At 71.3% G+C, this 51,646-nt stretch carries 36 protein-coding genes, 6 tRNA genes, 1 pseudogene and 1 riboswitch; of the genes and pseudogenes, 23 read left to right on the top strand and 20 right to left on the bottom strand.

The window, feature by feature from the left end; all coding sequences use genetic code 11:
• Positions 1-142 precede the first annotated feature (142 nt).
• Positions 143-217, bottom strand: a tRNA-Asp gene (locus ACIBJF_RS08815).
• A 96-nt stretch (positions 218-313) separates the two neighbouring features.
• Positions 314-4,258, bottom strand: a complete 3,945-nt coding sequence (hrpA, locus tag ACIBJF_RS08820) for an ATP-dependent RNA helicase HrpA (RefSeq protein ID WP_399172988.1) — start codon at positions 4,256-4,258, stop codon at positions 314-316.
• Between the two features lie 90 nt (positions 4,259-4,348).
• Between hrpA and ACIBJF_RS08825 the strand changes: the two genes are divergently transcribed.
• The gene (locus ACIBJF_RS08825; protein ID WP_399172989.1) at positions 4,349-5,368 is read left to right on the top strand and encodes an ABC transporter permease; all 1,020 of its coding nucleotides are present in this window, start codon (positions 4,349-4,351) and stop codon (positions 5,366-5,368) included.
• Here ACIBJF_RS08825 and ACIBJF_RS08830 read toward each other — a convergent pair.
• From ACIBJF_RS08830 to ACIBJF_RS08845, 4 genes are all read right to left on the bottom strand, one after another.
• Entirely contained in the window at positions 5,365-5,727 is a 363-nt protein-coding gene (locus ACIBJF_RS08830; protein WP_399172990.1) for a hypothetical protein, read from the bottom strand. The genes ACIBJF_RS08825 and ACIBJF_RS08830 overlap by 4 nt on opposite strands.
• Positions 5,728-6,103: 376 nt before the next feature.
• Positions 6,104-8,095 carry a cell wall-binding repeat-containing protein gene (locus tag ACIBJF_RS08835; protein WP_399172991.1) on the bottom strand — a complete coding sequence of 664 codons (1,992 nt, stop codon included), beginning with the start codon at positions 8,093-8,095 and terminating at the stop codon, positions 6,104-6,106.
• A 191-nt stretch (positions 8,096-8,286) separates the two neighbouring features.
• The gene (locus ACIBJF_RS08840) at positions 8,287-8,964 is read right to left on the bottom strand and encodes an AAA family ATPase (RefSeq protein ID WP_399172993.1); all 678 of its coding nucleotides are present in this window, start codon (positions 8,962-8,964) and stop codon (positions 8,287-8,289) included.
• Positions 8,961-9,719, bottom strand: a complete 759-nt coding sequence (locus ACIBJF_RS08845) for a GntR family transcriptional regulator (RefSeq protein WP_399172995.1) — start codon at positions 9,717-9,719, stop codon at positions 8,961-8,963. Before ACIBJF_RS08845 ends, ACIBJF_RS08840 begins: the two co-directional genes overlap by 4 nt.
• Before the next feature lie 682 nt (positions 9,720-10,401).
• On the opposite strand from ACIBJF_RS08845, the gene ACIBJF_RS08850 reads away from it, so the two are divergent.
• The 9 genes from ACIBJF_RS08850 (at position 10,402) to xerC (ending at position 18,489) form a co-directional block, all read left to right on the top strand.
• Positions 10,402-10,665: a DUF6284 family protein gene (locus ACIBJF_RS08850; RefSeq protein WP_399172997.1), complete on the top strand. Its 264-nt coding sequence runs from the start codon at positions 10,402-10,404 to the stop codon at positions 10,663-10,665.
• Positions 10,662-11,552, top strand: coding sequence for a DUF2637 domain-containing protein (locus ACIBJF_RS08855; protein ID WP_399172998.1), 891 nt, complete (start codon positions 10,662-10,664; stop codon positions 11,550-11,552). The genes ACIBJF_RS08850 and ACIBJF_RS08855 overlap by 4 nt, the downstream gene beginning before the upstream one ends.
• Positions 11,552-11,923, top strand: a complete 372-nt coding sequence (locus ACIBJF_RS08860; RefSeq protein ID WP_399172999.1) for an RRQRL motif-containing zinc-binding protein — start codon at positions 11,552-11,554, stop codon at positions 11,921-11,923. Before ACIBJF_RS08855 ends, ACIBJF_RS08860 begins: the two co-directional genes overlap by 1 nt.
• Positions 11,893-12,258, top strand: coding sequence for a DUF6251 family protein (locus tag ACIBJF_RS08865; protein WP_399173000.1), 366 nt, complete (start codon positions 11,893-11,895; stop codon positions 12,256-12,258). Before ACIBJF_RS08860 ends, ACIBJF_RS08865 begins: the two co-directional genes overlap by 31 nt.
• Before the next feature lie 262 nt (positions 12,259-12,520).
• Positions 12,521-14,308 (top strand): MarR family transcriptional regulator, encoded by a 1,788-nt coding sequence (locus tag ACIBJF_RS08870; RefSeq protein ID WP_399173002.1) that lies wholly within the window; start codon positions 12,521-12,523, stop codon positions 14,306-14,308.
• A 95-nt stretch (positions 14,309-14,403) separates the two neighbouring features.
• The gene (locus ACIBJF_RS08875) at positions 14,404-15,336 is read left to right on the top strand and encodes a bifunctional DNA primase/polymerase (RefSeq protein WP_399173003.1); all 933 of its coding nucleotides are present in this window, start codon (positions 14,404-14,406) and stop codon (positions 15,334-15,336) included.
• Positions 15,337-15,759: 423 nt separating this feature from the next.
• Positions 15,760-16,908, top strand: coding sequence for a DUF3631 domain-containing protein (locus ACIBJF_RS08880; RefSeq protein ID WP_399173004.1), 1,149 nt, complete (start codon positions 15,760-15,762; stop codon positions 16,906-16,908).
• 181 nt (positions 16,909-17,089) lie between these two features.
• Entirely contained in the window at positions 17,090-17,287 is a 198-nt protein-coding gene (locus ACIBJF_RS08885) for a helix-turn-helix domain-containing protein (RefSeq protein ID WP_365582163.1), read from the top strand.
• Positions 17,287-18,489 carry a tyrosine recombinase XerC gene (gene xerC, locus ACIBJF_RS08890; RefSeq protein ID WP_399173005.1) on the top strand — a complete coding sequence of 401 codons (1,203 nt, stop codon included), beginning with the start codon at positions 17,287-17,289 and terminating at the stop codon, positions 18,487-18,489. The genes ACIBJF_RS08885 and xerC overlap by 1 nt, the downstream gene beginning before the upstream one ends.
• Positions 18,490-18,581: 92 nt before the next feature.
• On the opposite strand, the gene ACIBJF_RS08895 is transcribed toward xerC, so the two are convergent.
• The 4 genes from ACIBJF_RS08895 to ACIBJF_RS08910 all read right to left on the bottom strand — a co-directional run bounded on the left by ACIBJF_RS08895 (position 18,582) and on the right by ACIBJF_RS08910 (position 20,464).
• Positions 18,582-18,655, bottom strand: a tRNA-Phe gene (locus tag ACIBJF_RS08895).
• 24 nt (positions 18,656-18,679) lie between these two features.
• Positions 18,680-18,754, bottom strand: a tRNA-Asp gene (locus ACIBJF_RS08900).
• A gap of 36 nt (positions 18,755-18,790) precedes the next feature.
• Positions 18,791-18,863, bottom strand: a tRNA-Glu gene (locus tag ACIBJF_RS08905).
• Between the two features lie 80 nt (positions 18,864-18,943).
• Positions 18,944-20,464: a metallophosphoesterase gene (locus ACIBJF_RS08910; RefSeq protein ID WP_399173006.1), complete on the bottom strand. Its 1,521-nt coding sequence runs from the start codon at positions 20,462-20,464 to the stop codon at positions 18,944-18,946.
• A gap of 127 nt (positions 20,465-20,591) precedes the next feature.
• Between ACIBJF_RS08910 and ACIBJF_RS08915 the strand changes: the two genes are divergently transcribed.
• From ACIBJF_RS08915 to ACIBJF_RS08935, 5 genes are all read left to right on the top strand, one after another.
• Positions 20,592-20,942, top strand: coding sequence for a metallopeptidase family protein (locus ACIBJF_RS08915; protein WP_365727965.1), 351 nt, complete (start codon positions 20,592-20,594; stop codon positions 20,940-20,942).
• Positions 20,943-21,119: 177 nt separating this feature from the next.
• Positions 21,120-21,653, top strand: a complete 534-nt coding sequence (locus tag ACIBJF_RS08920; RefSeq protein ID WP_399173007.1) for a hypothetical protein — start codon at positions 21,120-21,122, stop codon at positions 21,651-21,653.
• Positions 21,654-21,888: 235 nt separating this feature from the next.
• Positions 21,889-24,063 carry a DEAD/DEAH box helicase gene (locus tag ACIBJF_RS08925; protein WP_399173008.1) on the top strand — a complete coding sequence of 725 codons (2,175 nt, stop codon included), beginning with the start codon at positions 21,889-21,891 and terminating at the stop codon, positions 24,061-24,063.
• Between the two features lie 113 nt (positions 24,064-24,176).
• A complete protein-coding gene (locus tag ACIBJF_RS08930; RefSeq protein WP_399173009.1) occupies positions 24,177-25,712 on the top strand; it encodes an amino acid permease in 1,536 nt (511 codons plus the stop codon).
• 99 nt (positions 25,713-25,811) lie between these two features.
• Positions 25,812-25,884, top strand: a tRNA-Lys gene (locus ACIBJF_RS08935).
• A gap of 161 nt (positions 25,885-26,045) precedes the next feature.
• Here ACIBJF_RS08935 and ribA read toward each other — a convergent pair.
• Positions 26,046-26,678: a GTP cyclohydrolase II gene (gene ribA, locus ACIBJF_RS08940; RefSeq protein WP_399173010.1), complete on the bottom strand. Its 633-nt coding sequence runs from the start codon at positions 26,676-26,678 to the stop codon at positions 26,046-26,048.
• Between the two features lie 83 nt (positions 26,679-26,761).
• Positions 26,762-27,283, bottom strand: a complete 522-nt coding sequence (locus tag ACIBJF_RS08945) for a MarR family winged helix-turn-helix transcriptional regulator (RefSeq protein WP_399173011.1) — start codon at positions 27,281-27,283, stop codon at positions 26,762-26,764.
• Between the two features lie 62 nt (positions 27,284-27,345).
• On the opposite strand from ACIBJF_RS08945, the gene ACIBJF_RS08950 reads away from it, so the two are divergent.
• On the top strand, positions 27,346-28,479 hold the full coding sequence (locus ACIBJF_RS08950) for a dihydrofolate reductase family protein (protein WP_399173012.1): 1,134 nt from the start codon (positions 27,346-27,348) through the stop codon (positions 28,477-28,479).
• Positions 28,480-28,539: 60 nt separating this feature from the next.
• Here ACIBJF_RS08950 and ACIBJF_RS08955 read toward each other — a convergent pair.
• A tRNA-Met gene (locus ACIBJF_RS08955) sits at positions 28,540-28,613 on the bottom strand.
• Between the two features lie 309 nt (positions 28,614-28,922).
• Positions 28,923-29,069: riboswitch (cyclic di-AMP (ydaO/yuaA leader) on the top strand.
• 7 nt (positions 29,070-29,076) lie between these two features.
• On the opposite strand from ACIBJF_RS08955, the gene ACIBJF_RS08960 reads away from it, so the two are divergent.
• Together ACIBJF_RS08960 and ACIBJF_RS08965 are read left to right on the top strand one after the other, a co-directional pair.
• Positions 29,077-30,105: a M23 family metallopeptidase gene (locus tag ACIBJF_RS08960; RefSeq protein WP_399173013.1), complete on the top strand. Its 1,029-nt coding sequence runs from the start codon at positions 29,077-29,079 to the stop codon at positions 30,103-30,105.
• A 71-nt stretch (positions 30,106-30,176) separates the two neighbouring features.
• Entirely contained in the window at positions 30,177-31,121 is a 945-nt protein-coding gene (locus ACIBJF_RS08965) for an aldo/keto reductase (RefSeq protein WP_399173015.1), read from the top strand.
• A 118-nt stretch (positions 31,122-31,239) separates the two neighbouring features.
• Here ACIBJF_RS08965 and ACIBJF_RS08970 read toward each other — a convergent pair whose 3' ends face one another.
• The 4 genes from ACIBJF_RS08970 to ACIBJF_RS08985 form a co-directional block, all read right to left on the bottom strand.
• The gene (locus ACIBJF_RS08970) at positions 31,240-32,583 is read right to left on the bottom strand and encodes a PrsW family intramembrane metalloprotease (protein WP_399173016.1); all 1,344 of its coding nucleotides are present in this window, start codon (positions 32,581-32,583) and stop codon (positions 31,240-31,242) included.
• A gap of 42 nt (positions 32,584-32,625) precedes the next feature.
• Positions 32,626-33,474 (bottom strand): tRNA (guanosine(46)-N7)-methyltransferase TrmB, encoded by an 849-nt coding sequence (gene trmB, locus ACIBJF_RS08975; protein WP_399173017.1) that lies wholly within the window; start codon positions 33,472-33,474, stop codon positions 32,626-32,628.
• A gap of 56 nt (positions 33,475-33,530) precedes the next feature.
• Positions 33,531-34,748 (bottom strand): L-2-hydroxyglutarate oxidase, encoded by a 1,218-nt coding sequence (gene lhgO, locus ACIBJF_RS08980; protein ID WP_399173018.1) that lies wholly within the window; start codon positions 34,746-34,748, stop codon positions 33,531-33,533.
• Between the two features lie 62 nt (positions 34,749-34,810).
• Positions 34,811-36,235, bottom strand: coding sequence for an MFS transporter (locus ACIBJF_RS08985; RefSeq protein WP_399173020.1), 1,425 nt, complete (start codon positions 36,233-36,235; stop codon positions 34,811-34,813).
• 668 nt (positions 36,236-36,903) lie between these two features.
• Between ACIBJF_RS08985 and ACIBJF_RS08990 the strand changes: the two genes are divergently transcribed.
• Positions 36,904-38,979: an asparagine synthase-related protein gene (locus ACIBJF_RS08990; RefSeq protein ID WP_399173021.1), complete on the top strand. Its 2,076-nt coding sequence runs from the start codon at positions 36,904-36,906 to the stop codon at positions 38,977-38,979.
• Between the two features lie 224 nt (positions 38,980-39,203).
• A complete protein-coding gene (locus ACIBJF_RS08995) occupies positions 39,204-42,536 on the top strand; it encodes an ATP-binding protein (RefSeq protein WP_399173022.1) in 3,333 nt (1,110 codons plus the stop codon).
• 76 nt (positions 42,537-42,612) lie between these two features.
• On the opposite strand, the pseudogene ACIBJF_RS09000 reads toward ACIBJF_RS08995, so the two are convergent.
• Both ACIBJF_RS09000 and ACIBJF_RS09005 read right to left on the bottom strand, forming a co-directional pair.
• A pseudogene (locus ACIBJF_RS09000) lies at positions 42,613-44,509 on the bottom strand (sigma-70 family RNA polymerase sigma factor).
• A 326-nt stretch (positions 44,510-44,835) separates the two neighbouring features.
• Positions 44,836-45,615, bottom strand: a complete 780-nt coding sequence (locus ACIBJF_RS09005; RefSeq protein ID WP_399173023.1) for a TetR/AcrR family transcriptional regulator — start codon at positions 45,613-45,615, stop codon at positions 44,836-44,838.
• A gap of 375 nt (positions 45,616-45,990) precedes the next feature.
• On the opposite strand from ACIBJF_RS09005, the gene ACIBJF_RS09010 reads away from it, so the two are divergent.
• On the top strand, positions 45,991-47,370 hold the full coding sequence (locus ACIBJF_RS09010; protein ID WP_399173024.1) for an NAD(P)/FAD-dependent oxidoreductase: 1,380 nt from the start codon (positions 45,991-45,993) through the stop codon (positions 47,368-47,370).
• Positions 47,371-47,502: 132 nt separating this feature from the next.
• Complete coding sequence (locus tag ACIBJF_RS09015) at positions 47,503-49,149, top strand: SpoIIE family protein phosphatase (protein ID WP_399173025.1); 1,647 nt, start codon at positions 47,503-47,505, stop codon at positions 49,147-49,149.
• 69 nt (positions 49,150-49,218) lie between these two features.
• On the opposite strand, the gene ACIBJF_RS09020 is transcribed toward ACIBJF_RS09015, so the two are convergent.
• A complete protein-coding gene (locus tag ACIBJF_RS09020) occupies positions 49,219-50,508 on the bottom strand; it encodes an MFS transporter (RefSeq protein ID WP_399173027.1) in 1,290 nt (429 codons plus the stop codon).
• Between the two features lie 110 nt (positions 50,509-50,618).
• On the opposite strand from ACIBJF_RS09020, the gene ACIBJF_RS09025 reads away from it, so the two are divergent.
• Positions 50,619-51,170 carry a MarR family winged helix-turn-helix transcriptional regulator gene (locus tag ACIBJF_RS09025; RefSeq protein WP_399173028.1) on the top strand — a complete coding sequence of 184 codons (552 nt, stop codon included), beginning with the start codon at positions 50,619-50,621 and terminating at the stop codon, positions 51,168-51,170.
• Positions 51,171-51,646 lie beyond the last annotated feature (476 nt).

Consider the following 51,646-nt stretch of genomic DNA (forward strand, 5'->3'; position numbering starts at 1 on the left):
GGAGGTGGGGCTCCTGTGTGGGGCCCTTCTCCGTGGGGGCCCTGGCGGGGTTGCTGTGTCTGGTTGCGGCTTCGCCGTAGGCGCCGCCTTCGGCTTGGCAGGCATGCAAGAAGGGCCCCCACGCGGGGGGCCCTTCTCTCTGCGGTCCTGACGGGATTTGAACCCGCGGCCTCCACCTTGACAGGGTGGCGAGCACTCCAAACTGCTCCACAGGACCAGGTTTCGCGGCGCTTGGTTTGTGCACTGCGCTGCGAGAAGAGACTGTACAGGAGGTGAGGCCGCCTGGTCGAACTCACCCCCTGTGCGCGAGCGGTTACGGCGCGGCCGCGTCGATCGCCTTCACGATCCGCTTGTCGGAGACGGGGTACGCGGTGCCGAGGGCGTGGGCGAAGTAGCTGACCCTCAGCTCCTCGATCATCCAGCGGATGTCCAGGACCGAGGACGGCACCGGGCGGCCCTGCGGGAGCTGTTCCAGGAGCCAGGCGTACTCGTCCTGCATCTCGTGGACCTTCTCCATGCGCGTGGTGTCCCGCTGGACGTTGGTCGGCATCTGCTGCAGGCGCCGGTCCGCGGCCACCAGGTAGCGCATCAGGTCGGGCAGGCGCCGTATGCCTGCCCACGTGACGAATCCCGGCTTCACGAGCGCGTCCAGCTGCTTGCGCACGTCCGTCAGGTTCGCCAGCAGCGCGGGGCTGCTCACGGCCTTCAGACGGCGTTCACAGGCCTGCCAGGCGGCGAGGACCTGCTGCACCTGGGCGACCGTACGGACCGTCGTGTCGACGATCTCCGCGCGCACCTTGTCGTACAGCTTCCGGTACGACTCGTCGTCCCAGACCGGGCCGCCGAAGTCCGCGATCAGCTTGTCGGCCGCCGCCATCGCGCAGTCGTCGAACAGCGCCTGGATGGAGCCGTGCGGATTCGCGGAGAGCGCCAGCTTCTGGGCGTTCGTCAGCTTCTCGGACGCGAACTTCGCCGGGTTCACCGGGATGTTGCGCAGGATCAGCCGCCGGGTGCCCTTCCACATGGCCTCGGTCTGCTCGGCTTCCGTGTCGAACAGCCGCACCGAGACCGTGTCGCCGTCGTCCACCAGCGCCGGGTACGCCTTCACCGGGTGGCCGGCCCGGCGCGTTTCGAACACGCGGGTGAGCGTGCCGATCGTCCAGTCGGTCAGGCCCTTGCGCTCCAGGGACTCCCCGCCCTCGCGGGACGCGGTCGCTGCCGCCGCCTGCGACAGCGCCTTCCTGGCCTTCGGCTTCAGCCTGAGCTTCAGCGCCTCCAGGTCCTTGTCCTCGGCCAGCTTCCGGCGCCGCTCGTCGACGATCCGGAAGGTGATCTTGAGGTGGTCGGGGACCTTGGACCAGTCGAAGTCGTCCGCCTCGAAGGGGACGCCGACCATGCGCTTGAGCTCACGGGCCATCGTGACCGTGAGCGGCTCCTGGAGCGGGACCGCCTTCTCCAAGAAGGCCTTCGCGTAGTTCGGCGCGGGCACGTAGTTGCGGCGGATCGGCTTCGGGAGGGAGCGGATCAGCTCCGTCACGACCTCCTCGCGTAGGCCCGGGATCTGCCAGTCGAAGCCCTCGTCCGTGACCTGGTTGAGGACCTGGAGCGGGATGTGCACGGTGACGCCGTCCGCGTCCGCGCCCGGCTCGAACTGGTACGTCACCCGGAACTTCAGCTGCCCCTGCCGCCAGGAGTCCGGATAGTCGGCCTTGGTGACCGCCTCCGCCGACTCCCGGATGAGCATCTCCCGCTCGAAGTCCAGGAAGTCGGGCTGCTCGTGCCGCTTCCGCTTCCACCAGGAGTCGAAGTGCGCGCCCGACACGACGTGTTCGGGCACCCGCTGGTCGTAGAAGTCGAAGAGCGTCTCGTCGTCGACCACGATGTCCCGGCGCCGCGCCCGGTGCTCCAGCTCCTCGACCTCGCTGAGGAGTTTGCGGTTGTCGGCGAAGAACTTGTGGTGCGTGCGCCAGTCGCCCTCCACCAGCGCGTTGCGGATGAACAGCTCGCGGCTGGTCTCCGGGTCGATGCGGCCGTAGTTCACCTTGCGCTGGGCGACGATCGGGACGCCGTACAGCGTGACCTTCTCGTACGCCATCACGGCCGCCTGGTCCTTCTCCCAGTGCGGCTCGCTGTACGTCCGCTTGAGCAGGTGCCCGGCGAGCGGTTCGACCCACTCCGGCTCGATCTTCGCGTTGACCCGCGCCCAGAGCCTGGAGGTCTCCACCAGCTCGGCCGACATCACGAACTTCGGCTGCTTCTTGAACAGCGCCGAACCCGGGAAGATCGCGAACTTGGCGTTGCGGGCGCCCAGGTACTCGTTCTTGTTGCCGTCGCGTACGTCCTTCATCCCGATGTGGGAGAGGAGGCCGGCGAGCAGGGAGGTGTGGATGCGGTCGCCGGCGGCGTCCTCCTCGTTGAGGTGGATGCCCATCTGCTTGGCGACCGTGCGCAGCTGGGTGTAGATGTCCTGCCACTCGCGGATGCGCAGGAAGTTCAGGTACTCCTGCTTGCACATCCGGCGGAAGGAACTGGATCCGCGCTCCTTCTGCTGCTCGCGGATGTACCGCCACAGGTTGAGGTAGGCGAGGAAGTCGCTGGTCTCGTCCTTGAAGCGGGCGTGCTGCTGGTCGGCCTGGGCCTGCTTGTCCGCCGGGCGCTCGCGCGGGTCCTGGATGGACAGCGCGGCCGCGATGACCATGACCTCGCGGACACAGCCGTTCTTGTCGGCCTCCAGCACCATGCGGGCCAGGCGCGGGTCGACGGGCAGCTGGGCCAGCTTGCGGCCGGTGTCGGTGAGGCGCTTGCGCGGGTCCTTCTGGGCGGGGTCGAGCGCGCCCAGCTCCTGCAGCAGCTGCACGCCGTCGCGGATGTTGCGGTGGTCCGGCGGGTCGATGAAGGGGAACTTCTCGATGTCGCCGAGGCCGGCCGCGGTCATCTGGAGAATGACGGAGGCCAGGTTCGTACGGAGGATCTCCGCGTCCGTGAACTCCGGCCGGGCGAGGAAGTCGTCCTCGGAGTACAACCGGATGCAGATGCCGTCGCTCGTACGGCCGCAGCGGCCCTTGCGCTGGTTGGCGCTGGCCTGGGAGACCGCCTCGATGGGCAGCCGCTGGACCTTGGTGCGGTGGCTGTAGCGGCTGATCCGGGCGAAGCCGGGGTCGATGACGTACTTGATGCCGGGGACGGTGAGGGACGTCTCGGCGACGTTGGTGGCCAGAACGATCCTGCGCCCGGTGTGCGGCTGGAAGACCCGGTGCTGCTCGGCGTGCGAGAGCCGGGCGTAGAGGGGCAGGATCTCGGTGAACCGGTACTTCTTCTTCTCCAGGGCATCCGCCGTGTCCCGGATCTCACGCTCACCGGAGAGGAAGACGAGGATGTCGCCCTGGCCTTCGGCCTGGAGTTCCTCGACCGCCTCGCAGATCGCGGTGATCTGGTCCCGGTCGGCGTCGTCCGAGTCCTCCTCCAGGAGCGGCCGGTAGCGCACCTCCACGGGGTACGTACGGCCGCTGACCTCGATGATCGGGGCGTCGCCGAAGTGCCGGGAGAAGCGCTCGGGGTCGATGGTCGCCGAGGTGATGACGACCTTGAGGTCCGGCCGCTTGGGCAGCAGCTGCGCCAGGTAACCCAGCAGGAAGTCGATGTTGAGGGACCGCTCGTGCGCCTCGTCGATGATGATCGTGTCGTAGGCGCGCAGCTCGCGGTCGGTCTGGATCTCGGCGAGCAGGATGCCGTCCGTCATCAGCTTGATGAAGGTGGCGTCCGGGTTCACCTGGTCGGTGAACCGCACCTTCCAGCCGACGGACTCGCCGAGGGGCGTCCTCAGCTCCTCCGCCACGCGCTCGGCGACGGTACGGGCGGCGATACGACGGGGCTGGGTGTGCCCGATCATGCCGCGCACGCCACGGCCCAGCTCCAGACAGATCTTCGGGATCTGCGTGGTCTTTCCGGAACCGGTCTCACCGGCCACGATGACGACCTGGTGATCGCGGATGGCCGCCGCGATCACGTCCTTCTTCTGGCTGACCGGCAGCTGCTCCGGGTAGCCGATCGCGGGCACACGGGAGCGCCGCTCGGCCATGCGGACCTCGGCCTTGCCCACCTCCGCCTCGATCTCGGCGAGGACGGTGGCGCGGGCCTCCGGCTTACGGATCTTGCGCGCGCCCTCGAGCCGCCGGCCGAGCCGATGCGCGTCGCGCAGCGACAGCTCGGTCAGACGGGGGGCGAGGGTGTCGAGAGCGGGGGCGGGATGCGTAGACATACGCGATCCAGGATCTCACCCCGCCCGAAAAACACGCGAACGATTTGACTCGGGGCGTCGGTGGCCGACCGAGCTGCCAAAGTATCCTGTATGTCCGATTCGCGCTGGGCGGCCTTCAAGCAGTCCCCCTTCCTCCCCGCGACCGTCCTCCTCGTGCTCATCGCCGCGGCAGCGGGCCTCTTCGCCGGCTCCTACACGTACGCCATGGCCAATCCGACCCCGCACCACATCCCGATCGCGATGACCGGCGCCTACGACCGGCCGACGGCCCGGCGGTTCATCGGGGGCATGGACCAGGCCCTGGACGCCTCGCTGAAGCTGCACCCGTACGGCGGCCGGGAGGCGGCGGTGCGGGCGGTGAACCAGCAGAAGGTGTTCGCGGTGGTCGAGGCGCCCGCCGGTGGCCGGGCGATCGCGCTGGACGTGTCGGGGGCGTCCGGGTCCACGGTCGCCCAGGTGCTCACGGAGGCCGCGGTGAAGGTGGGCAAGGCCACCGGGACACCCGTGGCGATCCGGGATCTCAAGCCCCTGCAGAAGGGCGATCCGCGGGGGCTGGCGATCTTCTACATCTCCCTGGCCGCCGTGATCGTCGGCATGGTCGGATCCATCCAGCTCAGCGTGCACGCGCGGGCCCTTAACCCCCTGGAGCGCATCGCCGTGACGGCCTGCTACGCCCTGCTCGGCGGGTTCACGATCGCCGCGGTGGTGGACTGGTGGCTGGGGGCGCTGAAGCTGCCGTTCGTGCAGTCATGGCTGATCCTCGCCCTGACGATGTTCGTCACGGGCATGGTGTTCACGATGTTCAACACCCTGTTCGGGCGGTGGGCCATGCTGCCGACCTGGGGGCTCTTGGTGATGCTCGGCAATCCCTCGTCCGGCGGTGCCGTCTCCTGGCCGCTCCTGCCCTCTCCGCTCGGGACCATCGGCCGCTGGCTGCCGCCGGGCGCCTCGGTGAACGCCCAGCACACCGCGGTGTACTTCCCCGGCCACCAGCACGCCTTTCCCTTCCTGGTGCTGGCGGGCTGGGCGGTCGTCTCCTGCGCGGTGTTCCTTATCTGGCGCGGCCGGCATCCGGGCGGCCGTCCGGAGGGACCGGCCGACGAACCCTAGGACGTGGTGCGCTGGGCGGGCGGCGCAGGAGGAGCCGTGGTGGGCTCTGGAGCCTTGGTGGTCGCCGGCGCGCCGTGCTGACGGGAGGACCGGCCGCCGTCGCCAAGAGCGATGGAACGCGCGGTGTTGGAGACGGCCTTGATGCCCAGGTAGGCGGTCGTCATGCTGCTGACCGCGGTGAACGCGGCGGTCAGGATGCCGACGATCACGGACTTGTCCCCGTCGAGTCGCCACACCCCGACGATCGCGACCGTGACGATCGCCGCATTGCTGACGACGACCGCGAGCAGCCCGTACCGCGCCCGGACCTTCTCCAGCTGGGTTTCCCCTGTCACGGTGGCGGCCTGGTTCTGGCTCATCTCCCCGTCCCCCATTCAGCAGCTGTGTGACCCGTGCGTCCACCTGAGCCCGGTCATACCCACGCCGGACGACGTCGAAGAGTGACGGTGCCCCGGATGCCGTACCTTCGGCCAGCCGGGGCAATGAATGTCCCCCTACGACGAAGGCCCCGTTCAGTGAACGGGGCCTTCTGGCTGTGGCTGGGGCCGGGGTCGAACCGGCGACCTTCCGCTTTTCAGGCCGCGTCCAGGTGGGGCGCGGCCTGATCGTACTGGGCGCCGACGACCTAGGCGAGCAGTGGTCGTGCGCTGCTGTTGGCGTAGAGGTTGGCGTACGCCAACCAGGATGTCAGCCGTGGTTGGCAGTGCCGCCTTCCTTGGTCCCTCAGGGAGGGATCTACCTCGTGGTCGTCACCCGCAGCGGTGCGAGGTCCGGGCTCGGAGCGGACGCGGTGGTGCCGGCGGACAGCGTCTGGGTGGACGTCGTCTGCGGAGCCACGCCCTTGTAGTACGGCGTGTAGGCGTAGTGGGTGCCTACTCCGATGGCCGCACCGATCGTGGGAATGACGGACGCGTCGACCGATCCGGTGCCGCCGAAGACGGCCACGTGGTACATGCTCGACGACATCCGCATCAGGTACCGCTTGGTGTCGTACGACAGCGACGTGGTGTCGGTCCACAGCAGCGGACCGTACGTGGTCATCGCCGACGACGCGGAGACACCGCCGCGCCAGCTCCCCACGGAGGCCACCGCGGCGTTCGATGGCAGCGACCACCACAGGTCGGCGAGCCGCATTGCGTTGGACTGCGGTGTGGATCCGGCAACCCGGTAGTAGTGGTAGGAGCTGGGCCAGTTCGGCATCTTGCCGGCGTTGTACGCCCTGGCCAGTGCCGACTCGGCGTCGGTCCCCACCGTGATGATGTTCGTCGTGCTCGGGCTGTACTTGTTGAGGTATCCGTAGACGGACGACGTCATGGTCGTGCCGTCGGTCAGTACGACGGTCGCGGTTCCGGAACTGCCCATGGAGCCGGCGGCGGAGCTCGCCGCGAGGGCGTTGTGGTAGTCGGTGCCCGTTGCCACGAAGATGTACTTCGGGGCGCTGGTGACGGTGTTGGCCACGGCCACTGAGGTGGAGTAGCGCGAGGTGCCGGACAGCCGCTTGGCCACGTATCCGAGCGAGGTCACCTTGGACGCCACCGTGCTGTTGAGGATCGTGCTGCCGCCGATCAGGTAGACGGTCTTGCCCTTCGGCAGCATGCGCTTGAGCTCCGTCTGCACCGAGGAGTCGAGGCCCGTGCCGGACGTTATCAGCACCGGCCCGCGCTTCTTGCCGGCCAGCGATGTCGCGGTGGTGGCGTACGCCGAGTCGGACTTGCTGATGAGCACGGCCGCGCCCGCGTTTTTCAGGCCGGGCGTGCTCGTACCGACCGTGTTCCAGGTCCACTTGGACGCGGCGATGTTCGTGTCGTACGAGTCGGAGCCCCAGACGCGGGAGATCGCGTTGTCACGGAGCGGCTGCCAGGCCACGTTGGTGCCCTGGGCCTGGGGCACCTGCGTGTCCGTGCCCGTGCCGATCGTGTGCAGCCATACCTGGGGGCTCTGACCGTAGACGTCGATGTCGTACGCGATGCGGTCGCCCTGCGGGGACCAGGCGGGACGGTTGTGGTCGGCTGCGTCCGTGGTGAGCTGGGTCAGCCCGGTGCCGTCGGTCCTCACCGTGAAGAGCTGCTTGTGTCCATCGACCGACCGGGTGAAGGCCACCGACTGGCCGTCGGGGGAGACGCTCGGCTCGCTCGCGTCGTCGGCCACCTTGGTGAACGCGCCGGAACGGCCGTTGTAGACCCAGACGGCCGGGGTGCCGGCGGTGGCGCAGCTCGCCCCCGTGCGGACGAAGGCGAGCATGCCGTTCACCGCGCCGCTCGGCTGCGAGTCGCAGCCGTCGACATCGGTGCCGAACAGGGCCTTGGGCGCGCGGGTGCCGTCGGCCGCGGTCAGCCGCAGCCGGCCACCGGCCGTGAAGACGATGTCGCCGCCGCCGTACCAGAACGTCGGATCGTGCGGATGCCAGCCGCTGCCCGACGGCATGGCGATGCGGATGCCGGTGTCCTCGGAATCGGCCCATGCCGTGCCGATGTAGTCGCCGTTCACGAACGCGACCTGACTGCCGTCGGCGGACCAGGCGCCCTGGTTTCCGGACGTGACGAACGCGGACTGCCGGGACCCGTCGGCGTTGATCAAGTACATCCAGCCGCCGACGTCCGTGTACAGCAGCTTCCCGTCGGTGGCGGGCCAGCTGCTGGAGGTGGCCGCAGCCGGCCCCGGAAGTGCGGCGACGAGGCCTGCCGCGAGCGCTGCGGCGCCGGTGAGCGCCGCGAGTCTGCGGCGCATACGCACGTTCAATGTGCCCCCACAAGTGAATGGTTGACCGCCGTGCCCCTCCCCCAAGGTGAACGGACGGCGTCATACTCATCCACACGGCAGCGACGAAACACTAGAGCCAGGCCTCGGTAGCCGGGAAGAGACAGAAGATCACGGCTTCGCAAGCGTTTGCGACGCGGGCACGGCCGACTTCCAAGGCCTCAGAACTGGGCAGCGTCAAGTGCCGCGATGACGTCTGCGGGATCGCCTTTGTAGGAGAGGTGCGGCTCGTCTGCTTCAGGAGCGATGAAGCGGGTGCGGTATCGCCGAAGGTCGCTCTCAGAGAAGTAGATCGAGTTGGGATCGTGCGCGTGGGCCTCGTTGCGCTTGCTGATCCTTGACCAGAGTTCATCGTGGCTGGCTTCGAGATACACGAGCACCGGGGTGGCGCCGGCGTCGCTAGCGATGGCTCGCCAGCGGGCGCGGTCGTCCGGCGTCCAGAAGCCGTGATCGACCACAACATCGTGCCCTGCCTGGAGCTGCTCCCGGAGTTCAACCGCGACATCCTCAAGGACCGGACGCTCAAGGGTGGGGAAGGTGCCCCGTGGGAAGTCCACCCCGTATACGCCGTGGCGGTGATACATCTCCTCATCCGGACACAGGCGCACGAACCCGCGTGCGGTGAGCGCGCGGGAAAGGGTGGTCTTGCCAGAGCCGGGGAGTCCGGCCATAAGGACGCAGAACGGGGAGCGATCGGGCATCGGTCTCGTCAGGGTCAGGGTGATTGCGGAGATTTCCGCTTCGGCTTCCGGGGTGAGCAGACCGGTACGGCGACCGGCGAGCAGGTTGCCCATCCGGTCTTCAAGCACGCTCAAGAGCGTGTCGTCCACGGTCGTCACTGGGAAACCTCCGATTCCGTCCGCCAGGTGCGACCAGGGCCCCCGAGGTCAACACCGTATTCGACGACGTTGCTCTCGCTGTCGATGAACTTCGCCGTCATCACGACCACGGGTTCCGCAGGGGGGTTCTCGGGATCCAGTTCCAAGAGCCGTGCGTCCTCTGCCGTCAACAGGCGCGCTGAGGCTGTGTCGATCCGATGACTGATCGGGAGGCCGGTCGCATCGGCGATGAGCTGGAGCGAAGTTCCTCCCGTCAATCGCTCGCTCTTCGCCAACTGGGGGATCAGCTTCCCGTAGCGGCCTGGGATCCAAGACGTACTGTGCGCCACGATGCCATGCCGGTCCCGATAGACCCGGCGCCGACGGATCACGTCAGAGTGAGGCTCAATGCTCAGCGCCTGTGCCACTTCCGGGGGCGCAGGCACCACGGCAGCTTGGTGTGAGTCGGACCGTTCGCCTGATCCCCAACTTGACCCGGTGCGGCGTCCTCGGTCCTGACGTTGAGATCCAGAGGACATGGGAGCGGGTTGGTCGAGTACTTCTGTCCCAATCCCGTGGATCCCCCTGACTAGCCCTTCGTTGCGCAGCTTGCGCAACGCCTTCTCGGCCGTCGCGGTGCTCACGCCCCACGTTTCCGAGAGGTTCTTGATGCTGGGTAGAAGCGTCCCCGGCTCTAGCTGGCCGGACGTGATCTGCTCCGCGTAGTGCGCGGCAATCTTCGCGTACGGCGCTCGGTTGTCGGCCTGACCGGCCATTTCGCTAGCTCCCTCGTATCAGTTCCCTGCGGTTCCCTAGCTTACCGCTTGACACCGCAGGGAACCCTAGGGAACCCTAGGGATGTGCCCGTCGGTCGGAACAACGACCGGAGGTCATTGCACCCCGGTGGGCCCGTGCTCGAAGCGGGCGTATCGCCCTGGAACGGCCTCAACGCTCGGAGGAAAGCCCTGCGGGGTGAGTACGAAGACAGCGTCAGTTGGTTGAGAATTCAAAAGAGGTTCAGGTTGACGGGACTCGGTCCCGTCCCCTCAGCGGCCGGGGTGATGGCCGTGGCAGCCACTTCGAGGCAGGCGAACCAGTCCTGCCCTGCGCATCAGCCCTGGAGAACGGTCGTCCGGATCACCCCTTCCTTGCGGGGAGGTCAGCCGTACGGGTGCCACCTGGTGTGCGCTGCCCTGCTGGCGTCAGAGCAGCGACGATGACGCGCCCGATTCCCCGGCTCGGGATCGGTGCTCCGTGGCAACGGCGCGCTGGTGAAGCCCGGTCCTACTTCCTTCTGGCTTCGCAGCGCTCGCTGCGGCCGGTTGCCTCCGCCGCTCGTCCCGCACGAGCGGCGCAGAGGGGAGCCGGAGATCCCGACTTCGACGGCGCGCGGCCCCGGTGCTGGAACACCGGGGCCGCTGTTCGGGCCGTTGCCACCTGCTAGGGAGAACACGACCCATGGACCACATCGTGACTGTTCAGGGCGCTGTTACCGCGTTCGCTGACTTCATGGAGCCGACGGACGCGGAGCTGGAGGCTATCGACGCGGAGATGCCCGTCATCCGCGCGGAGGTGGAGTTGCTGGACGCGCAGATCGTCGTCATCGGCCGCACGCCGTGCGAGCTGGACGAGCGGCGCATCCGCCGGGCCCGCCGGCGCGTGCTCGCCGCGCACCGCGCCCACGTCAACGGCCTGTCTGGTCAGACGGGCGGTGCGGCATGAACCTGCACCGCAAGGGCCGCGCCGCCCTCGTGCTGGCGCTGGTCGCCGTGGTCGCGATGGCCTTCCGGGTGTCCTGGAACGCCCTGCGCGACATCGCCGGCGCCATCGGCGCCGACGCCACGGCCGCGACGCTCTACCCGTTCGTCGTCGACGGCCTCATGGCCCTGGCCCTGATCGCGACACTCGTGCTCGCCGGACGGGACCGCACGTTCGCCCTGCGCGTCCTGGCCGCCTACACCATCGCCTCGCTCGTGCTGAACTACGTGCACGGCCTGGTCCCGGAGCTCCACGGCCGCTCAGTCGACTGGGGTCGACTGGCCGACTGGGACCCCGCGAACTGGGCCCTCGTACTGCTCGCCACCTCGCTGCCGGTCGGCTCGATCTACTTCGGCTCCGACCTCGTAGCCAAGGTGCTCCACCACCGCCCGACCCCGATCACCACCCCGACCGCGAATGCGGAGGAATCGACCAATACCGAGAGGAATCAGTCTAGTTCTGACCTCGCGGTATCGACCCTGGCGCCGATCACGCCGAACGTGCGACCGCTGCCCCGGCCCGTGGCTGTCGGCTTCTTGAAGTCGACTCTCCCGGCCAAGCCGGTGCAGGTCATCGGGCAGCCGACCATGCCGCCAATCGAGCGGCGCGCGGTGGCCGCCGAGTCGGCCCGACCGCGCCGGGCCACGGGCCGCGTGCCCGAGGTCGCCCGGACCCCGCGCCCGAAGCGCACCCCGGACGAGCTGCTGGATGAGGCCCGCAAGGCAACGGCCGAATGGCCGGACGCCAAGCTGACCGCCGAGGGCATCCGGCGTGAGGTCCGCACCTCGCCGGCGAACGCCCGCACCCTGCGCGACACCCTGCGCGCCGAACGCGGCCTCCAGGCCGTGTGATGGGCGCCCTGCCCGTCTACCGGTGGCGGCTCGCCCCGGACGGCTACGCCACCTACCGACAGCTCCGCGCCCTCGGACTCCGCCCCGGTGGCCAGGAGGTGGCGGCACAGGTGGAGCGGCCCCGGCGTCGACGGGCCCCGCTGGTCGCCTACCTGTACCGCATCGACCGCGCGAAGCCGGTGCGGCCGATGACCCCGGCCCGCTGGGCGGCCCTGGCCAAGGCCAACGGCGCCCGCCGCACCTGCCCCGCCTGCCGCCGGGATGCGGGATACGTCATCCCGGCGTCGCTCGGCATGTGCTCTGCCTGCGCTTTCCCCGACAACGCCCCGGAGGGTGCGTCATGGAACAGCTCCCCGCACACCGCCCCCTGACCGTGGTTCAGCTCCCGGACGGCAGCCACGTCTACGCCGACCCCGCCGCCCTGCCCGCAGCGCAGCCCGCCGGACCGCAGGTGGTGCACATCCACCAGGCGCCGCCGGACCGCACGGTGCAGCGCGTCGCGCTCGGCTCCGGTGTCGGCGCCGGTGCGGTCGCGGCCGGCGTCTACTTCGGCCCGCTGCTCGTCGGCGTCCTGACTGCCATCGCCGCGAACCTGGCGATGCTCGCCTTCATCGCGCTCGTGCTCGGCTGGGCCGTGGTCACCGTGGTCCGCTCCGTCACCGAGGGCAGCAAGGGTACCGGTAAGCGCGGCCGGAAGAGCCGCTGAAGCACCGTGAGGCAGTAGGCGGCCCGCAGGGCGTCCGAGGGCCCGTCCGTGTGGGGTTTGACCCCGGACGGCTGTGCGGCCGTGAGAGGCCCCGTAGCGACGCAGGGTGACGGGAGTTTCCGTCCTCGCGCGCGCACGCGTAGGGGCCGCCTCGGAAACCAGGAAACCGGAAACACGCTCACTCCCCGTAACACACGCGTGTGGTGACGGGCCGTCGCAGGGCCCGTCACCACCGACCCACCATCCCGGAAATGAGGAACCCGTGAGTCACGGACAAGTCTGGCGTGCCCACCGCCAGTACGCCGCCACCGCCGCGCGCTGGACCGCCGACGTGTGGCGCAAGGAAGCCGACCGCCGCGCCGCGCTGCGCGCCCAGCGCAAGCCGCTCGTGGCCGACGCCCGCGCCGCCCTTGAACGCGCCCGCGCCGTCGACCCCGAAGGCGTCACCTCCCTGCGCCACCGCGCCGAACGCGAACTACGCACCGCCCAGCGGCGCGTGCCCGACCCGATGTGGCTGTTCGCCACCAAGACGACCGCCGCACTCGGCATCGCCGGATACGTGTGGCTGCCGCAGGTCCCCGCCCGCGTGTGGGTGTGGTCGGCCGTCGCCGTCGTCACAGCCGTCACCGCGCTGTTCGTGTGGGTGGCCGTGCGCGAGCGCGACACCAGCGACTTGAAGCCCACCGCCGAGGAGTCGGCGCTGCTGAAGCGGTTGCAGCCACAGCACTGGAAGGAGCACGCCGAACAGCGCGGCCTGGCGGGCACGCTGACCGGCAGGCCCAAGCTGACCGAGGCGGGCATCGTCGTCGCCGTCCGCCTCGACGGCACCTGGACGGCGACCAAGCTCCGCGCCGCCGAGGACCACATCCGCGCCCTGCTCGGCGCCCGCACGAGCCTGCGCATGCAGATCAAGGCGGGCAAGCAAGGTGGCTGGGCCGAACTCATCCTGCGCACCCGCAGCGCGGCCGACGGCGACGACCTGAAGTGGACGCCCGAGCGGCGCTCCCTCGGAGTCGACACCGTCACCGGCGAACAGGTCACCGTGCCCCTCGGGGAACGGCTGCTCATCGCCGGACGGTCCGGCGCCGGTAAGTCGGTCGCTTCCCGGCCGCTGCTGTATGACGCGTCGGAGGGCGCCACGAACGCGCTCGTCATCATCGACCTCAAGCGCGTGGAAGGCAGGTTGTGGGACCACCGGGCCCGCGTCGCCTCCACCCCGCGCGAAGTCGTCGACGTCGTCGACGAGCTGGAGACGGAGATGCTGGACCGGCTCAGCATCCTGCCCAAGGGCCAGGACACCTGGACCCCCACGGCGGACCGGCCGCGCATCACGGTCGTCGTCGACGAGGGCGCCGAGGTCATGACCGCCGCCGACAAGGTCCCCTACGAGACCGAGACCAGCGACGGCAAGACCCGCACTGTCAACCGCTCCGCACTGCCGGGCCTGGAGTCCATCGCCCGCATGGGCCGTGCGGCATGCATCGACCTGTGGTGGATGACCCAGAAGCCCACCATCGGTGACGGCATCCCCAAGCAGATCGCCCCCCAGATCGGCGTCTCCATCTGCCTCGCCGTCCGCACGCCGGCCGAGGCCCGCGTGGTCCTGGGGGAGGACGCTCAGGCCAAGGGCTGGAACGCCGACGAACTCCCGGTGCCGGGTGTGGCGCTGGTCCGGGACGGCAAGCGCAAGCCCGACCCGGTCAAGGTCCGCTACATGGACAAGGCCGTCGTCATTGCCCTGCCCGACCGCACCCCGTGGTCCCGCACTGTCGCTCCCACCGTGGAAGCCGCGGGCGCCCCGACGCTCACCCTCGTCAAGGACACCGTGACCGAGGCAGCACCCGCCGTGGACGGCGCCGTCGCCCGTGTCCTCAAGGCCATCGAGACCGCCGACGAACCCGTCGCCCAGAAGGACCTGGTCACGATCACGGGCCTGTCCAAGGGCGCCGTGTCCAAGGCCGTCAAAACCCTCACCACCGGCGGCACGGTCGTCCGCGCCCTGGACGGCCGACTCACCACCACGCGCGGCGACGACACCGCCGCCGCCTGACCCACCACCCAAGACGACGGCGGCCCCCTTCCGCCAAGAACCGGGGCCGCCGCCTGTCCACCTGCCCATCAACAGACCTGTGGAGGTCTCCCAGCATGACCCAACCGACCGACAACCGGCGAGACGACCACCGGGCGTTACTGCCGGACTTGCTCACCGCCGCCCTCACGGCAGCCGAACGCGGCTGGCCCGTCATCCCTCTCCACCCCGGCAGCAAGCGCCCGGCAGGACACGCCGAACGCGCCTGCCCCGGCACCGGGCGGTGCGCCGGCGGACACCGCACCCCAGAAGAGCGAGCCACCACCGACCCCGACCTGATCCACGCCGCATGGGCACAGCGGCCGTACAACGTCGGGATCGCGACCGGCCCGGCCGGGCTGCTCGTCATCGACCTCGACCCGGTCAAGGCGGAAGAGCCAGAAGGAGCGCCTGACGGCGCCACTTCGTTGCAAGCGCTCTGCGAGCGCGCCGGGCAGGTACTCCCGGACACCTACCGGGTGCGGACCGCGCGCGGTGAACACCTCTACTTCACCGCCCCCGCCGGGGTGCGGCTGAAGTGCAGCGTGGACCGGCTCGGCCCGCACATCGACACCCGCGCCTGGGGCGGCTACGTCGTCGCCCCCGGCAGCACCACCCTCGACGGCACCTACGAGGTCGCCCACGACGCACCCGTGGCCGAACTACCCGCCTGGCTCACCGCATTGCTCACAGAGCCCGACGGGCCCGCGCCGGTGCCCGTGCGGGTCCACGACGGCACCCGCGCCGCCCGCACCGCCCTGGAACGCGAATGCGCCGTCATCGCCGCCGCGACCGAGGGCGGGCCGAACGGCCGCAACAACACCCTGCACCGAAGCGCCTGCAAGGTGGCGCGGTTCGTGGCGTGGGGCGACATCCCCCGGCACGTGGTGGAGGAGGCAATCCAGGGGGCGGGGGAGGCTACCGGCCTGCCGCCGGCCGAGTGCCGCACCACCATCCGCAGCGCCCTGGACTGGGTCATCGCCCACGCCACACCACGGGAGGCGGCATGACGACGCCGACTCCCCCCGCCCTGGACTGCCCCAGCAACACCCCGAACAGGCCGCAAGCCGCTCCACAGCCTGTGGACATGACGGCCGTAGGCGAGCCCAAAGGCGCCGCCCGCAAGGGCGTCGTAACTGCCTTTCGCTCTGACCGGTTCCGGAGCGACGAGGCACGCCACGACGCGGAAGACCCCACTCCGGAGCGGCCCGGTATCCGCATCTACGCCCCACCGGTCTACCGCCACCACTGGGACGGCGCCCGCTGGTCCACACGGCCCGGCGACACCCCCACCGCCGCCTACGCCTGCGCCTGCGGGCAGACCGGCACCGCCACCGGCCCCCGCGCAGTGACGGCGCGGGTCACCGAGTACGACGCCCACAGGTCTGCCTGCACGGAACGCCTGCCGTACCCACCGAAGGGAGGGCCGCTGCATGACCCCCACGCCCATCGACGGGGCCGCGCTGCTCGACGAGGTGGAAGCCTTCCACCGCCGCTTCAACGTCTTCCCCACCGACGCCGCCTACGTCGCGGTCGCGCTGTGGGACGCGCACGCACACCTGCTCGACTGCTTCGACTCCACTCCCCGCATCGCCTTCCTGTCCCCGGAGCCGGGGTCGGGCAAGACACGGGCGCTGGAGATCGTGGAAACCCTCGTGCCGCAGCCCATGACGGCCGTGAACGCCTCCGCCGCCGCCCTGTTCCGGTCCGTCTCCGCGGGCAACGGCAAGCCGACGATCCTGTTCGATGAGATCGATACCGTCTTCGGCCCGAAGGCGGGGGACAACGAGGAGCTGCGCGGATTCCTCAACGCCGGGCACCGCCGCACCGGAGTCACCTACCGGTGCATCGGCGACGGCGGACAGCAGACCGTGCAGGCCTTCCCCTCGTACTGCGCCGTCGCAGTCGCCGGACTCGGCTCGCTGCCCGACACGATCCTGAGCCGCTCCGTCATCATCCGCATGCGCCGCCGCGCGCGGAACGAGAAGGTCGAGCCCTTCCGGGCCCGCATCCACGAGGCGGAGGGGCACAAGCTTCGCGACCGGCTGGCTGCGTGGGCGGAGCAGGCACGGGGGTTCGTCATGGGGGCGTGGCCGGACATGCCGGACGGTGTCACCGACCGACCGGCGGACGTATGGGAACCACTGCTCGCCATCGCCGACGCGGCCGGCGGGGAGTGGCCCGAGCGAGCCCGCGCCGCCTGCCTGACGTTGGTGACCGCCTCCAAGGCCAACGACAAGGGCAGCCTCGGGGTCCGGCTGCTGACCGACCTACGCGACCACGTCATGGTCGGCATCGACCGCCTGCCCACGATCGCGATCCTGGACCGGCTCAACGCCCTCGACGACGCCCCGTGGGCCGACCTCAACGGCAAGCCGCTCGACAACCGGCGCCTGTCCCGGATGCTCGCGGAGTACATGACGGCCGACAACGAGCCCATCGCCTCCCGCAACATCAAGACCGCCGGAAGCGTCCTCAAGGGCTACTACGCCGCCGATCTACGGGACGCGTGGGCCCGCTACTGCCCCCCACCCCCGGAAAGTCCGCTACCTCCGCTACCCGGCACCGAAAACGCCGTCTGACCAGCACTAACGGGGTAGCGGCAAGCACCACCGCGAGCCGCTACCCCACCGCTACCCATCCGCTACCGCTACCCCCTCCCGCTACCTCTGACAGGCCCCTGACCTGCGCGGTAGCGGCGGTAGCGGAAGTAGCGGCCCTCAGAACAGGCCCCCGAAGGACTGCCCCCGGAGGAGTCACCGCATGAGCACCGCTCTGCCCCCGAGCCACGAGGCGCTCACGGTCCCCGAGGTCATGGCCGCGCTGCGGCTGAGCCGCTTCAAGGTCTACGACCTCATCAGGTCCAAGCAGCTCCAGAGCTTCACCATCGGCCGCGCCCGGCGCGTACCGGCCGATGCCCTCCACACCTACATCCAGAACCGGTTGGGAGACGACGACTGATGGCCAAGCGCGCCAACGGCGAAGGCAGCATCACCATCCGCAAGGACGGCACCTACCACGGCCGCGTGTACGTGACGACGACCAGCGGTATTCGTAAGCGGGTCTCGGTGTACGGCAAGACCCGTGACGAGGTGCGGCAGAAGATCACCGAACTCCAGGCGCAGGAGAACCAGGGCATCCCGGTGCCGGACACGAACATGAACCTGGAGGACTACCTCACCTACTGGCTCGCCACGGTGGTCAAGGTCCACCGACGCCCCAAGACCTACCAGGGCTACGAGAGCGTGGCCCGCGTCCACCTGATCCCCGGACTCGGCCGTAAGAAGATCCGGACGCTGCGGGCTGCCGAGGTCCGCACGTGGCTGGCTCGCGTCGCTGCCGAGTGCCAGTGCTGCAAGCACGGCTGGGACAAGGAGCGGCCGGAACCGGAGTGCTGCGCGGCCGGGGAGTGCTGCAAGACGCTGCTGTCCCGGCGCATGGTGCAGTCCATACACGCAGTCCTGCGCAACGCGCTGCAGAACGCCGTACGGGAGGAACTGATCGTGCGCAACGTCGCGCAGCTCGTGCAGGTGCCCACGCCCTCCTACGACACCGGGAAGGGGCTCAGTGTCGCCGATGCCCGGCTCTTGCTCCGCGCGTCCGAGGGGGACCGTCTGCACGCCCTCTACGCGCTCGCTCTGGTCCTGGGGATGCGGCGCGGTGAGCTGCTTGGGCTCCGCTGGGACGCGATCGACCTGGACCGCGAGACGCTGACCATCGAGCGCGCGCTACAGCGCGTCGGGGGAGAGCTGCGGCTAGTCAAGCCCAAGACCCTGGCGTCGGTCCGCACCGTCCCGCTTCCGCCCCTCGTGGTGAAGGCGCTCACCGAGCACCGTGAGCGGCAGGCCCAGGAGCGTGCCGCCGCCGGCATGGGATGGAAGGAACAGGGGCTGGTGTTCACGTCCCGTATCGGCACCCCGTTGGAGCCGGACAACCTCCGGCGGAGCTGGGACCCGCTCCGGAAGCGTCTCGGTCTGGAGATCCGGTTTCACGATCTCCGGCACTCGGCCGTCTCGCTTCTGCTCGACCTAGGTGTTCCGCCCCACATCGTCCGGCAGATCGTGGGCCACAGCGACATCGGGGTGACCATGAAGGTCTACGCCCATGCGTCCCTGGACGAGCAGCGGAAGGCGCTCCGGAAGCTGGGCGACACCCTCTCCTGAGAGCCGTTGGCGTACCGGTTGGCGTAGGCGACGTGAAAGGGCCCCTCTCCAGTAGCAGTGAAGAGGGGCCCATGCCCTGGTCAGGGCGGCGGTGGCTGGGGCCGGGGTCGAACCGGCGACCTTCCGCTTTTCAGGCGGACGCTCGTACCAACTGAGCTACCCAGCCATGGTGTTTCACGTGAAACACCAGCGGTCCTGACGGGATTTGAACCCGCGGCCTCCACCTTGACAGGGTGGCGAGCACTCCAAACTGCTCCACAGGACCAAGCTTGCGTGCAACAGTGTCGCACACGGTATTGCGTGCCCCCAACGGGATTCGAACCCGTGCTACCGCCTTGAAAGGGCGGCGTCCTAGGCCGCTAGACGATGAGGGCTATCGGCCCGCCTGGGCGCTTCTCAGCGCGTCGGGGACGTGAGAAGCATATGGGATGCCGGGGAGTATCGCCAAAACGGTTTACGGCGAGGGGGCGGACGAGGTGGGGGAGGAGGGGGACGGGGTGCCCGGGGAAGGTGTGGTCCTCGGTCGGTTCTCGTCCGCCAGATGGCGGCTGACCTCGGCCGTCGTCTCGCCCAGTCCGCCCAGTTTGATCGCGTCCCAGGCCTGGAGACGGTGGCTGTCGCGGTCGAAGTAGAGGATCGAGGCCTCGATGGGCGCGGGGTACTTGTGCTCGACCGCCCGCAGCCCGCTCCCGCCCGTGGAACCCTCCATGCGCAGCCGGGTGCCGTAGGGCAGCATCTCGTCCCCCTCGTGATGCAGATGACCGCACAGCACCAGCGGCACCTCGCCGTCCGTCTCACGGGCCGCCGACGGCTCGTGGGCGATCGCGACGTCGACTGGGGAGCCGGTCGCCCGCTGGTCGCGCAGGGCGCTGGCCAGCCGGTCGCCCGCCAGTCGTTCGGTCGCGTCCCCGCCGGGCACCACCGAGCGGTCCGGGGTGAACTGCGGGTCGCCGATGCCCGCGAACCGCAGTCCCGCGACCGTCTGGGCCCGGCCGTCGTCCAGGACGTGCACGTTCCTCATCCGCTCCAGATAGCGCTGGGTGATCCGGGAGTCGTGGTTGCCCCGCACCCACACGTACGGCACGCCCAGGTCCCGGATCGGGTCGAGGAAGCCGTTCTCCGCCGCCACGCCGTGGTCCATCGTGTCGCCGGAGTCGACGATCACGTTCACCTTGTACTGCTCCACCAGCGAGGCGATGATCTTCCAGCTCGCCGGGTTGAGGTGGATGTCCGACACGTGCAGGACCCGGATGGTGGAGGGATCCGGCTGGTAGGCCGGGAGCGTGGAGGTGACGTCGTAGAGCTTCGTCACGTTCGTCACCAGTCGGGCCAGCTCCTTCTGGTAGACGTCGAAGTCGGAGACGATGCTGCGCGCGTTGCCGACCACGGCCGGCGCCGAGCTGAGCAGTCCGGAGAACTTCGGCTCCAGGACCGACTTGGGGTTCCAGGTGGCGTACGCGCTCGCCCCGGACGCGGCCAGCAGGGTCAGGGCGAGGCCGCCCGCGGCCAGGGCGCGGCGGGGGCTGCGGTAGACGGCGAGTCCGAGGGCCGTGGCACCGGCGACCACGGCGACACAGGAGCGCACGGCCAGGTCCAGCGTGCCGTGCTCGACGTCCCTGGCGACCTCGTCCTGGAGGCCGGAGATCCGCTCGGGGTGGTCGACCAGGGCCTGGGCGCGCAGCGGGTCCAACTGGTCCACGTTGACGTCCAGGCGGACGGGTGCCACATGGCTGTCCAGGGTGAGCGCGCCCAGCGGCGAGACGTTGATCTTCGTGCCGCCGGTGAGCGACGGGCGCAGCGCCATCGTCGTGTTCATGGGGCCGACCGGGGCCCGTACGTTTCCGACGATCAGCAGGCCCAGCCAGGCGCCGAGGAGGACGACGGCCGTGAGGCCCAGGCCGCGGAGCCAGGGGCGGGGGCGGGCGGCGAGTTCCAGCGCGGGGAGCGGGCGGGTGTCGCGGCGGCGTGTGCGCATGCGGTTCGTCATCGTGCGGAGGGCTGCGGCAAAGACGCGGACCATTGGGGCCGTATGCCCGTGTACGGGGGCGGTTATGCGGTGCCGCACCGCACTCGTACGGGCCTTCGTACCGGACAATGACCATGTGCTGGAGATGACGCGCGAGGAGTTCGAGGAACTGGTCGCCGAGGCGCTCGACCGGATCCCGCCGGAACTGATGCGGCTCATGGACAACGTGGCGGTGTTCGTCGAGGACGAACCGCCCGCCGACGACCCCGACCTGCTCGGCCTGTACGAGGGCACGCCGCTGACCGACCGGGGCGAGTGGTACGCGGGGGTGCTGCCGGACCGGATCACCATCTACCGAGGGCCGACGCTGCGGATGTGCGAGTCGCGCGAGGACGTCGTGGTGGAGACCGAGGTGACGGTGGTGCACGAGATCGCCCACCACTTCGGCATCGACGACGCCCGGCTGCACACCCTTGGGTACGGGTGAGACAGCGTCGGGTGAGGGCCGGGGCGACGTGGGTGCGGCCGGGCGGCGGCGCTTGTGCGGCGGCGCAGCCGCGATGGGCGTGTGATGGGGCGGGGATGCGTGCGGGGCGCGTGTCCTCTTGCGGGCGGCGGGAGTTGGGGAGGTTGACTCCTTTCCTTGCCTCCGGAGGTGGCCGCCGTGCGCCCCTTGTCCGTACCCGTCCGGCTCACCGTCACGGCGCTGACCCTCGCCGCTGCCGCCGGCTGTGTGAACGTGGGTGACGACGCGGGCCGGGCCAGGCCCTCGCACTCGGCCGGGCAGCACGGCGGCGAGGCATCCGACGGCGGCCCGGGGGACGGCGCCGGCGGCCTCGGCGGGCACGACGGCAAGGCGGGTGACCGTAAGCACGGGCACGGCGGCAAGAAGAAGCCCGGTGAGGAGTCGGCCTCCCCGTCGGCCACCTCCTCGTCCGGCGAGGGCGACTCGCCCGCGGCCCCGGCGGAGCCCGGCAAGCCCGGCAGCACCGGCGACCCCGGCGGTCCGGCGCCGACCAACGCCCCGCCGACGCCGCCGGTCACCTCCGCCCCGCCCGAGCCGCCCGCCTCCACCCCGCCGCCCGCGACCTCCGAGCCCCCGTCGGCCGAACCGTCCTCCTCGGCCCACGAGGGGACGGGGACACAGCTCGTCGAGCGCGAACCGGCGCCGGCGCCCGGGGCTGACGTCGCGGCGTGATCGCGGTCGGCGCCGGAGACGTCGCCCACCTGCGGATATGGAGCCGGTTTGCGTTCAGGGGTGGTGGGTGCGTATGGTGGTAGATCGTTTGATCCCATTTGCCCGGCGCCACCACAGAGCGCGCCGTGTGGCGCGTACTCTCCCTTGCCGTGGCGGACCGCATTGAGGCGGTCGTGAGCGAATCACGGAGTTGACGGGCGCGTGCCGACGAGACTCCGGAAGGTTTCGCATTCGCATGTCCGTGTCCAGTACTGATCAGTTCGTCGTGTCCGAGAACGAGCTCAACGAGCTCGACAAGGAACTCACCGACGCGACGACCGAGATCACCGAGGCCCCCGAGGCCGCTGACACCACCCCCCAGACCACCTTCGCCGACCTCGGCCTGCCCGAGGGCGTCGTGCGCAAGCTCGCGCAGAACGGCGTGACGACCCCCTTCCCGATCCAGGCCGCGACCATCCCGGACGCCCTGGACGGCAAGGACATCCTCGGCCGTGGCCGCACCGGCTCCGGCAAGACCCTCTCCTTCGGCCTGCCGACCCTGGCCCAGCTGGCCGGCGGCCGCACCGAGAAGAAGCGGCCCCGCGCCGTCATCCTCACCCCCACCCGCGAGCTGGCCATGCAGGTCGCCGACGCCCTCCAGCCGTACGGCGACGTCCTCGGCCTGAAGATGAAGGTCGTCTGCGGCGGCACCTCGATGGGTAACCAGATCTACGCCCTGGAGCGCGGCGTCGACATCCTGGTCGCCACCCCGGGCCGGCTGCGCGACATCATCAACCGCGGCGCCTGCTCCTTGGAGGACGTCCAGATCGCCGTCCTCGACGAGGCCGACCAGATGTCCGACCTGGGCTTCCTGCCCGAGGTCACCGAGCTGCTCGACCAGGTCCCGGCCGGCGGCCAGCGCATGCTCTTCTCCGCCACGATGGAGAACGAGATCCAGACCCTCGTCGACCGCTACCTGAACAGCCCCGTCTCCCACGAGGTGGACGCGGCCCAGGGCGCGGTGACGACCATGTCGCACCACATCCTCATCGTGAAGCCCAAGGACAAGGCGCCGGTCACCGCCGCGATCGCCTCCCGCAAGGGCCGCACGATCATCTTCGTCCGCACCCAGCTGGGCGCCGACCGCGTCGCCGAGCAGCTGCGCGAGGCGGGCGTGAAGGCCGACGCGCTGCACGGCGGCATGACCCAGGGCGCCCGTACGCGCACCCTGGCCGACTTCAAGGACGGCTACGTCAACGTCCTGGTCGCCACCGACGTCGCCGCCCGCGGCATCCACGTCGACGGCATCGACCTGGTCCTGAACGTGGACCCGGCCGGCGACCACAAGGACTACCTGCACCGCGCCGGCCGCACCGCCCGAGCGGGCCGCACCGGCACGGTCGTGTCGCTGTCCCTCCCGCACCAGCGCCGCCAGATCTTCCGCCTCATGGAGGACGCCGGCGTCGACGCGGCCCGCCACATCATCCAGGGCGGCGCCGCCTTCGACCCGGAAGTCGCCGAGATCACCGGCGCCCGTTCCATGACCGAGGTCCAGGCCGAGTCCGCCGCCAACGCCGCCCAGCAGGCCGAGCGCGAGGTCGCCCAGCTCACCAAGCAGCTGGAGCGCGCCCAGCGCCGTGCCACCGAGCTGCGCGAGGAGGCCGACCGGCTGGTCGCCCGGGTCGCCCGCGAGCGCGGCGAGGACCCCGAGACCGCGGTGGCCGAGGCCCAGGCGACGGCGGCGGAGGAGCTCGCGGCCGTGACCGAGGTGCCGGCGCAGCGGGAGACCGAGCGCGAGGAGCGTCCGGCGGCTTCGGCGCCGTACGAGCGCCGGGAGCGGCGCGGCTTCGACCGGGACCGTGGTGAGCGGGGCTTCGAGCGCCGTGAGGAGCGGGGCGAGCGCGGTGGTTACGACCGTGGTGAGCGCGGTGGCCGTGGCTTCGAGCGCCGTGACGACCGGGGCGGCTCCCGTGGTTTCGAGCGCCGTGACGACCGCCGCCCGTTCGACCGTGACCGTCGTGACGACCGCCGTCCCTTCGACCGCGACCGTCGTGACGACCGCCGTGACGACCGCGGTGGCCGTTCCTTCGACCGGGACCGTGGTGAGCGTGGTTTCGAGCGCCGTGACGACCGGGGCGGCTCCCGTGGTTTCGAGCGCCGTGACGACCGCCGCCCGTTCGACCGTGACCGTCGTGACGACCGCGGTGGCCGTTCCTTCGACCGGGACCGTGGCGACCGTGGCGGTTTCCGCCGGGACGAGCGCGGCGGGCACCGGGGCAGCGACCGCCCGTTCAACCGCGACCGCCGCGACGACCGCCCGGGCTTCCGCGCCGGCGGCCACGAGCGCCCCTACGGCCGCCGTGACGACCACCGCGGCAACGGCTCCTTCGGCCGCCGCGAGGACAAGCCGCGCTGGAAGCGCAACGGCTGACGCCGAGTGAGGTCCGAGTGACCTGAGAAGGGCCCGTACGACGACGTCGTACGGGCCTTTTTTCGCCACTGAGTGACGCATGTCACGCCCCCGGCGAGGGAAATGCTGGGGGCATGACAGAAGACGCGAGAGTGAGCGGGCAGCAGGAAACGTCCGGCCCATCCGGGCTGTCGGACGAGGAACGGCTGGCCCAGCTCGGTTACACCCAGGTCCTCGCCCGCCGGATGTCGGCGTTCTCGAACTACGCCGTCTCCTTCACGATCATCTCGGTCCTGTCCGGCTGCCTGACCCTCTACCTCTTCGGCATGACCACCGGCGGACCCGCGGTGATCACCTGGGGCTGGGTGGCCGTCGGCCTGATGACCCTGTTCGTCGGCCTGTCGATGGCCGAGATCTGCTCGGCCTACCCCACCTCGGCCGGCCTGTACTTCTGGGCACACCGCCTGGCGCCCGCCCGGTCGGCGGCGGCCTGGGCCTGGTTCACCGGCTGGTTCAACGTGCTGGGCCAGGTCGCGGTGACCGCCGGCATCGACTTCGGCGCGGCCTCGTTCCTCGGCGCGTACCTGAACCTCCAGTTCGACTTCGAGGTGACCCCGGGCCGCACGGTCCTCCTCTTCGCGGCGATCCTCGTCCTCCACGGCCTGCTGAACACCTTCGGCGTGCGGATCGTCGCGTTCCTCAACGACGTGAGCGTGTGGTGGCACGTGCTGGGCGTGGCGGTGATCGTCGGCGCGCTCGCCTTCGTCCCCGACCACCACCAGTCGGCGTCGTTCGTGTTCACGAAGTTCGTCAACGAGACGGGCTGGGGCAGCGGCACCTACGTCGTCCTGCTCGGCCTTCTGATGGCCCAGTACACCTTCACCGGCTACGACGCCTCCGCCCACATGACCGAGGAGACCCACGACGCGTCCACGGCGGGCCCGAAGGGCATCGTCCGCTCGATCTGGACGTCCTGGATCGCCGGCTTCGTGCTCCTGCTCGGCTTCACCTTCGCGATCCAGTCGTACGACAAGGAACTGACGTCCCCGACGGGCGCGCCCCCGGCGCAGATCCTCCTGGACGCGCTGGGAGCGACGACCGGGAAGCTGTTGCTGCTGGTGGTGATCGGCGCCCAGCTGTTCTGCGGCATGGCCTCGGTGACCGCCAACAGCCGTATGATCTACGCCTTTTCACGCGACGGCGCGCTGCCCTTCTCCCACGTCTGGCACACGGTCAGCCCGCGCACCCGCACCCCCGTGGCGGCGGTCTGGCTGGCCGCGCTGGCCGCACTCGCCCTCGGCCTGCCCTACCTGATCAACTCGACGGCGTACGCGGCGGTGACCTCGATCGCCGTCATCGGCCTGTACATCGCGTACGTCATCCCGACCTTCCTGCGGGTCCGCAGGGGCGCCGCCTTCGAACGCGGGCCCTGGCACCTGGGCCGCTGGTCCGTCCTGATCGGAATCGTCTCCGTGACCTGGGTCGTGGCGATCACGATCCTCTTCATGCTCCCGCAGGTCTCCCCGGTCACCTGGAAGACCTTCAACTACGCGCCCGTCGCCGTCCTGGTCGTCCTCGGTTTCGCCGCGACCTGGTGGCTGGCCTCGGCCCGTCACTGGTTCCTCAGCGCACAGCGGGCCGTCACCGCCCCGAACCCGGTCGAAAAGTGACCATCCGGAGCCTCGGCACCCTCCCGACGCGGCCGTGTCACCGATACCCGATCGGAGACACGGCCGCGTCCGGCTATGCTCGGACAGGCAACATCGCCTGGGCCCTTAGCTCAATTGGCAGAGCAGTGGACTTTTAATCCATTGGTTGTGGGTTCGAGTCCCACAGGGCCTACGGTCCGCAGGCGGGCTCCATGCCCTCTGACCTGCTGCGCGGCGTCCGAGCCGGCTTCGCCGGTTCGGACGCCGTCTCGTTTCCGGGCCCGTGCCGCCGTCCGGCTTCCGCACCGCGTACGCCGTCGCGGCGACCCCGCCGGCCCCGGCCGCCCACCGGTCTCAGCCCACGTTGAGCTCGGCCAGCGGGAGGGTGTGGCGGGTCTGGAGGACCTTCGCGCGCAGGTAGCGGACGTTGTGGGCCGTGGTGAAGACGCCGGTCGGCACCCGGTCCCGGACGACAGTGCCCAGCGCGCCCAACTGTTCGGCCTTGTCGGGGTTGTTGGACAGCAGGTCCAGCTCCCCGATGCCGAGGGCGGCGAGCATCTGCGCGGCGGCCGTGTAGTCGCGGGCGTCCTCCGGCAGGCCGAGCGCGGCGTTCGCCTCGTAGGTGTCGAGGCCCTGGTCCTGGAGGGCGTACGCGTCGAGCTTGTTGTAGAGACCGATGCCGCGGCCCTCCTGGCGGAGGTAGAGCAGCACGCCGCCGCGGTCGGCGATGCGCTCGACCGCCTCGCGCAGCTGGGGTCCGCAGTCGCAGCGGGCCGAGCCGAAGACGTCGCCGGTCAGGCACTCGGAGTGCAGGCGCACCAGGGGGACGGTGCCGGGGGCGGGGTCGCCGAGGACGACGGCGACGTGCTCCTGGCCGTCGGCCAGGCCGTGGAAGGTGACGAGTTCGGCGTCGACGCTGTAGCCGTCCTGGAAGCGCAGCGGTACCCGGACGCGGGCGCGCGGCGTGGCGGCGGGGGTGTCGGGCATGCGGGTCCCTCCGGAGGCTGATGCTTCAGATTTGAAGCAGCGATACAGAGGGGACCCTACTGCATGCTTCAAAGTTAAAGCAATCAATTACCGGAGGAAGAACACGACGAACGGCGCCGCCAGGGCACGTCCTCCGCCCCGGACTCGGCACCCTCGCCCTGCAGCCCGCGCGCGATCCCCGTGCAGATCTCCTCCAACTGCCCCACCTGCTCCGGCGTGAGCCGGTCGAACAGGGAGGCGCGCACGGTCTCGACGTGCCCCGGTGCCGTACGCTCCAGGACGGCCATCCCCTCGTCCGTCAGCACGGCGATGCTGCTGCGCTTGTCCCAGCGGCAGTCCTCCCGGCGCACCAGCCCGTCCCGCTCGAGGCGGGTCACCGCGTACGTCAGCCTGCTGCGCGTGATCTTCAGCGTTTCGGCGAGGTCGGTCATCCGCAGCCGCCGGTCGGGCGCGTCGGACAGGTTCGCCAGCACGGAGTAGAACAGGTGCGGCATGCCGGCGTCCTGCTGGAGCTGTCGGTCGATCGCGTCCTCCAGGAGGTGCGTCGCGGCGAGATACGCGCGCCAGGCGCGCTGCTCCTCGGGGCTGAGCCAGCGGGTCGTCATGCCGCCAGTGTAAGTTTGTTTCAAACTTGAACCAAGCCTCGCCTCGCAGGGAGACCGCGCCGATGTCGTACCCGTACGTGCTGCTGTCCGCCGCCGTCTCCCTCGACGGCTACCTGGACGACACCGGCCCCGACCGGCTCCTGCTGTCCAGCCCGGCCGACTTCGACCGGGTGGACGCGGTACGGGCCTCCGTCGACGCGATCCTGATCGGCGCCGGCACGATCCGCGCCGACAACCCGCGGTTGCTGGTCAACTCCGCCGAGCGCCGCGCGGCCCGGGTCCGGGCGGGCCGGCCGGAGTACCCGCTGAAGGTGACCGTCAGCGCCACCGGCGACCTCGACCCCGACGCCAACTTCTGGCACACCGGCGGCGACAAGCTCGTCTACACGACCGACCGGGGCGCCGAGCGGGCCGCCCACCGCCTCGGCAGCGCCGCCGACATCGTCCCGCTCGGCCCCGGCCTCGACTGGCGGGCCCTGCTGTCCCACCTGCACGACGTGCGCGGGGTCGGACGGCTGATGGTCGAGGGCGGCGGCACCGTCCACACCCAGCTGCTGCAGCTGGGCCTCGCCGACGAGCTCCAGCTGGTCCTCGCCCCGCTCTTCGTCGGCGACCCCGCCGCACCCCGCCTGTTCGGCCCCGGCGGCTACCAGGCCGGCCGGCTGCGTCTGACCGAGACCCGCCGGATCGAGGACGTCGTCCTCATGCGCTACGAGCCCACCGCGCCCGGCGCCGGTCCCCTCGCCACCGCCGCCGACCGGCACTGGCTGCGGACGGCCTGTGACCTCGCCGCGCTGTGTCCGCCCTCGGAGACGGCGTTCAGCGTCGGCGCGGTGGTGGTTGCCGCCGACGGTACGGAGCTGGCTCGCGGCCACTCCCGGGAGGGGGATGATCCCGTGGTCCACGCGGAGGAGGCCGCGCTCGCGAAGATCGACCCGGCGGATCCGCGACTGGCTGCCGCCACGGTGTACAGCAGCCTGGAGCCCTGTGCGCGGCGTGCCTCGCGGCCCGCGCCCTGCGCCGAGCTGATCCTTCGGGCGGGGGTGCGCCGGGTGGTCACCGCCTGGAGGGAGCCGGACACGTTCGTGGCGGCGGCCGACGGTACGGGGATTCTGGTCAAGGCGGGCGCCGAGGTGGTCGTCCTGCCCGAGCTGGAGGAATCCGCCAAGGCGCCGAACGGGCATCTGCTCGGCTGAGGCGCCCGTGCACACACTCAGGGCCCGGAATCCATGGGATTCCGGGCCCTGAGTTTTCAGTAGCGGGGACAGGATTTGAACCTGCGACCTCTGGGTTATGAGCCCAGCGAGCTACCGAGCTGCTCCACCCCGCGTCGTTGTGTCTCTACTGTACACCACGCGGTCATCCGATCGGCGGCACACCGGTCGCCCCTCCGCGACATCCGTGATCACCTTCACCGATAGTGACCGTACGACAGCCCTCCGCATAACATCTGAGTCACCATCAAAAACGCGGACACTCATGAGCGGGGGCCAACTCGCCCGGTTTGCAGTGTTCCTGGCGGGTAAGTCCACCGTCGAAAACGTTAACGATCAAGCCGAACGGCTTGGAAAGTGGCTGCCGGGTCTATTAACGTTCGATAACGCAGCGCGGTCGTCCCAGCCGTCACAAGAGGCGGCTCCGTGCGCACGCGTCGAATCCCGCAAGGGAACCGGGGAACCACCATCTTGGGGTGAATCGCGCGGATACCAGCCGGTATACGCGCGTAGGAGACCTTCCTGCTCCGAACCCGTCAGCTAACCCGGTAGGCGGAGGAAGGAAAGGAGTACGCCCGAGTGGCGTCCAACCGGCCCGCCCCAGAAGCCCCGTTCGTGCCCGCGCAAGCCCAGCCGGAGACCTTCGGCTACGGCGCCTACCGCGCCGAGGAGGGGCCCTGGGAGGAGTGGAACCCCACCGAGGACTCCGTCACCCCGGTCCGTGGCCGGCACCGCGTCGCCAAGCAGCGCGGCGGCTTCGCACGCAGCTCCACCGTCCTCGGCGTCGGCGTGATGGCCGCGGTTGGCGCGGGCGGCATGGCCAGCGCCAACACCGGCAAGCCGCCGGTCTCCATATCCATGCCGGACCTGGACTCCGTCGAGCACATCTTCGACGGCGGCTCCTCCGACGCGCCGCAGGCCACCACCACCGGGCTCAGCCACGTGGGCGTGAGCACCGACAGCGCCGACAGCGGCAACGCCGGCGAGGCCCTGCGCAACCGGATCATGGCCCAGGCCGAGCAGCAGAAGGGCCAAGCCGACGGCAAGGCCACCGCCGCCGCGATCGCCGCCGCCGACCAGCAGGCCGCAGCCGCGGCCGCCAAGGCGGAGAAGGAGGCCGCCGCCAAGGCCGCCGCCGCCAAGGAGAAGGCGGAGGCCGACGCCAAGAAGGCCGCCGAGGCCGCGCGGCTGGCCGAGCTGGCCAAGCAGTACCAGCTGCCCGTCGTCTCGTACACGATCACCGGCACCTTCGGGCAGCCCGGCGCGATGTGGTCCTCCGGCTACCACACCGGCCTCGACTTCGCCGCCCCCACCGGCACCCTCATCAAGGCCATCCACAGCGGCACGGTCACCGAGGCCGGCTGGGCCGGTGCCTACGGCTACCGCACCGTCCTGACCCTGGACGACGGCACCGAGCTGTGGTTCTGCCACCAGTCCTCGATCAACGTCTCCGTCGGCCAGAAGGTCTCCACCGGCGAGGTCATCGGCCGAGTCGGCGCCACCGGCAACGTCACCGGCCCCCACCTCCACCTGGAGGTCCACCCGAACGGCCAGGCCACCGCCGTCGACCCGGCGCCGTGGCTGCGCGACAAGGGCCTCAACCCCTGACAGCCGTCTGTCCGGGGGACTTTGCACCGGCGGCGGAATGCGATCAGCCGTCGCCGGTGTTGATCTAGAGCATGACTTCCCTTCGCACACTCGGTTCCTCCGACCTCGAGGTCTTCCCCCTCTGTCTCGGCGGCAACGTCTTCGGCTGGACCGCCGACGAGGAGACCTCCTTCGCCGTGCTGGACGCCTACACGGCCGCCGGCGGCAACTTCATCGACACCGCCGACTCCTACTCGGCATGGATCGAGGGCCACAAGGGCGGCGAGTCCGAGACGGTCATCGGCAAGTGGGTCAAGTCCCGCGGCAACCGCGACCGCGTCGTCATCGCCACCAAGGTCAGCCAGCACCCCGAATTCCAGGGCCTGTCCGCCGCCAACATCAAGGCCGCCGCGGACGCCTCCCTGCGCCGCCTGGACACCGACCACATCGACCTCTACTACACCCACTTCGACAAGCCCGAGGTCCCGGTCGAGGAGATCATCGGCGCGCTGGACGAGCTGGTGAAGGCGGGCAAGGTCCGCCACATCGCCGCCTCCAACATCAGCCCCGAGCGCCTGAGGGCCTCGCTCGACTTCTCCGACCGCGAGGGCCTCGCCCGCTATGTCGCCCTCCAGCCCCACTACAACCTCGTCTCCCGCGACACCTACGAGGGCCCGCTGCAGGACCTGGCCGCCAAGGAGGGCCTGTCCTCGGTGCCCTACTTCTCCCTCGCCGCGGGTTTCCTGACCGGCAAGTACCGTCCCGGCACCAAGGTCGACAGCGCCCGCGCGGGCCGGGCCCAGGAGTACGCGGAGTCCGAGCGCGGCCAGAAGGTCCTCGCGGCCCTCGACGAGATCGCCGCCGCCCACGACGCCCCCGTCGCCACGGTCGCCCTCGCCTGGCTCGCCGCCCAGCCGACGATCACCGCCCCGATCGCCTCGGCCCGCACGGTGGACCAGCTCCCGGCACTGCTGGGCGTGGTGGACCTGAAGCTGACGGAGGAGGAGGTGGCGAGCCTGACGGAGGCGTCCGCCTGATTCCCGCGCCGGCCGCGGGCTGCCTTCTGCCCGCAGCCGGCGGCTCTCCTTCCGCCGCGACGGCGATCAGCCGCGACGGCGCGGTCCGGCGGTGCCGAACCCTCCGCAACGCGACCGGCTAGGACTGATACGGGTTGTAAGCGGAGTAGGGCGCCGCCGGATAGCCGTACCCCGGCCCCGGATAGCCGTACCCCGGCCAATGCGCCGCAGGCGCCGGCACGGGCGCCGCGTACATCGGCCGGACCGGCGCAGTCGCTCGCGCCGCGTACTCCAGGGCCGGCCGAGCCACATCCCTGCGCTTCCACAGCTCGTCCAGCAGCTCCCGCTCCCGGACGACGAAGTCGGCCCCGGCCTTCCCCTTGCGCCCCCGGTGCCGCAGAAAGGCGAGCGAGGTCGCGTACGCCTCGTACTGCGCCACCGTCTGCGCCGCGGGCCGGCCGCCGTGGTGCCGGGCGTAGTCGCGGGCCGTCCGTCGCGCCCGCATCGACCCGAGCGCGAACGGCTCGGCCGGTCCCAACCACCCGGCCAGCACATACGCCGGCAGCTCCTCCCGCACGGTGCGCAGCTCCCGCTGCCGCGTCCAGATCGCGAGCCAGGTCAGCAGCCCGAACACGGGCATCATGAAGCCGCCGTAGACGGCGAAGAACCCGAACTCGCCGAAGGTGGAGGAGCCGTTCCAGAAGGCGTGCATGCTCATCGCGAGCAGCAGTCCGCAGACCGGCAGCAGCATCCGCCGGACCCGCTGCCGCGGGGCGGACAGCGCGGCGATGCCGAAGCCGAGGCCGGTGAGGGTGGTGAACAGCGGGTGCGCGAACGGGGACATCACGATGCGCACGAAGAACGTGGCGGCGGTGACGGAGGCGATGCCGCGGCCGCCGCTGAGCTGGTCGGCCCCGAAGGCCGTCCCCAGATAGAGGATGTTCTCGGTGAACGCGAACCCGGTGGCGGTGATGCCCGCTATCACCACCCCGTCGACGATCCCGGTGAAGTCACGTCTGCGGAAGAGGAAGACGAGCAGTACGGCGGCGGCCTTGGCGGACTCCTCCACGATGGGCGCTATCACGGTGGCGCCGAGGGTGTTCGCACCGGCCGGATCGGCGGTGGCCGTGGCTATCCACTTGGTCGCGAAGCTGTTGGCGACGATGGCTATCAGCGCCGCCGCGCACGCTCCCCAGGCGAACGCGAAGACCAGGTTCCGCCGGGGCCCCGGCTCGACCCGGTCCAGCCACCGGAACGCGGCTATCAGCCAGGGCACGGGCAGTACGGCGAGGCCGAGCCCGACGAGAAACCCCTCGGTACCGGTCTGTCGGCGCACCAGGGCGAGGATGACGAGACCGGACAGCGCGAGCAGGGTGATCAGTGCTCCGTACCGCACCCACCTGCGCTGCCACCAGTGCGGATGGCGGAGCAGGGGGCCGTGGGGGCCCGGGGGATACGTCGGAAACGGAGGACTGGTGGCCACGGCATCGACCCTAACGGTGACGGGACGAGGGGCTGGAGCGTTTTATCGGTCCTGATGTCCGGACGGACGGCGGTCCTGGTGCGGTACGCGCCGGAAGAGCAGATCGTTCACCACATGTCCCTTCTCCAGTCCCTGCCCCTCGAAACGGGTCAGCGGCCGGTACTCGGGGCGCGTGGCGAAACCGCCGCCCGCCTGCGTGTTCTCGAAGTCGGGATGGGCGCTGAGCACCTCGAGCATCTGCTCGGCGTACGGCTCCCAGTCGGTCGCGCAGTGCACGATCGCGCCGGGCCTGAGCCGGGTCGCGGCGAGCGTCAGGAACTCGGGCTGGATGAGCCGCCGCTTGTGGTGCCGCTTCTTCGGCCAGGGGTCCGGGAAGTACACCCGCAGCCCGTCGAGCGAGTCGGCGGTGAGCATCTCCCGGAGCAGGATGATCGCGTCCCCGTTGCCCACCCGGACGTTGGACAGGCCGTGGCGGTCGGCGAGAGCCAGCAGATTGCCCTGGCCCGGGGTGTGCACGTCGACGGCGAGGATGTTGGTGTCCGGGTCGGCGGCGGCCATCTGCGCGGTGGCCTCGCCCATCCCGAAGCCGATCTCCAGGACGACGGGCCTGTCGTTCCCGAACAGCTCGCCGAGGTCGATGACCTTCTGCCCGTCGATGTCCAGCCCCCACTTGGGCCACAGCCGCTGCAGCGCGTCCGCCTGCCCGGCGGTCACGCGGCTGCGCCGCGGCTGAAAACTCCGGATCCGCCGCTCGAAGTGCGATCCGGCCGGATCGGCCTTGGGTCCGTCCGGAAACCGCGGCTCACCCTTGGCCCGGGTGTGCCGGACGGACACGCCGGGGGTGTGGGAGGTCGGCGAGGGGGCTTCGGGGGCGTTGAGGAAGTCAGACACAGTAGGACAGATTTTACGGCGCGGCACCGACGAACGGACCGGGGTCCGGGACGGCGCTACAGGGAGCCGAGCATGCCCAGCACCCGGCGCCCCACTTCCCGCCCGATCGGCAGGGAAGCGGTGGCCGCGGGCGAGGGCGCGTTCAGCACATGCACGGCCCGAGCCCCCTGCTTGATCAAGAAGTCGTCCACCAGCGTCCCGTCCCGCAACACCGCCTGCGCCCGCACCCCGGCAGGGGCCCGCACCAGGTCGTCCGCCTCCGCCCCGGGCAGCAACCTGCGCACCGCCTCCAGGAACGCCCCCTTCGACAGCGAGCGGTGCAGCTCTCCCGCGCCGTATCTCCAGTGCCGCCGGGCGATGGCCCACGACCCCGGCCACGCCACGGTCCCGGCCAGCTCCCGGGGCCGTACGACCCCCCAGCCGTACCCCTCCCGGGCCAGGGCCGGCACCGCGTTGGGGCCGATGTGCACGCCTCCGTCGATGCCCCGGGTCAGATGGACCCCGAGGAAGGGGAAGGCCGGGTCGGGCACCGGATACACCAGCCCGCGCACCAGCTCCGGCCGCGCCAGCTCGTAGTACTCCCCGCGGAACGGCACGATCCGCACCTCGGGCTCGTCCCCGGTCAGCCGGGCGATCTCGTCGCAGTACAGCCCGGCGCAGTTCACCAGCACGCGCGCGCGTACGACATCCCCGCCCGAGGTGAGTACGGCCACGCCGCGCTCCGGCCGCCGGTCGACGCGTACGACCCGGGCGCCGTACCGGATCTCGGCCCCCGAGGCCTGCGCCAGGTGCCGGGCGACGCCGACGAAGTCGCAGACCCCCGTGGTGCCGACGTGGATCGCCGCCAGTCCCCGCACCTCGGGCTCGTACTCACCGATCTGCGCGGGGCCCAGCTCCCGCACCGGAATGCCGTTCTCCCGGCCGCGCTGCACGAGCGCGTGCAGCCGGGGCAGCTCCTCCCGGTCCGTGGCGACGATCAGCTTGCCGGTGACGGCGTGCGCGATGCCGTACTCGGCGCAGAACTTCACCATCTCGGCGGCGCCCCGCACCGCGTACCGCGCCTTGAGGGAGCCCGGCCGGTAGTAGATCCCGCTGTGGATGACCCCGCTGTTGCGCCCCGTCTGGTGCCGGGCCGGCCCCGGCTCCTTCTCCAGCACGGTGACCGCCGTGCCCGGCGCGGCCCGGGTGATCGCATACGCCGTGGACAGCCCGACGATCCCCCCACCGACCACGAGCACATCACAGTCGTACGCCCCGACCGGCACCTGCACCACCTCCCACCTCGATAGTGCACTGCGCCACTGACAACGCCTTCAAACGCGGGGTGTGTCGGTTCTCAGGCCGGAGCCATCAGCAGTGGCCGGGCCCGCTCCCGCAGCTCGACCACCCTCGGCTCGTCCCCGTACGGCTCCAGCCGGTGCAAAAGGTCCTTCACGTACTCGGTCGTGCGGGCCGACGAGATCCGACCGGCCACCTCCACGGCCCGCACCCCCTGCTCGCAGGCGGCGTCGAGATTCCCGGACTCCAGCTCGGCGACGGCCGACACGACCAGCCGCAGGCCGTGCGAGCGCACGAACTCCTCGGTCGGCTTCGACAAGGCCTGTTCCGTGAACCTCCGCACCTGTCGCGGGGCCTTCAGATCCCGGTAGCACTCGGCCGCATCCGCAGCGAAACGGTCATATCCATAGAAACCAAGCCACGAAGGATCGTCGTCGCCCTCCCGGGACCGCTCCAGCCAGCCCTCGGCCGCCTTCAGTGCCGCACCCGCCGCCTGCGCATCCCCCGCACGCGCGTGTGCCCGCGCCTCCACCAGCCGGAAGAAACTCATCGTGCGCGCGGTCGCCAGCCCGCGGTTGCGCTCCAGCGCGGCCTGCGCCAGGTCGACGCCCTCGTCGCCGAAGCCGCGATACGTCGCCTGCAAGGACATGGAGGCCAGCACATAGCCTCCCAGCGGGACGTCCGCCGCCGCGCGCGCGAGGCGCAGCGCCTGGATGTAGTACCGCTGTGCCGCCTCCTGCTGACCGGTGTCGAAGGCCATCCACCCGGCGAGCCGGGTGAGTTCGGCGGACGCCCCGAAGAGCGCGCGGCCCACTTCGTCGGAGTAGGAGCCGAGCAGCAGCGGTGCCGCCTCCACCCGCAGGCACTCCGGCACCATCGACGAACGCCAGTCCCCGCCCCCGTACTTGGAGTCCCACCGCCGGGCGTCCTCGGCGGCCTCCCGCAGCTTCTGCACATCGCTGTGGCCGACTTTGATCGGTGCGCCGGAGTCCTCGGCGGAGCCGGCCTCCCGCGCGACCGAGCTGTCGGCGGGGGTTATCAGCCAGCGCGAGGCAGGCGTCGCGTATGCGCTCACCGCGAACGATCCGGCGAGCGACTGCCAGATGCCGCCGGAGCCGGCCCGGCGCCCGGCGAGGTCGAGACGGTACAGCTCGGTCGCCGACTTCACCGCCTGCCCGACGTCTCTGGGGAAGGCGAGGCCCACTTCGGGCGCGGGATCCGCGTCCGCCAGGCCGATCTCGTGGAGCGGCACCGGGCGGCCGAGCTTCTGTCCGATGGCGGCCGCGATGAGGTGCGGCGCCGCGCCCTGCGGCACCATCCCCTTCGACACCCAGCGCGCCACGGAGGTCTTGTCGTAGCGAAGAGTCAACCCGCGTTGCGCCCCAAGGTCGTTGACGCGCCTGGCGAGTCCTGCGTTGCTGATTCCCGCGAGGGCGAGAACGGCGCCGAGCTTTTCGTTCGGCCCGCGTTGCTCCCTGGACATGCGCCACCCCTCGACACAGACGGCTGCCGCGCTGGCATAACCATGCGGCATTCGTAAACCCAGCGTAGTTCGCCGCATCCCAAGCGTTAAGGGGCATTGTTCCGGATGGCGGGATTGTGGTCCGTACGGAAGTGCGGTCATGTACGCACCGTGCACGGCCTGTCGCCGCGTGCCCCCGCGCGTGTGGCCGTGCGCCCGTCCGTGCGCTCTTCTCCGGCCATCGGGGGAGCGGTTCCATGGCTCTTGCGTGGGTCGGCCCGCTGTACTGGATCCAGTGGGCTGGGGGACACCGCCACCTTCATCCCCGCGGGTGGCGGACCGGTCCGGGAGGCGATGCCCGCCTCCCGGACTGTGCGCGTGTCCGCGCCGCCGCGCTCTCCGCAGGCCTGTACGGAGCGTGCTCATATCCCGTTCCGCTCAACATATTTGGCTTGAAATCTCCCCCGCCCGTACCGGTGGACACGCCCTCCGACCATGCAACTTGAGGGCGCGAAGGGCGTCTTGGGGGAGCGTACGGGGGGCGCATTCGAGTCGCACCGTCCGCATGCCTGCCGGGCATTTCCCTCGATCGAAGCCGGTGCCGCCGCCCCTCCACAACGCGTCTCTCGTGGCAGCATGGGGATCCGGTTCGTACGGTGCAGTGTTGTCCACAGCCTGTGGAGGCGTCGATGCGGTGGTTGGTGGGTTGGAGCAGCACCGCCGCGGGCGTCGCCGGGATCGGCTCCGCGGGGGCCACCGGCTACGAGGGCGAGACCCTGCACCCGGTCGGCTCCCAGCTCCTGTGGGGCGACCCCGATCCACTGTGGGCCGTCGGCGACTGGCGCCCGGACGAGGTGCGCATGGTGAAGGCCGACGGCGACAACCGCATCGCCGTCCTCGGCATCTGCGGCGCCTCCGACGAGGAACTGCGGCGCGGCCTGTTCACCGCGCGCGGGGGCGCACTGCGCCATCTGACGACCTGGCCGGGCAGCTACACGGCCGTCGTCAAGGTCGGCCGCCGCATCACCGTCTGCGGCGATCTCGCGGGCGCCCGCCCCGTGTTCCACACCCCCTGGGCCGGCGGCACCGCCTACGCCACCGCCGCGCTGCCCCTCGCCGACCTCATCGAGGCCAACCTCGACTTCGCCCATCTGGCCGCGCTGCTCGCCGCCCCGGACGTACCGGCCGCGCTGCGCGACACCACCCCCTACGAGGGCGTGCGGCGGGTTCCGCCGGGGCACGCGCTCGTGCTGCGCGCCGGGGCGCGGGAGATCGCCGGGTACGAGCCGGTCGCCTCCCTCGCCGTGGCCGCGGCCCCGGCCGACCCCGACCGCGCCGTGGACGCCGTACGGGACGCCCTGGTGGAGGCGGTACGCGCGCGGTTGGCGGCCCCCCGGCACGTGCCCGACCTCGACCCCGGCCCGGTGCCCGGCATGGGTCCGGCCGAGCGGCGGGCCCGGCGCGGGATGCCCGTGCCCGGCATCGGCGCCGACCTCTCCGGCGGCCCCGCCTCCGGCACCCTCGCGCTGCTGGCCGCCGGGCTGCCCGGCAGACCCGGCACGCTCCTCGGCCACGGCACGGGCGCGGGCGAACGGCTCCTCGCCGTCACCTTCAACGACCTGGCCGTCGGCGGCCGCGAGGCCGAACTGGAACGCGCCGGCGCCCTCGCCGCCAACCCCCGCCTGCACCACGTCGTCGTCACCGGCGCCGAGGAGACCCTGCCGTACGCCGAGCTCGACGGCCCCCTCACCGACGAACCCGGACCCTCGCTGGTCACCGCCGCCCGGCACCGCGCCCGGCTTGCCGCCGGCAGCGCCGACCACTTCACCGGCCACGGCGCCCGCCAGGTCCTGGACGCCCACCCCGCCCGCCTCGCCGACCTCCTGATGGACCGCAAACGGCGCCATCTGGTGCGCCCGGTCGCCGCGCTCGCCAAGGCCGACGGCTCGGTGATGGTCCCCGCGCGCGTGTACGGCGCCGCCCGCCGGCTCGCCCGTACGCCGTACCGGGCCGGCCTGGAGGTGCTGGCCGAGCGGTTGATGCGGCGCCACTTCGACGAGCCGGGGGGAGCGGTCGGCGCGTCCCTCGCCGCGCTGACCTGGGCCAGACCCGGGCCGGCGGCTCGCTGGCTGACCGGGGAGGCGCTGGCCGAAGTATCGGTTCTGCTGCAGGCGGAGGCGGACCGCTCGACGACCGGCGCCCAGCGTCCCGGCGAGTACCGCGCGCGTGCCGCCCTCGCCCGCCACGCCGCCGACCTGCGCGTCCTGGAACAGGCCGCCGAGATCCGCGCCCAGCGCCTGCACGCGCCGTTCCTCGACAACCAGGTCGTGCGCGCCTGCCGCGCCCTCCCGGAGGCGCTCCGCGTCCAGCCAGGCGCCCGCTCCTCCATCCTCCGCAGGGTCCTGGAGGGCGCCGGTGTCACCGACCTCCCGCCCGGCTGGGGCGCCCCCTCCCACGCCTCCTCGGCGGCGGCCGCACGCACGGGCCTGCGCGTGGCGGCCGACCCCCTCCAGGACCTCTTCTCCACCCCGTTGCTGGCCGACGCCGGCCTGGTGGAGGCCCGCGTCGTCCGCAAGGCCCTGCGCGACGCCGCCGCCGGCGACTCCCTTCCCCTCGACGGGCTCGCCGACCTCGTCTCCCTCGAACTCTGGCTCCACCGCCTCCTGTCCCGCCGGGGGACGTGCTGGACGGGAACACCGGCACGCGCGCGTGCGGTGCCCTCCGGGATTCAGCCGAGGAGGGACGCGCTGGCCTCCGGCGCGTGAGGCTGGGGTGCCGGCCCTGCCGTGCTGGGGGCTGCCGCCTTGCCGTTCCGCGGTCTGCCGCCTCCCAGGCCCCGCCGGGGTGGTTCCCGCCGTCTGCCGGCTGCGGGCCGGTGGGGCTGCTCGCGCAGTTCCCCGCGCCTTATGGGCGCCCTCGCCGTCGTGGTCCGGTGCCGCCGCCGAAGAAACCCCGTGCCCCGCCCCGAGCCCCCCGCGACAATGACCAGGTGCGGTACAGAATTCTGGGCGTAGCCCAAGCAGCGGACGACCAGGGCACCCCCGTACCCATCGGCGGCCCGCGCCTGCGCACACTCCTGACCGCCCTGGCCCTCCGCCCCTTCCGCGCCGCCACCCCCGAAACCCTGATCGACGAGATCTGGGCGGACGACCCGCCCCAGGACGCCCTCGCCGCCCTGCAGGCTCTGGTCGGCCGCCTCCGTCGCACCCTCGGCCGCCACACCATCGCCTCCACTCCGGGCGGCTACCGTCTGGAGGCGACCGAGGACGACGTGGACCTGTACGTCTTCGAGCGCTTCGTCGACGCCGGCACCAAGGCCCTCACCACCGGCGACCCGGCCACCGCGCACCGCACCCTCACCGAGGCCCTCGCCCTCTGGCACGGCCCCGCCCTCGCCGACCTCCCCGACCGCACCGCCGCCACCCGCCCGGAGGCCCGGCGCCTGGAGGCCACCCGCGCCCGTGCCGCCGCCGCCCTCGACCTCGGCCGCGCCCCGGACGTCGTACCCGAGCTGACGGAACTCACCACGGCCCACCCGCTGGACGAGCCCCTGCACGCCCTGCTCATCCGCGCCCTGCGCGACACCGGCCGCCCCGCCGACGCCCTCGCCGCGTACGAGTCCGCCCGCCGCACCCTCGCCGACACCCTCGGCACGGACCCGGGCCCGGAACTCAAAGCCCTGCACACGTCGTTGCTCAGGCAGCAGGAACCACAGCCGCAGCCGACGAAGTCGCCGACCCCGCCGGCTCCCGCTCAACCGCCCGAGCGCACCGGCAATCTCCGCCCCCGCCTGACGTCCTTCGTCGGGCGGGAACCAGAACTCGAAGCCATTCGTTCCGACTTGCACAGGGCCCGCCTGGTCACGCTCACCGGACCGGGCGGCTCGGGAAAGACCCGCCTCGCCGAGGAGGCCGCCGCAGGGCTCCCGCAGGCATGGCTGGTCGAGCTGGCCCCGCTCGACCACCCGGAGGCGGTGCCCGGCGCCGTGGTCAGCGCGCTCGGTCTGCGCGAGACCGTGCTGCTGACCAACGAGCTGGCGACTCCGCAGGCCGACCCCGTCGCCCTGCTGATCGAGTACTGCGCCCCGCGCAGCCATCTCCTGATCCTTGACAACTGCGAACACGTCATCGGCACGGCCGCCGCCCTCGCCGAGACCCTCCTCACCCACTGCCCGGGCCTCACGATCCTCGCCACCAGCCGTGAACCCCTGGGCGTCCCCGGTGAGTCGGTGCGCCCGGTCGAGCCCCTGGTCCCGGAGCAGGCGCACCGCCTGTTCGCCGAGCGCGCCAAGGCCGTCCGTCCCGACGCCGAAGCGGTGCTCGCCGACACCGGGGCCGTGGCGGAGATCTGCCGCCGCCTGGACGGGCTGCCGCTCGCCATCGAGCTGGCCGCGGCCCGGCTCAGGCTGCTGACCCCGCGGCAGATCGCCGACCGGCTCGACGACCGCTTCCGCCTGCTCACCTCCGGCAGCCGTACGGTCCTGCCCCGCCAGCAGACCCTGCGCGCGGTCGTCGACTGGTCCTGGGACCTGCTGGACGAACGCGAGCGTACGGTGCTGTGCGAGGTGTCGGCGTTCGCCGGCGGCTGGGACCTCGCGGCCGCCGAGGCCGTGTGCAGCGGACCGGCGGCCGACCTGATCGGCGCCCTCGTCGACAAGTCCCTCGTCGTGACCGCGCCCAGCGGCCCCGACGGCTCCGGCGGCATGCGCTACCGCATGCTGGAGACCATCCACGAGTACGCCACCGAGCGCGCGGCCGAGATCCCCGGACTGCGCGCCAGGGCCGAGCGCCGGCATCGCGTGTGGGTGCGGGCGCTGGTCGAGGAGGCCGAGCCGCGCCTGCGTTCGGCGGACCAACTCCCCTGGGTCTCCTGCCTGGAGACCGAGCTGGACAACATCCGGGCTGCCCTGGACCGCTCCGTACGCGCCGGCGACGAGCCGGAGGCGGCCGCGATCGTCCTGGCCATCGGCTGGTTCTGGTGGCTCCGCAACCACCGCCAGGAAGCGGTCGCCTGGGTACGGCTGGTCCTGCGCCTGGGCGTGGCACTGGACGCCCTGTCGACTTCGGACGCCCCGCCCGCCCTCGGCGTCGGCGCCGACCTGATGTCCCTGGTGGAGTCGGCCGATCCGATCGGCGCCTTCCTCGCCGTGCCCGACGGCGAGGCCCGGCACCCGCTGCAGGACGTGCGGATGGATCTGCGGATGCTCGATCTGTTCCTGACCTCCGAGTCGAGTACCGAGCACCTGGCGGGCGACCCGCGCGCACCGGAGTACATCGCGCGCGTCCGCGCCGCCTACGAGCACGGCGGCCCCCGGGCCGCCCGGTTCCCGGGCATCGTGTGGCCGCTGACCGCCTACTACCTGGGCGGCCCGGCGGACGTCGGCCCGGACATGGCCGCGACAGTGGCCAACTGCCGGGCGTACGGCGGCGACTGGGAGATCGGCGTCTCGCTGATGTTCCGCACCCATGTGATCGTCGACTCCCCGGGCAACCTGCGGGGCGTGGACGAGGACCTGGCCGAGCTGCGGACGCTCAGCCGGCGCGTCGGGGACCGCTGGATGCGGGCCCAGGTGTGCAGCGCGGCCGGCGAGGCGGCCATGGCCCGCGGCAGGTTCGCCGAGGCGCGCGGTGAGTACGAGGAGGCACTGCGCCTGGCCTACGAGGTGAAGGCCTACGCCGAGTCGCCCTTCCTGCTGGCCCGGCTCGCCGAGATCTCCTACCGCTCCGGCGACCCGAAGACCGCGCTGGCCGCCCTGGACGAGGCGGGAGCGGCCGCCGACCGGTACGCGGTGCCGGAGTCGCGTGCCTTCGTACGGCTGCTGCTCGCCCACATCGCCCTGCACGACGGGCAGACCGCCCGGGCCCGCGAGCTGTACCAGGAGACCCGCGCGGTGGCCCGCGGCGGCACCCCGCCACCGCAGTTCGAGGCGGCCCTGCGCATCGTCGAGGCGCTCCTCGCCGCCGATGAGTCGGGCCCCGCGCACGGGCTGCCGATCATCGCCGGGGCGCTGCGCGCGGCCGTGGCCCAGCGGTGCGCCGAGACGATCACGGCGGGGCTGGTGGACATCGCGGCCGGTCTGCGGGCCAGGTGCGGCGATCTGGCCGGTGCGGTCCGGCTGTTCGCCGCCGCGGACCACTGGCGCGACGGCAATCCGCGTCCCGAGCCGGAAGGCAGCGAGGCCGCCCGGGTGCAGGCGGGCGCCCGCGCGGCCCTGCCGCCCGAGCGGTACGCGGCCGAGCGCGCCCGGGGCGCGTCCCTCGACGTGGCCGACGTGCTGCGCGAGCTCGGCACCGAGGAGGCGGCCGTCGAGCGCGCCCGGTGAGGGCCGGCGGCCGCCTTTCGGTCTGTCCGCCCACCGGCCTTCCGCCCACCGGCCTTCCGCCCACCGGCCTTTCGGTCTACCGGCAGGTGAACCGGGACTCCGCCCAGTCCGCGAGCGCCGCCTGGTCGAAGACGTTGCTGTGCGGCCGTACGACGAGCCGTACGGTCCTGCGCCCGGTGAGGTCCACATGGACGGGCACGGCCTGATCGCGTCCCTTGACCATCCCGGACTGCCACAGCCGGACGCCGTCGGCCCAGACGGAGAAGGACACCTTGCCGAGGCCGAGCGTCATGTCGTCCACGCCGGCCAGCGCGTCGTAGGAGCCGCACCGCCGGTTGAGGGCGATGGTGACGGAGGACTCGCCGTGCACGGTCGCCCCGCGCGTACTGCTTGCCGCCGATCGACATGCCGTAGCGCTGCCACACCCAGCTGCTCCCGCCGAGCCGGATCTCGGGCTTGATGCCGTCGCCGTCGCCGTCGACGTCGTAGTCGAGGTCGCTCAGCTCGTAGACGGTGGGCGCCGGGGGCGGAGTGGGCGTCGGGGTCGGGCTGGGCGTGGGTTTCGATGGGGGCTTCGGCTTCGGGGTGGGCGTCGGCGTCGGCGTCGGGGTGGGTTTCGGAGTGGGTGTCGGCGTCGGGGTGGGGGTCGGCTCGGGTGCGAGCACCACCGGCCGCGGCGAGGGCTTCCGCTTCGACGGGGTCGGCTTCGGCGCCGGGGGCTGCGCGACCGGCGCGGACGGCGTCGGTCCGGCGGCCTCCTTCACCGGCGGACGGCTGTCGTTCACCAGGGCCAGTGCCACCGCGGCGGCGGCCACCGCGACCACACCGGCAGCGATCCCCGCCTTCACCGGTGCCCCGACCGCCTCCGAGGCCGCGGCACCGCCGGCCCCGCCGGACGACGACCCGGTGGCCGCCGCGGCGGCACCCGCCGCCCCCGCCCCGGCGCTGCCGGCGATGACGCCGAGCGCCTTGGCGTACCCGGCGGCCCCGAACCAGCCGATGACCGCGACCGGGACGACAGCGGGGATACCGCCGGCGACCTCTTCGATCTGCGCGGCCGCCAGCCGGCACTTGGCGCATTCCTCCAGGTGCTTGCGCAGGTCCCGCTCGGCACGGATGCGCAGTTTGCGACGGGCGTAGGTGCCGAGCTGGTCGGCGTAGCGGGAGCACTCCTCGTCCCCGGCGAGGGACGCGTTGACGTGGGCCTGGAGATAGGCCTGCTTCAGCCCCTCGCGGGCGCGGCTCGCCAGCACGCGCGTGCCGTTGGCGTCCAGCCCGAACAGCACGGCCACTTCACTCGGGGACTCGTCCTCCACCTCGGTGTGCCACAGCACGGCCTGCCAGCGCTCGGGCAGCGAGCGGAAGGCCCGCATCGCCATGGACTGCTCGGCCTCGTGCATCGCGCGCACATCGGCGCCGAGGTCCGGGCCCGCTCCGAAGGAGCCGACGGACGCAGTGACGCCGGACCCTTCGGAGGCATGCGAGGCTTGCTGGGCGAAGACGGCGAAGTCGTCCACGAGCTGCTCGCGCCGGGCGGACTTGGTCCAGTGCGCGGCGACGCGCCGCACCGAGGTCAGCAGATAGGCCCGCACGGCGTGCTCGGGTCCCGATCCGCCGCGCACCGCCTGCAGCATCCGGGCGAAGACCTCGGCCGTCAGGTCGTCGGCGGTGTGCCCGTCCCGGCAGCAACTGCGCGCATACCGCCGTACGGAGTCCGCGTGCCGCCGGTAGAGCTCCTCGTACGCGGAGTCGTCACCACCGCGCATCCGCTCGATCAGCTCGCCGTCGTCGGTCGGCATCTCCCGGGGTGGCGGCAGCACGCTGCCGGCACGCTGGGCCGGCACGCTCTTCTCGCTCCGCCCGCCGGTGGAATCCGGGGGCCCGCCCTGATTCGGCACCTGGGGCGGGGTCGGGCCGGCGGCCTCCGCGCTCGCGTCGTCACCGCGTGACTCGTCCCACCCGTCAACGCCCATCGCGGAAAGCCCCCGACACCCGCCCAGCCCAACTCGTCACCGGCTCAGGGTGACACATGGGTTTTTGTTCAAGGACCCCATGTTCACGGCATCCACTCATCCGAGGGCCGCTGTCAGCACAGACTTTCGGCCATCACTCGAACGAGGGAACCGTAGGAAAGGTCGCTTTCGGCGAGGGGCGCGGATGGGGCAGGCGGTCCGGCAGCCCCCAGGGGCGCGGGGTACTGCGCGATCAACCCCGGCTCCCGGTCAGCCCGAAGACCACAGGGCCACCCACTCCGCACCGCCTGCGAGGCACCCACCCGCAGCCGCCGACGGCGGGGCCCCTACGCGGGACGCGACCGCAACCCCTCCAGCAGGATGTCCAGCAACCGGGCCGAAGCCGCCGCCTGCTGCGCAGCATCCGGCAGAGACGGTGCCGCCGTGGCGATCACCAGCAGCACATCCCCCACGGACACGTCCGCCCGCAGCTCACCGGCCGCCCGAGCCCGCTCCACCAGCTGCCCGACCACATCGAGCAACGCCCCGACCCCGCTGTCGTCGGCTGCCCCGGAGGCCTCGCCGGGCACCAGCCGAAGCTCACCCGCCGCCGGCTGCACCCGCTGCTGAGGCACCCGAGCCTCCTCGGCGGGCGCCACGCCCGAACCACCCGACTCGGCAGAGCCCTGAGCGGAGCCGACCCGCAGGACCTGCGGCGGCAGCAACCGCCCCGCCCCGGACGCCACGGACGTCCGCAGGAACCGGGACAGCGCCGACCACGGCTCGTCCTCCTGCCCGAGCGCGGCCCGCGCCTGCTCGGTCAGTCGGGCGGTCTCCTCCTCGGCTATCCGCCGGACCAGCACGTCCTTGCTGGGAAAGCGCCGGTACACCGTGCCGACACCCACCCGGGCCCGCCGGGCCACGTCCTCCATCGGCGCGCCGTACCCCAGCTCGCCGAAGACCTCACGCGCCGCACGCAGCACGTGCTCCAGATTGCGCTGTGCGTCCACCCGCAGCGGGGCCGTACGCGCCGCGTCCGCGCGTCCGTTGCCCACCGCCGCGTTCATCGCCCCGCCACCCGGTGCGATGGCGGCTGCAGATGACCAATGCGTGTCCTGAACATGCATGTGTTCCCCCGGTAATGACGTCTCCCCCCGGAGACTCCCCGCCTGTGATCCGAAGCGTGTGGAACTGACGTCGTTCTCGACCGGGGCCGCCCGTCGCGACACCCGTTCGACCACATTCCCTACACCCCGTCGACACACGAACATAGTTGAGAGGAAGTCAATTCAGAAGGGGCAGGTTCCGCACAGTGCGCCCCCCGATCGGAGTACGGGTCTTGTACATCCCGTTTCCTCACCTTCGCGCCCCATCGCCCGCCCCCGCTGACCTGCCCCCTTTCGTCCCGTCCCGGCACCGTGCCCGGCGCCGCGCGCGCCCGGCCGCCAGTCACACAAATTGCCGGGGCTGTGGACAAACAACAGAGTCGGGTGCGTCATGGGATGGTGAAGGAACGTGCGCGCATTCTGGTTGTCGGCGGCGGCTACGTCGGGATGTACACGGCACTGCGTCTGCAGCGGAAGCTGAAGGGCGAGCTCAGGCGGGGTGACGTCGACATCACCGTCGTCACTCCGGACCCCTACATGACGTACCAGCCGTTCCTTCCGGAAGCGGCCGCCGGTTCGATCTCGCCCCGCCATGTCGTCGTACCGCTGCGTCGCGTCCTGGACCACTGTCATGTGGTCGTCGGCGAGGTGACGTCCATCGACCACGCGGTGCGCACCGCCGCCGTCCGCACCCTCGCCACCGCCGAGGAGGGAAAACCGGCCGAACTCCTCGGTTACGACGAGCTCGTGCTGGCCCCCGGCTCGATCTCCCGCGCGCTGCCCATCCCCGGCCTCGCCGAGTACGGCATCGGCTTCAAGACCGTCGAAGAGGCCATCGGCCTGCGCAACCACGTCATCGAGCAGATGGACATCGCCTCCTCCACCCGCGACCCCGCGATCCGCGACGCCGCCCTGACGTTCGTCTTCGTCGGCGGCGGCTACGCGGGCGTGGAGGCACTCGCCGAGCTGCAGGACATGGCCCGCTACGCCGCGCGCTACTACCACAACGTCCGCCCCGAGGACATGAAGTGGATCCTCGTGGAGGCCTCCGACCGCATCCTCCCCGAGGTCGGCGAGGAAATGGGCCGCTACACCGTCACCCAGCTGCGCCGCCGCAACATCCAGGTGCTCCTCGAAACCCGCCTGGACTCCTGCGCCGACCGCGTCGCCGTCCTCAGCGACGGCCAGCGCTTCCCGACCCGTACGGTCGTGTGGACGGCCGGCGTCAAACCCAGCCCTCTGCTCGCCGCGACCGACCTGCCGCTCACCGCGCGCGGCCGGCTGAAGTGCACCGCCCAGCTGACCGTCGACGGTACGGAGCACGCCTGGGCGGCCGGAGACGCGGCGGCCGTACCCGACGTCACCGCCGCCGAACCCGGCACCGAGACCGCGCCCAACGCCCAGCACGCCGTCCGCCAGGCCCGGACCCTCGGCGACAACATCGCCCACGCGCTGCGCGGCGAGCCCCTGGAGACGTACGCCCACAAGTACGTCGGCTCGGTCGCCTCCCTCGGCCTGCACGAGGGCGTCGCCCAGGTCTACGGGCGCAAGCTGAAGGGCTACCCTGCCTGGTTCATGCACCGCGTCTACCACCTCAGCAGGGTGCCCACTTTCAACCGAAAGGCCCGTGTCCTGGCGGAATGGACCCTCGCCGGGCTCTTCAAGAGGGAGATCGTCTCGCTCGGTTCGCTCGAACATCCGCGAGCGGAGTTCGAACTCGCTGCCGGTGGAAAGCCTCCTCACAGCCCCTCGGACGACCCGAAGGGGTCGTCCTGACCGGACTCAGGAACTCCCCGGCCCGCCCAGGCGTCTGACGGATGTCGCCGCGGCTCGCCCCCTGCCAGACTGCCCCACGTCCTCGGACGGGCCGCCCGCCCGCCCTTAAGCACCCACGAGGCTTCTTCCCAAGTGAACTTCACGCGCTGGAGCGCCCGGCTCCCCGGAACGCAGCGCCGCGCCGCCGCGCGGACCGAGCCCCCGGTCTCCCCGGACCGGCGAGGGGAAGGCTCCGTCCCCGCGGCCCGCGCCGGACAGCCTGCCGACGGCACACCTCTGGTGCCCGCCGTCGACGAACTGCCCGCGCGCGACGTCCTCGACCGCGTCCCGGCCCTGGTCGCCCTGGTGCACGGCGCCGACCACCGCATCGCGTACGTCAACGACGCCTACGCGGCGGCCTTCGGCGTACGGCCCCTGGGCACCCCCGCCCGCGAGGCGCTGCCCGAACTCGCCGAACTGGGCCTGCTGCCGCTCCTCGACCAGGTGCTGCGCAGCGGCAAGCCCCGCACCCTGAAGTCCCGCAAGGCCGTGGACGGCCGCTCGTACACCTTCACCTGCACCCCGGTCGACGAGGGCGGCGACCGCGACGGCGGCGTGCTCGTCTTCGCCACCGACGTCACCGACCACGCCGAGGCCGCCGAACGGCTGCGCGCCAGCGAGCGCCGCCAGCGTGAGACGGCGGTGACCCTGCAGCGCTCCCTGTTGCCGCAGGAGCTGGAACAACCCGACGACCTGCGCATCGCCGCCACCTACCAGCCCGGCGGCACCGAGGCCGCGGTCGGCGGCGACTGGTACGACGTGATCACCCTGGGCGGCGGCCGCACGGCCCTGGTGATCGGCGACGTCATGGGCCGGGGTGTGCGGGCGGCGGCGGTCATGGGCCAGTTGCGTACGGCCGTCCGCGCCTACGCCCGCCTCGACCTCCCGCCGCACGAGGTGCTCCAGTTGTTGGACGGCCTGGCCACCGAGATCGACGCAAACCAGATCGCCACCTGCGTCTACGCCGTCCACGACCCCAACGAGGGCCGGCTGGTGTACGCCTCCGCCGGGCACCTGCCGATCCTGGTCCGCGACGAGAACGGCACCGTCTCCCGCGCCGACGAGCCCACCGGCCCGCCGCTCGGCACCGGCGGCTGGATCCACTCCTCCGGCTCCATCGCCCTCGGCCCGGGCTCCACGGCCGTGCTCTACACCGACGGACTGGTCGAACGCCGCGACGAGGACCTGGACGAGGGCATCGCGGCCCTAGAAGGCGCCCTCGCCGGCGCGACCGGCACCCCACAGGTCATCTGCGACCGCCTGGTCCGCTCGGCCGGCGTCACCGCCGACCACGACGACGACGTCGCCGTCCTCGTCCTCCAGCACCCCGCCCGTACGGGCCCCGACGGCGACCTCTTCCGCAACGCGGCCCTGGAACTCCTCGGCGGCGTGGAGGCGGCCCCCCGCGCGCGTGCGTTCGCCTCGGGCGTGCTGACGAGCTGGCGCTTCCCGGCCGAGCTGCACGATCTCGGGGTGCTCGCCGCGAGCGAGCTCGTCGCCAACTCCCTCCAGCACGGCACGCCTCCCATGCGCCTGCGGCTCCGCCGCACCGACCGCCGCCTGATCATCGAGGTGACGGACGGGGACGATCACCTTCCCCGCCGCCGGCGAGCGGAACCGGGGGACGAGTCCGGCCGGGGCATCGCCATCGTGGCGACGATCGCCTCCAACTGGGGCTGCCGCAGAACGCCCGGCGGCGGCAAGGCGGTGTGGTGCGAGTTCCTGTTGCCGAAGAGCTAGGCACCGTGGGGCACGGTCACCTTTCAGCGAGCAGCGCCCCACACGTGGCCCGCTATTGCACCGGGTGCCTTACGCCTCCGCGGCCACCGGCTCCGCGGGTGCACCACCCCGGGCGACCACCCGAGTGCCACGGGCCAGCCACGGCCGGTCCTGGACAGGGGTCAGCCGCCGCCCCAGCCGCAGCGCGAGCACCGTGATCCCCAGCGAGAACAGCAGGAAGGTCACGACGTACGGCGCGTGCAGCGAGGCACCCAGCGGACCGCCCACCGCCGGACCCACAGCCAGCGCCAACTGCTTGACCAGCGCAAACGCAGAGTTGTACTGCCCGGCCATCCCTTCGGGAGCCAGGTCGGCGACCAGCGGCGCGACCGTCGGCGACAGCATCGCCTCACCCAGCCCGAACAGCGCGTAGGTCGAGACGAAGGCCGCGGTGGCCATCTCCCGGCTGCCGTGCCCCAGCCCCGCGTACCCGGCGGCCAGCCAGGCCACGGCCCAGATCAGACCGACACCGGCGATGACCCGGGACCGCCGACGGCGCTCCACGAACTTCAGCACGGCGAACTGCGCGACCACGATCATCAGCGTGTTCGCGGCCAGGGCCGTCCCCAGCGCGGAAGTGGATATCCCGGCGGCCTCGACGCCGTACGCGCTCAGCCCGGACTCGAACTGGCCGTAGCAGGCGAAGAACAGCACGAAGCCCAGCACGCACAGCTGCACCATGGCCCGGTTCCCGAGCAACTGCTTCCAGCTGCCCTTCGCCGACCGCGCGGGCGCGTTCTCGATCCGCGGCGAGTGCGGCATCCGCACGGTCGCCATCACGCCGACCAGCAGCAGGAACATCGCCGCCTCGATCGTGAACAGCAGCGTGAACGACGACACGCGCGTGGTGTCGACGAGATGACCGCCGATGAGACCGCCTATGCCGAGCCCCAGGTTCTGCAGGAAGAACTGCGTCGCGAACGCGCGCGACCGGGTGTCGGCCGTGGAGCAGTCCACGATCATCGTCGCCAGCGCGGGCTGCATCACGGCCTGCCCGGCACCGAGCGCCGCGGACGACAGCAGTACGGCGGTGGCGTTGCCCGCGAGCCCCAGGCTCAGCGCGCCGAGCGCGGCGGTGACCAGGGCGGCGAGCAGGACCGGCAGCGGGCCACGCCGCACGATCGCCCGGCCGGCGAACGGCAGCACGATCAGCGCGGCCACGGCGAAGACGGCGAGCACGACTCCCGCCGTCATGGCTCCCAGGCCCCGCACCTGCGCCACATAGACGTACAGGTAGGGGACGGTGAAGCCGAGCCCGAACGCGCTGAGTGCGTTGCCCACGTGGATCCGGCGCATCGCTGCGCCCATCGCCCTGGTCACGTTCACCTCTTTCAGTAGTTAGCCCTGAAGACTTCAAAGCTAAAGTTTGAAGCTAAAGATTACACATGGAAGGACTTCAATGCAAAGCACGTGCGTGCGATACTGCGGCCATGGCCGACACCGCCCCCGACGTCACAGAGCCGACGCTCGAAGAGCAGATCGCCGCCTACCAGCGCGAGTTCCAGGACCTGGACCCCCAGGTCGAGAAGATCGTGTCGGCGCTGTCCCGCCTCAACCGCCGCATGAACGTCGCCTACGGCCGCCAGACCTCCGGCCTCGGCATCAGCAACGCCGAGTGGGAGGTGCTCAAGGCGCTGGTCCTCTCCGGCGCCCCCTACCGCATGGGCCCCAGCGACCTCGCCAAGCGGCTCGGCCTCACGCCGGCCGCGATGACCCACCGGATCGACCGCATGGTCGCCGAGGGGCTCGTCACCAGGGAGCGCGACGAGTCCAACCGTGTCCGGGTGATCGTCGAGCTGACGCCCGAGGGTCGCGAGAAGTGGCTGGAGGCCATGCGCCTGGCCACCGTTTTCGAGGAGGACCTGCTCCAGGACCTCACGCCGGCGGAGCGCGGAGTGCTCGGCGAGGTCCTGACCAGACTCCTGCGCAGGGTGGAGCACGCCCAGCCGGACGCCGGCGGCCGGCTCAGCGACCTCGACTGAGGTCACCGTAAAAGATCTTGACAGGGGGTGTTGACACACCCCTGGTCGATCCGTAAAGTTCTTCGGGTTGCCACGGAGCCGTAACGGTTCCTCGGTAGCGCCTCAGCCGCTCCGAGCGGCACCTCACACCAACAGCACGATCTCCCGGACGGGTTGTTTTCGGCGTGCCCGAATTCAATTCGAATGGAAGCCCGGCGGCCCGATTGGGAATCGCCGAGCGGATCCGCTAAGGTTTGAGACGTCGGAACGGCCCAACGGCCGGGAAGACAAGCCCCCCTGACTGGGAGTCAGACGCCGAAAGGATCTGATAGAGTCGGAACCGCCGGAAAGGGAAACGCGAAAGCGAGAACCTGGAAAGCACCGAGGAAATCGGATCGAGAAAAGATCTGATAGAGTCGGAAACACCGAAGGGAAGCGCCCGGAGGAAAGCCCGAGAGGGTGAGTACAAAGGAAGCGACCGTTCCTTGAGAACTCAA

The organism is Streptomyces sp. NPDC050743, assembly GCF_044456925.1.
Taxonomy (GTDB): domain Bacteria; phylum Actinomycetota; class Actinomycetes; order Streptomycetales; family Streptomycetaceae; genus Streptomyces.

Bases quoted from the DNA above. Each gene is read 5' to 3' on its own strand.
- hrpA (WP_399172988.1), bottom strand. From the start codon at position 4,258: ATGTCTACGCATCCCGCCCCCGCTCTCGACACCCTCGCCCCCCGTCTG.
- ACIBJF_RS08825 (WP_399172989.1), top strand. From the start codon at position 4,349: ATGTCCGATTCGCGCTGGGCGGCCTTCAAGCAGTCCCCCTTCCTCCCC.
- ACIBJF_RS08830 (WP_399172990.1), bottom strand. From the start codon at position 5,727: ATGAGCCAGAACCAGGCCGCCACCGTGACAGGGGAAACCCAGCTGGAG.
- ACIBJF_RS08835 (WP_399172991.1), bottom strand. From the start codon at position 8,095: ATGCGCCGCAGACTCGCGGCGCTCACCGGCGCCGCAGCGCTCGCGGCA.
- ACIBJF_RS08845 (WP_399172995.1), bottom strand. From the start codon at position 9,719: ATGGCCGGTCAGGCCGACAACCGAGCGCCGTACGCGAAGATTGCCGCG.
- ACIBJF_RS08850 (WP_399172997.1), top strand. From the start codon at position 10,402: ATGGACCACATCGTGACTGTTCAGGGCGCTGTTACCGCGTTCGCTGAC.
- ACIBJF_RS08855 (WP_399172998.1), top strand. From the start codon at position 10,662: ATGAACCTGCACCGCAAGGGCCGCGCCGCCCTCGTGCTGGCGCTGGTC.
- ACIBJF_RS08860 (WP_399172999.1), top strand. From the start codon at position 11,552: ATGGGCGCCCTGCCCGTCTACCGGTGGCGGCTCGCCCCGGACGGCTAC.
- ACIBJF_RS08865 (WP_399173000.1), top strand. From the start codon at position 11,893: ATGGAACAGCTCCCCGCACACCGCCCCCTGACCGTGGTTCAGCTCCCG.
- ACIBJF_RS08875 (WP_399173003.1), top strand. From the start codon at position 14,404: ATGACCCAACCGACCGACAACCGGCGAGACGACCACCGGGCGTTACTG.
- ACIBJF_RS08880 (WP_399173004.1), top strand. From the start codon at position 15,760: ATGACCCCCACGCCCATCGACGGGGCCGCGCTGCTCGACGAGGTGGAA.
- ACIBJF_RS08885 (WP_365582163.1), top strand. From the start codon at position 17,090: ATGAGCACCGCTCTGCCCCCGAGCCACGAGGCGCTCACGGTCCCCGAG.
- xerC (WP_399173005.1), top strand. From the start codon at position 17,287: ATGGCCAAGCGCGCCAACGGCGAAGGCAGCATCACCATCCGCAAGGAC.
- ACIBJF_RS08910 (WP_399173006.1), bottom strand. From the start codon at position 20,464: ATGCGCACACGCCGCCGCGACACCCGCCCGCTCCCCGCGCTGGAACTC.
- ACIBJF_RS08925 (WP_399173008.1), top strand. From the start codon at position 21,889: ATGTCCGTGTCCAGTACTGATCAGTTCGTCGTGTCCGAGAACGAGCTC.
- ACIBJF_RS08930 (WP_399173009.1), top strand. From the start codon at position 24,177: ATGACAGAAGACGCGAGAGTGAGCGGGCAGCAGGAAACGTCCGGCCCA.
- ribA (WP_399173010.1), bottom strand. From the start codon at position 26,678: ATGCCCGACACCCCCGCCGCCACGCCGCGCGCCCGCGTCCGGGTACCG.
- ACIBJF_RS08945 (WP_399173011.1), bottom strand. From the start codon at position 27,283: ATGACGACCCGCTGGCTCAGCCCCGAGGAGCAGCGCGCCTGGCGCGCG.
- ACIBJF_RS08950 (WP_399173012.1), top strand. From the start codon at position 27,346: ATGTCGTACCCGTACGTGCTGCTGTCCGCCGCCGTCTCCCTCGACGGC.
- ACIBJF_RS08965 (WP_399173015.1), top strand. From the start codon at position 30,177: ATGACTTCCCTTCGCACACTCGGTTCCTCCGACCTCGAGGTCTTCCCC.
- ACIBJF_RS08985 (WP_399173020.1), bottom strand. From the start codon at position 36,235: ATGTCCAGGGAGCAACGCGGGCCGAACGAAAAGCTCGGCGCCGTTCTC.
- ACIBJF_RS08990 (WP_399173021.1), top strand. From the start codon at position 36,904: ATGCGGTGGTTGGTGGGTTGGAGCAGCACCGCCGCGGGCGTCGCCGGG.
- ACIBJF_RS09005 (WP_399173023.1), bottom strand. From the start codon at position 45,615: ATGCATGTTCAGGACACGCATTGGTCATCTGCAGCCGCCATCGCACCG.
- ACIBJF_RS09010 (WP_399173024.1), top strand. From the start codon at position 45,991: ATGGTGAAGGAACGTGCGCGCATTCTGGTTGTCGGCGGCGGCTACGTC.
- ACIBJF_RS09025 (WP_399173028.1), top strand. From the start codon at position 50,619: ATGGCCGACACCGCCCCCGACGTCACAGAGCCGACGCTCGAAGAGCAG.